This window comes from Streptomyces sp. NPDC046727 (genome assembly GCF_040645635.1).
GTDB lineage: Bacteria > Actinomycetota > Actinomycetes > Streptomycetales > Streptomycetaceae > Streptomyces.
This window is the reverse complement of sequence record NZ_JBEYYR010000045.1, coordinates 1-55,979: the sequence shown is the minus strand read 5'-3', so window position 1 is coordinate 55,979 and position 55,979 is coordinate 1. Positions and strand designations below refer to the sequence as shown.

At 70.9% G+C, this 55,979-nt stretch carries 53 protein-coding genes and 1 pseudogene (1 of these 54 running past the window's edge); 30 read left to right on the top strand and 24 right to left on the bottom strand.

From position 1 onward, the window contains the following. Together ABZ937_RS37090 and ABZ937_RS37085 are read right to left on the bottom strand one after the other, a co-directional pair. On the bottom strand, positions 1-582 hold the start of the coding sequence (locus ABZ937_RS37090; RefSeq protein ID WP_361698739.1) for a hypothetical protein. 711 nt of this gene lie to the left of the window's left edge; 582 of the gene's 1,293 nt are visible here — the first part of the coding sequence; the start codon lies at positions 580-582; the stop codon falls past the left edge of the window. Between the two features lie 45 nt (positions 583-627). Then, the gene (locus ABZ937_RS37085) at positions 628-2,835 is read right to left on the bottom strand and encodes a transglycosylase domain-containing protein (RefSeq protein ID WP_361698792.1); all 2,208 of its coding nucleotides are present in this window, start codon (positions 2,833-2,835) and stop codon (positions 628-630) included. Positions 2,836-3,045: 210 nt separating this feature from the next. On the opposite strand from ABZ937_RS37085, the gene ABZ937_RS37080 reads away from it, so the two are divergent. Further along, positions 3,046-3,264 carry a zinc ribbon domain-containing protein gene (locus ABZ937_RS37080; protein WP_361698737.1) on the top strand — a complete coding sequence of 73 codons (219 nt, stop codon included), beginning with the start codon at positions 3,046-3,048 and terminating at the stop codon, positions 3,262-3,264. 44 nt (positions 3,265-3,308) lie between these two features. On the opposite strand, the gene ABZ937_RS37075 is transcribed toward ABZ937_RS37080, so the two are convergent. From ABZ937_RS37075 to ABZ937_RS37065, 3 genes are read right to left on the bottom strand one after another with little or no spacing between them, the layout of a single operon-like run. Then, a complete protein-coding gene (locus ABZ937_RS37075; protein ID WP_361698735.1) occupies positions 3,309-4,121 on the bottom strand; it encodes an HAD family hydrolase in 813 nt (270 codons plus the stop codon). Beyond that, entirely contained in the window at positions 4,121-6,568 is a 2,448-nt protein-coding gene (locus ABZ937_RS37070; protein ID WP_361698733.1) for a phosphoribosyltransferase, read from the bottom strand. The genes ABZ937_RS37075 and ABZ937_RS37070 overlap by 1 nt, the downstream gene beginning before the upstream one ends. A gap of 27 nt (positions 6,569-6,595) precedes the next feature. Further along, a complete protein-coding gene (locus ABZ937_RS37065; RefSeq protein WP_361698731.1) occupies positions 6,596-7,762 on the bottom strand; it encodes an HpcH/HpaI aldolase/citrate lyase family protein in 1,167 nt (388 codons plus the stop codon). A gap of 176 nt (positions 7,763-7,938) precedes the next feature. Here ABZ937_RS37065 and ABZ937_RS37060 point away from each other — a divergent pair, with 176 nt between their 5' ends. Next, positions 7,939-8,652, top strand: coding sequence for a TerD family protein (locus tag ABZ937_RS37060; protein ID WP_361698729.1), 714 nt, complete (start codon positions 7,939-7,941; stop codon positions 8,650-8,652). Positions 8,653-8,666: 14 nt separating this feature from the next. Here the strand turns inward: ABZ937_RS37060 and ABZ937_RS37055 are convergent, their stop codons facing one another. The 6 genes from ABZ937_RS37055 to ABZ937_RS37030 all read right to left on the bottom strand — a co-directional run bounded on the left by ABZ937_RS37055 (position 8,667) and on the right by ABZ937_RS37030 (position 13,067). Continuing rightward, entirely contained in the window at positions 8,667-9,404 is a 738-nt protein-coding gene (locus tag ABZ937_RS37055) for a Tellurium resistance (protein ID WP_361698727.1), read from the bottom strand. A gap of 88 nt (positions 9,405-9,492) precedes the next feature. Further along, entirely contained in the window at positions 9,493-10,632 is a 1,140-nt protein-coding gene (locus ABZ937_RS37050; RefSeq protein ID WP_361698725.1) for a DUF475 domain-containing protein, read from the bottom strand. A gap of 49 nt (positions 10,633-10,681) precedes the next feature. Continuing rightward, complete coding sequence (locus ABZ937_RS37045; RefSeq protein WP_030649440.1) at positions 10,682-11,260, bottom strand: TerD family protein; 579 nt, start codon at positions 11,258-11,260, stop codon at positions 10,682-10,684. Between the two features lie 96 nt (positions 11,261-11,356). After that, positions 11,357-11,932, bottom strand: coding sequence for a TerD family protein (locus ABZ937_RS37040; RefSeq protein ID WP_361698723.1), 576 nt, complete (start codon positions 11,930-11,932; stop codon positions 11,357-11,359). A gap of 139 nt (positions 11,933-12,071) precedes the next feature. After that, a complete protein-coding gene (locus tag ABZ937_RS37035; protein ID WP_361698721.1) occupies positions 12,072-12,530 on the bottom strand; it encodes a peroxiredoxin in 459 nt (152 codons plus the stop codon). A gap of 111 nt (positions 12,531-12,641) precedes the next feature. Next, entirely contained in the window at positions 12,642-13,067 is a 426-nt protein-coding gene (locus tag ABZ937_RS37030; protein WP_361698719.1) for a DUF3052 domain-containing protein, read from the bottom strand. Between the two features lie 385 nt (positions 13,068-13,452). On the opposite strand from ABZ937_RS37030, the gene aceE reads away from it, so the two are divergent. After that, the gene (gene aceE, locus ABZ937_RS37025) at positions 13,453-16,200 is read left to right on the top strand and encodes a pyruvate dehydrogenase (acetyl-transferring), homodimeric type (protein WP_361698717.1); all 2,748 of its coding nucleotides are present in this window, start codon (positions 13,453-13,455) and stop codon (positions 16,198-16,200) included. Positions 16,201-16,358: 158 nt separating this feature from the next. Further along, positions 16,359-17,102: a potassium channel family protein gene (locus ABZ937_RS37020; RefSeq protein WP_361698715.1), complete on the top strand. Its 744-nt coding sequence runs from the start codon at positions 16,359-16,361 to the stop codon at positions 17,100-17,102. A 283-nt stretch (positions 17,103-17,385) separates the two neighbouring features. Here the strand turns inward: ABZ937_RS37020 and ABZ937_RS37015 are convergent, their stop codons facing one another. Continuing rightward, complete coding sequence (locus ABZ937_RS37015) at positions 17,386-19,002, bottom strand: MFS transporter (RefSeq protein ID WP_361698713.1); 1,617 nt, start codon at positions 19,000-19,002, stop codon at positions 17,386-17,388. A 113-nt stretch (positions 19,003-19,115) separates the two neighbouring features. On the opposite strand from ABZ937_RS37015, the gene ABZ937_RS37010 reads away from it, so the two are divergent. From ABZ937_RS37010 to ABZ937_RS37000, 3 genes are all read left to right on the top strand, one after another. After that, complete coding sequence (locus tag ABZ937_RS37010; RefSeq protein WP_361698711.1) at positions 19,116-19,742, top strand: TetR family transcriptional regulator; 627 nt, start codon at positions 19,116-19,118, stop codon at positions 19,740-19,742. Between the two features lie 78 nt (positions 19,743-19,820). Then, positions 19,821-21,038, top strand: coding sequence for an alpha/beta hydrolase (locus tag ABZ937_RS37005; protein ID WP_361698709.1), 1,218 nt, complete (start codon positions 19,821-19,823; stop codon positions 21,036-21,038). A gap of 66 nt (positions 21,039-21,104) precedes the next feature. Further along, the gene (locus tag ABZ937_RS37000; RefSeq protein WP_361698707.1) at positions 21,105-21,953 is read left to right on the top strand and encodes a DUF4429 domain-containing protein; all 849 of its coding nucleotides are present in this window, start codon (positions 21,105-21,107) and stop codon (positions 21,951-21,953) included. A 77-nt stretch (positions 21,954-22,030) separates the two neighbouring features. Here the strand turns inward: ABZ937_RS37000 and ABZ937_RS36995 are convergent, their stop codons facing one another. Next, positions 22,031-23,047, bottom strand: coding sequence for an aldo/keto reductase (locus ABZ937_RS36995; RefSeq protein WP_361698705.1), 1,017 nt, complete (start codon positions 23,045-23,047; stop codon positions 22,031-22,033). Then, entirely contained in the window at positions 23,044-23,508 is a 465-nt protein-coding gene (locus ABZ937_RS36990; protein WP_361698703.1) for a MerR family transcriptional regulator, read from the bottom strand. The genes ABZ937_RS36995 and ABZ937_RS36990 overlap by 4 nt, the downstream gene beginning before the upstream one ends. A gap of 97 nt (positions 23,509-23,605) precedes the next feature. On the opposite strand from ABZ937_RS36990, the gene ABZ937_RS36985 reads away from it, so the two are divergent. Continuing rightward, positions 23,606-24,082: a GNAT family N-acetyltransferase gene (locus ABZ937_RS36985; protein WP_361698701.1), complete on the top strand. Its 477-nt coding sequence runs from the start codon at positions 23,606-23,608 to the stop codon at positions 24,080-24,082. A gap of 19 nt (positions 24,083-24,101) precedes the next feature. Then, entirely contained in the window at positions 24,102-24,923 is an 822-nt protein-coding gene (locus ABZ937_RS36980) for a serine hydrolase domain-containing protein (RefSeq protein ID WP_361698699.1), read from the top strand. Between the two features lie 108 nt (positions 24,924-25,031). Here the strand turns inward: ABZ937_RS36980 and ABZ937_RS36975 are convergent, their stop codons facing one another. Beyond that, on the bottom strand, positions 25,032-25,685 hold the full coding sequence (locus ABZ937_RS36975) for a pirin family protein (protein ID WP_361698790.1): 654 nt from the start codon (positions 25,683-25,685) through the stop codon (positions 25,032-25,034). An 85-nt stretch (positions 25,686-25,770) separates the two neighbouring features. Here ABZ937_RS36975 and ABZ937_RS36970 point away from each other — a divergent pair, with 85 nt between their 5' ends. The 5 genes from ABZ937_RS36970 to fabF all read left to right on the top strand — a co-directional run bounded on the left by ABZ937_RS36970 (position 25,771) and on the right by fabF (position 30,761). After that, positions 25,771-26,979 (top strand): helix-turn-helix domain-containing protein, encoded by a 1,209-nt coding sequence (locus ABZ937_RS36970; protein ID WP_361698697.1) that lies wholly within the window; start codon positions 25,771-25,773, stop codon positions 26,977-26,979. 89 nt (positions 26,980-27,068) lie between these two features. Beyond that, the gene (locus ABZ937_RS36965; protein WP_361698695.1) at positions 27,069-28,016 is read left to right on the top strand and encodes an ACP S-malonyltransferase; all 948 of its coding nucleotides are present in this window, start codon (positions 27,069-27,071) and stop codon (positions 28,014-28,016) included. 17 nt (positions 28,017-28,033) lie between these two features. Continuing rightward, positions 28,034-29,065, top strand: coding sequence for a ketoacyl-ACP synthase III (locus tag ABZ937_RS36960; protein ID WP_361698693.1), 1,032 nt, complete (start codon positions 28,034-28,036; stop codon positions 29,063-29,065). Between the two features lie 80 nt (positions 29,066-29,145). Continuing rightward, entirely contained in the window at positions 29,146-29,394 is a 249-nt protein-coding gene (locus ABZ937_RS36955; RefSeq protein WP_361698691.1) for an acyl carrier protein, read from the top strand. 104 nt (positions 29,395-29,498) lie between these two features. Continuing rightward, positions 29,499-30,761 (top strand): beta-ketoacyl-ACP synthase II, encoded by a 1,263-nt coding sequence (gene fabF / locus ABZ937_RS36950; protein ID WP_361698689.1) that lies wholly within the window; start codon positions 29,499-29,501, stop codon positions 30,759-30,761. A 67-nt stretch (positions 30,762-30,828) separates the two neighbouring features. Here fabF and ABZ937_RS36945 read toward each other — a convergent pair whose 3' ends face one another. Beyond that, the gene (locus tag ABZ937_RS36945) at positions 30,829-31,323 is read right to left on the bottom strand and encodes a DUF3145 domain-containing protein (RefSeq protein WP_030341287.1); all 495 of its coding nucleotides are present in this window, start codon (positions 31,321-31,323) and stop codon (positions 30,829-30,831) included. Positions 31,324-31,578: 255 nt separating this feature from the next. Between ABZ937_RS36945 and ABZ937_RS36940 the strand changes: the two genes are divergently transcribed. Together ABZ937_RS36940 and ABZ937_RS36935 are read left to right on the top strand one after the other, a co-directional pair. After that, positions 31,579-32,463 (top strand): SGNH/GDSL hydrolase family protein, encoded by an 885-nt coding sequence (locus tag ABZ937_RS36940; protein WP_361698687.1) that lies wholly within the window; start codon positions 31,579-31,581, stop codon positions 32,461-32,463. A 15-nt stretch (positions 32,464-32,478) separates the two neighbouring features. Next, positions 32,479-33,450, top strand: a complete 972-nt coding sequence (locus ABZ937_RS36935; RefSeq protein WP_361698685.1) for an aldose epimerase family protein — start codon at positions 32,479-32,481, stop codon at positions 33,448-33,450. 82 nt (positions 33,451-33,532) lie between these two features. Here ABZ937_RS36935 and ABZ937_RS36930 read toward each other — a convergent pair whose 3' ends face one another. Beyond that, positions 33,533-35,971 carry a glycoside hydrolase family 3 C-terminal domain-containing protein gene (locus ABZ937_RS36930; protein WP_361698683.1) on the bottom strand — a complete coding sequence of 813 codons (2,439 nt, stop codon included), beginning with the start codon at positions 35,969-35,971 and terminating at the stop codon, positions 33,533-33,535. 103 nt (positions 35,972-36,074) lie between these two features. On the opposite strand from ABZ937_RS36930, the gene ABZ937_RS36925 reads away from it, so the two are divergent. Continuing rightward, positions 36,075-36,656 (top strand): TetR family transcriptional regulator, encoded by a 582-nt coding sequence (locus ABZ937_RS36925; protein WP_361698681.1) that lies wholly within the window; start codon positions 36,075-36,077, stop codon positions 36,654-36,656. A gap of 3 nt (positions 36,657-36,659) precedes the next feature. On the opposite strand, the gene ABZ937_RS36920 is transcribed toward ABZ937_RS36925, so the two are convergent. Continuing rightward, positions 36,660-37,049: a RidA family protein gene (locus ABZ937_RS36920; RefSeq protein WP_361698679.1), complete on the bottom strand. Its 390-nt coding sequence runs from the start codon at positions 37,047-37,049 to the stop codon at positions 36,660-36,662. Between the two features lie 9 nt (positions 37,050-37,058). Next, positions 37,059-37,883, bottom strand: coding sequence for an NAD(P)-dependent oxidoreductase (locus ABZ937_RS36915; RefSeq protein WP_361698677.1), 825 nt, complete (start codon positions 37,881-37,883; stop codon positions 37,059-37,061). 58 nt (positions 37,884-37,941) lie between these two features. On the opposite strand from ABZ937_RS36915, the gene ABZ937_RS36910 reads away from it, so the two are divergent. After that, positions 37,942-38,877: a LysR family transcriptional regulator gene (locus ABZ937_RS36910; protein ID WP_361698675.1), complete on the top strand. Its 936-nt coding sequence runs from the start codon at positions 37,942-37,944 to the stop codon at positions 38,875-38,877. A 74-nt stretch (positions 38,878-38,951) separates the two neighbouring features. Further along, a complete protein-coding gene (locus ABZ937_RS36905) occupies positions 38,952-40,199 on the top strand; it encodes a pyroglutamyl peptidase (RefSeq protein WP_361698673.1) in 1,248 nt (415 codons plus the stop codon). Here ABZ937_RS36905 and ABZ937_RS36900 read toward each other — a convergent pair. From ABZ937_RS36900 to ABZ937_RS36890, 3 genes are read right to left on the bottom strand one after another with little or no spacing between them, the layout of a single operon-like run. Next, positions 40,171-40,785 carry a LysE family transporter gene (locus tag ABZ937_RS36900; protein WP_361698671.1) on the bottom strand — a complete coding sequence of 205 codons (615 nt, stop codon included), beginning with the start codon at positions 40,783-40,785 and terminating at the stop codon, positions 40,171-40,173. The genes ABZ937_RS36905 and ABZ937_RS36900 overlap by 29 nt on opposite strands. Then, entirely contained in the window at positions 40,782-41,570 is a 789-nt protein-coding gene (locus ABZ937_RS36895) for an EI24 domain-containing protein (protein ID WP_361698669.1), read from the bottom strand. Before ABZ937_RS36895 ends, ABZ937_RS36900 begins: the two co-directional genes overlap by 4 nt. A 22-nt stretch (positions 41,571-41,592) precedes the next feature. Further along, the gene (locus ABZ937_RS36890) at positions 41,593-42,027 is read right to left on the bottom strand and encodes a MarR family transcriptional regulator (protein WP_361698667.1); all 435 of its coding nucleotides are present in this window, start codon (positions 42,025-42,027) and stop codon (positions 41,593-41,595) included. Between the two features lie 88 nt (positions 42,028-42,115). Between ABZ937_RS36890 and ABZ937_RS36885 the strand changes: the two genes are divergently transcribed. Both ABZ937_RS36885 and ABZ937_RS36880 read left to right on the top strand, forming a co-directional pair. Next, positions 42,116-43,114, top strand: coding sequence for an NADP-dependent oxidoreductase (locus ABZ937_RS36885; protein ID WP_361698665.1), 999 nt, complete (start codon positions 42,116-42,118; stop codon positions 43,112-43,114). 97 nt (positions 43,115-43,211) lie between these two features. Further along, positions 43,212-43,631: an organic hydroperoxide resistance protein gene (locus tag ABZ937_RS36880; protein ID WP_361698663.1), complete on the top strand. Its 420-nt coding sequence runs from the start codon at positions 43,212-43,214 to the stop codon at positions 43,629-43,631. 60 nt (positions 43,632-43,691) lie between these two features. Here the strand turns inward: ABZ937_RS36880 and ABZ937_RS36875 are convergent, their stop codons facing one another. Together ABZ937_RS36875 and ABZ937_RS36870 are read right to left on the bottom strand one after the other, a co-directional pair. Then, the gene (locus tag ABZ937_RS36875; protein WP_361698661.1) at positions 43,692-44,852 is read right to left on the bottom strand and encodes a serine hydrolase domain-containing protein; all 1,161 of its coding nucleotides are present in this window, start codon (positions 44,850-44,852) and stop codon (positions 43,692-43,694) included. Positions 44,853-45,007: 155 nt separating this feature from the next. Then, the gene (locus ABZ937_RS36870) at positions 45,008-45,925 is read right to left on the bottom strand and encodes a hypothetical protein (protein WP_361698659.1); all 918 of its coding nucleotides are present in this window, start codon (positions 45,923-45,925) and stop codon (positions 45,008-45,010) included. A 200-nt stretch (positions 45,926-46,125) separates the two neighbouring features. Between ABZ937_RS36870 and ABZ937_RS36865 the strand changes: the two genes are divergently transcribed. From ABZ937_RS36865 to ABZ937_RS36825, 9 genes and pseudogenes are all read left to right on the top strand, one after another. Further along, a complete protein-coding gene (locus ABZ937_RS36865; RefSeq protein ID WP_361698657.1) occupies positions 46,126-47,283 on the top strand; it encodes a mandelate racemase/muconate lactonizing enzyme family protein in 1,158 nt (385 codons plus the stop codon). Beyond that, positions 47,280-48,284 carry an alcohol dehydrogenase catalytic domain-containing protein gene (locus ABZ937_RS36860; protein ID WP_361698655.1) on the top strand — a complete coding sequence of 335 codons (1,005 nt, stop codon included), beginning with the start codon at positions 47,280-47,282 and terminating at the stop codon, positions 48,282-48,284. Before ABZ937_RS36865 ends, ABZ937_RS36860 begins: the two co-directional genes overlap by 4 nt. Positions 48,285-48,406: 122 nt before the next feature. Then, positions 48,407-49,408, top strand: coding sequence for a hypothetical protein (locus tag ABZ937_RS36855; protein ID WP_361698653.1), 1,002 nt, complete (start codon positions 48,407-48,409; stop codon positions 49,406-49,408). A 5-nt stretch (positions 49,409-49,413) separates the two neighbouring features. Further along, on the top strand, positions 49,414-50,523 hold the full coding sequence (gene chvE, locus ABZ937_RS36850; protein ID WP_361698651.1) for a multiple monosaccharide ABC transporter substrate-binding protein: 1,110 nt from the start codon (positions 49,414-49,416) through the stop codon (positions 50,521-50,523). A 34-nt stretch (positions 50,524-50,557) separates the two neighbouring features. Continuing rightward, on the top strand, positions 50,558-52,120 hold the full coding sequence (gene mmsA / locus ABZ937_RS36845) for a multiple monosaccharide ABC transporter ATP-binding protein (protein ID WP_361698649.1): 1,563 nt from the start codon (positions 50,558-50,560) through the stop codon (positions 52,118-52,120). After that, positions 52,117-53,361 carry a multiple monosaccharide ABC transporter permease gene (mmsB, locus tag ABZ937_RS36840; RefSeq protein WP_361698647.1) on the top strand — a complete coding sequence of 415 codons (1,245 nt, stop codon included), beginning with the start codon at positions 52,117-52,119 and terminating at the stop codon, positions 53,359-53,361. Before mmsA ends, mmsB begins: the two co-directional genes overlap by 4 nt. A 25-nt stretch (positions 53,362-53,386) precedes the next feature. Next, the gene (locus ABZ937_RS36835; protein WP_361698645.1) at positions 53,387-54,535 is read left to right on the top strand and encodes an aldose epimerase family protein; all 1,149 of its coding nucleotides are present in this window, start codon (positions 53,387-53,389) and stop codon (positions 54,533-54,535) included. 119 nt (positions 54,536-54,654) lie between these two features. Continuing rightward, positions 54,655-55,872 (top strand): annotated as a pseudogene (locus tag ABZ937_RS36830) (histidinol-phosphate transaminase); the annotation flags it as partial. 34 nt (positions 55,873-55,906) lie between these two features. Continuing rightward, the coding region (locus ABZ937_RS36825; protein WP_361698788.1) for a beta-ketoacyl synthase N-terminal-like domain-containing protein at positions 55,907-55,979 on the top strand (73 nt) is incomplete at its 3' end.

Here is a 55,979-nt window from a genome sequence, read left to right as displayed (position 1 = left end):
GTTGCCGTCCTGGTACGCCTTGCCCAGCTGGTCCAGCGTGGTGCGGATGTGGTCGTCGGTGGCGTAGTCGATCGCGGCGTCGCCCGGGGAGTGCATGGGGCCGTGGTACTGGGCCTTCTTGCTCTTGGGCAGCAGGTAGATGCCGGTGAGGAAGAAGGTCATGTGGGCGTTGTACTCCTCGGCCAGCTCCCGGTAGTGCGAGAACAGGTGGTCGCTGCCCTCCAGCGCGCCGTCCCAGGAGAAGACCACGAACTGGGGCGGCTTCTCACCGGGCTTGAGCGGCACCGGCTTCAACTGCCCCTTCTGCGGGCCGGTGTAGGAGGTGGAGCCGTCGCCGAGGATCTTGGTCTTGCCGTCCCACTCCGGGCTCGGAGTGGCCTTCGGCGCGCCCGCCCTGGGTCTCTTGCCGGTCGCGGCGGCCGGCGTGGTGCTGTCCGTGCGGGACAGCACCAGGTAGCCGGCCACCAGCGAGGCCACGACGAGGAAGGCGGCCAGCGTCAGGACCTGTGGCCGGGTGGCACGGGGCGCACTGCGGCGGCGAGGGGCTCGACGGCGGCCTGGCGACGACATCTTGCGGGGCATGCGCGGCTCATTCTGCGGAAGGGGAGGGTGGACGGGTTTCGGGGGTCAGCCGATACCCGTCGCGGCCGACCAGAGGGCATACGGGACGCTGTTGGCGGACGTACCGGCCAGGCCCTTGAGCGGCAGGGGCTCCAGGGACTTGGTCAGGTCGATCCGGTAGACGACGATCGCGGTGGACACGGAGTCGGCCGTGCCGACGTACCAGGCGGCGGTGTCCTTGTCGGTGGTGCCGGCCTTCCCGGACACCCCGGACCGCGCGGCCGCCGCCTCGGGGTGGGCGGTGCGGAAGGAGTCGGTGAGCGCCTCGGTGACCTCGTCGGCCACCTGGGCACCGACCGCGCGCTTGGGGTGCGGGGTGGCCAGGGGGACCGGGGAGCCGTTGCGGGTGATCCGGCGCACCGAGTACGGCTCGGTGTGCTTGCCCTCGGCGGCGAAGGTCGCGTAGCCGCTGGCCATCCGGATCGCGCTGGGCGTGGAGCTGCCCAGGGACAGGGCCGGCACCTGCGGGCCCATGCTGGAGGACAGCAGTCCGGACGCCTCGGCGGTCTGCCGCACCGTGTCCAGGCCGGCGTCCATGCCGAGCTGCATGAACGGGGTGCTCACCGACTTCGCGAGTGCCTCGCGCAGGGTGATCTGCCCGTACGACTTCCCGCCCTCGTTGTGCGCGAGGACCTTCTTGCCGCTGCGGTCCCAGTACGGGCCCTCGGGCGTGGTGACGGGCACGCCGTCGTCGCCGTCGTAGACGCTGTCCGGGGTGACGGCCGTGGCGGGTCCCCCACGCGTTTTGTGCACACCGTGCTCGAGTCCGGCGGCGTAGACGAACGGCGTGAAGGCGGTGCCGGCCGGGACCGTGGTCGCGTTCGACTCGTTGAAGCCCTGCTTGCGGTGGTCCGGGCCGCCGTAGACGGCGAGGATCTGCCCGTCGGCGGTCACCGAGGCGGCGCCGTAGTGCCCGTCCTTCGCCGTCGCCGGATCGTCCTGCTTGGCCTCCTTGCGGGCCTTGGTGACGGCGTCGGTCAGCGCCTTCTCCCGCTTGCGGTCGAAGGTCGTGTAGATCTGGTAGCCGCCCAGGTCGAACTGCTTGTCGGTCAGGTGCCCGGCCTTCTTGGCGTACTGCGAGGCCAGCTCCACCAGGTAGTCGCTCTGCGCACCGGTGTTGTACAGCGGATTGCTCTTCAGCGGCTCGGGGAAGGTCTTGTACGTGGCGCGCTCCCGCGGGGACAGCTTGCCGATCGTGACCATGCGGTCCAGGATCCAGGACCAGCGCTCGACGGCCCGCGTGTGGTTGGCCTTGCTGAGCGTGGGGTCGTACAGGCCGGCGCCCTTGAGCAGCCCGGCGAGCATGGCCGCCTCGGAGGCGTTGAGCTTGCCGACGTCCTTGCCGTAGTAGGCCTGGGCCGCGCGCTGGATGCCGTAGCTGCCCCGGCCGAACCAGCTGGTGTTGAGATACCCCTCCAGGATCTCGTCCTTGCTCATCTTGTTGTCGAGCTTGAGCGAGATCATCGCCTCGGTGAATTTGCGGCTGATCGTCTGGTTCTGGGACAGATAAACGTTCTTGACGTACTGCTGGGTAATGGTGGATCCACCCTCGGTGTCCCCTTGGCCCAGTGTGCGGAACACGGCCCGGGTGATGCCCTTGGCGGATATGCCCGGGTCCGAGTAGAAACTCTCGTTCTCCGCCGCGAGCACCGCCCAGCGGACGTCCTGGGGGATGTCCTTCAGGGGCATCGCCTGCCGCTGCACCCACCCGGTGCGGGCCATCGGCGTGCCGTCGGACCAGAAGAAGACGTTGTCCTGCTGTGTCGCGTACGAGTTCAGGTTGCTCGGTATGTCCGTCATCGCGTAGGCGGTGACGAGGAACGCGGTGAGCAGACCGAACGACGTCAGGACGGCGCCGATCCACTGGCGCCAGGAGGGTATCCAGCGGCGCCAGCCGGTGCGGCCGGGGCGCGGGTACACCGGCTTCAGGCGGCGCGCGTAGGGGGCTGCGCGGCGCCAGTACGGGGCCAGCGGGCCGAACACCCGGCCGGCCACGGCCGCGACCGTAGCCGCGGCCCCGGTCCCGGCAGCGGCGCGCTCACGCCCGGCGGAGCGCGCGCCGCGCCGCCGCTCGGCCCTGCCGCCGCCCCGAGCGGGTGGCTCCGGCGGCGGTGGGACGCGCAGCTGCATGGTCTCGTCCGCCCTGAGGGCGTCCACTCTCAGATGCAGGGTCTCGTCGGCGTTCAACGGCTTCTCGCCACGGCCACCCCCCATGGGGCCGCCCTCCCCCTGCGACGCATCGGTCACGCCTGCGTCTCCCTCCGCACTAGGTCTTGCTCGCGCGGGTGAGCTGAGCATCCTCGCAACGGCGTTCACAAATTATCAGTAACATTTTCGAATGCCCGGCACATATGCCGGATAGAAAGCAACACTCAGGAAACATTGAGACGCCCCCGGTGGGGCCTTGACGGCTAACCTGGGCGCATGCCTCGTTACGAGTACCGCTGCCGGACCTGCGGCGACACGTTCGAACTGAACCGCCCGATGGCTCAGTCCGCCGACCCCGCGAGCTGCCCTGCGGGGCATGGCGACACGGTGAAGCTGCTGTCGACAGTTGCCGTTGGCGGCGTGTCGCGCGTCGCGCCCGCGCCCGCGCCGGGGGCCGGTGGGGGCGGGTGCTGTGGTGGCGGGTGCTGCGGGTAGTCGCCCACGCGGCGGAGCCGCATATCGAACACAGCCCCGCGCCCCTAGGTCGGCTGTCGTACCGTTCTCAGGAACTCCCGTAGGATCCGCTCCCCCGCCAGCACCCCCCGTTCCGGCAGGGCGGTGATCTCCGGGGCGGTCCAGTCCGTGTCGGCCAGTTCGCCGTGGGCCGGGCGCCAGCCCCTGTCGGCGGCCAGCAGCAGGTCGGCGTCGAGCAGGGAGTCCCCCGCGGCCAGCGTCAGCTCCGCGCCGGTACGGCGGGCGACCTCGCGGACGGCCGCGCTCTTGGTGAGCGGCTTGGGGACGGCGTAGATCTTGCGGCCCTGCAGGGACACCGTCCAGCCCCGGTTCTCCGCCCACACCGCCAGCTCCTTCACCCAGTCGTCGGGCAGCAGCTCGCGCTCCACCACGAGGTAGGCGAACAGGTCCTCGGCGACCCGGTGCTTGCGCACCCACACCGGGTCGGCGGAGCGCAGCAGGTGCTCGCGGATCTCCGCCAGCGGCGCGCACTCCTCGGCGAGCCGCGCCTGCACGCTCGCGTGCCAGTCGGCGTCGGTGACCCCGTCGACCAGCAGATGGCCGCCGTTGGCGCAGATCGCGTACTTCGGCGGCGGCCCGGGCAGGTTGATGCGCTGGTACTGCTTGCGCGTCCGGGTCGTCGTCGGCACGAAGACGGCCGTGTCGCCGAGGTCGGTCAGCAGCTGGGCCGCGGTCTCCGTCAGGTAGGAGAGCGGCTTGGCCTCGTGCACCTCCACGCACAGCAGCCGGGGCGCCCGCACGTCCGGCATGGTCAGCGCCAGGGCCGCCGAGGAGTAGATCAGCGTACGGTCGAGGTCGCTCGCCACCAGCACCGGCATCAGAGGGTCACCGCCTTGCCGTCGGCGCCGGTGGCGCCCCGCGTGTACTTGGGATGGATCAGGCCGACGCAGGTGTACGGCAGCTCGCCGACCTCCTCCACCGGCACCCCGCGCTGCTCGGCGAGCAGCCGTACATGGTCCAGGTCGGCGCCGGCCCCCGCCCGCGCCAGGATCTTCCACGGCACCCGGCGCAGCAGCACCCGGGTGGTCTCGCCGACGCCGGGCTTGACGAGGTTCACGTCGTGGATGCCGTACTCCTCGCTGATCCGCTCGACCGCCCGCCAGCCCGCCCAGGTCGGGGTGCGCTCGGCGGCCAGCAGCTCCTTGACCGCGCCGTCGACGGCGTCGGCGACCTCGGGGAAGCGGGCGGAGACGGCGTCGAGGAAGGCCACGGAGAGATCGGCGCCGGCGAGTTCGCGGTAGAACTTGGCGCCGTGGAAGTCGTGCGGGCCGACCAGGTCCGCGCGCAGGACCGTGCGCGACACCAGGCCGGAGACGGTCGAGTTGAGGCAGGCCGAGGGGATGAGGAAGTCCTCGCGGGTGCCGTAGGTGCGCACGCAGGAGCCGGGGTCGGCGAGGACGGCGATCTCCGGGTCGAAGCCGGTGACACCCTCCGCCTTCTCGAACTCCTCGACGGCCTGGGCGAGTTCGCGGGTGATGGCGCCCTTGCCGGTCCAGCCGTCGACGAAGACGACGTCCCGGGGGTCGTGACGGTCGGCGAGCCAGCGCAGCGCGTTGGCGTCGATGCCCCGGCCGCGCACGATCGACACGGCGTAGTGCGGGAGGTCCAGTCCGTGCCGGTACTGGGCCCAGCGGCGCATGAGGATGCCGACCGGGGTGCCCGCGCGGGCGAGGGAGACCAGCACCGGGCGGGGCGACCGCTCGGTGATGACAGTCTCGGTCACGACACCGACGGCCTGGGCGATCCGGGCGGCCGAGGCGTCGAGGGCCGCGTGGAACAGCTCCTGGTACTGCTCGCTGGGCTGGTACTCCACCGGCAGCGACTCGGCGTAGTGCGCGCCGCCGCTCTGGACGGCCTCCTCCCGCTCCTCGGTCGGCGCCTCCAGGGCGACGGCGGAGAGGTCCTGGAGCAGCCAGCCGACCTCCTCCGGCGCGTACGAGGAGAATGCGGGGCCGCGGAGGGGCTCGGGCAGCATGGCCGGCCTTTCGGGAGCGTGCGGGACGTACGACGGTACGACCGCGAGCAGGACGTGCGGGGTGTGCTCGGCGAGGCGGGCCAGCAGCCCGTCGGGCGCGTGCAGGGCGGGGGTGTCGGCGACGGAGTCGACCACGGCGACGACGGCGTCGAAGCCGGCACCGGCGACGTTGTAGGCGTACCGCTCGCCCGGCCCGTCGGCCGGGTCGTCGTGCGCGGGGAAGACCAGGCGGGTGCGGATCGCGTAACCCGGGTCGTCCACCGCGAGCACGGGCGACCGGGTGGTGGTGGAGAACCGCACCTCGGCGTCCGTGACCCGCTCCAGCTCATGGGCGAGCCGCAGCGGGGCGTACATCAGCTCTTCGAAGCCGAGGACGAGGACACGCCGGGCGCCGGCGGGCAGGGCGTCGCGCAGGCGGCCGGCCATGGCGGGCAGGGCGGCTTCCAGCCGGGCGCGGTGGGCGGGGGTGAAGCCGTGGCGGCCACCGTCGGGAAGGTCGGGGGGCCAGTGCAGGTCGACCTTGTGCGGCTGCGCCGCGTGGGCGTGGGCGACCCCGCTCGGTCCGCACCCGGCGGCCTCGTACCGCGCCACCAGCTCCTGCCCCTTCTCCAGCACCCCCTCCGGCAGCCGTACGGTCCCGGACGCGGCGGCGACGAGGTCCACCCGCGCCCCGATCTCCGCCGCGAACCGCTCCAGCCGGCCGGAGTCCTCGGCCGACCGCATGTCGACCAGCGCCACCACCACATACCGCTCCCGCGGATACCGCGCATGCAGATCGCGGATGGTGTTGAGCACGGTGTTGCCGGTGGAGAACTCGTCGTCCACCAGCACCAGCGGCCCGTCCCCGGCCAGCAGACCGGGGTCCTCGGGAAGCAGCGAGTGCGACGTGGCGTGGGAGTGCGACTCCTCGAAGCCGCCCGCCAGGGCGACCCCGGGAACCGCACGGCGCGTGGAGTGCAGATACGGCGCCGTACCGAGCCCGTCGGCGACAGCGTGTCCCAGCCCGGTCGCGGTCTCCGCGTAGCCGAGGACTACGGCAGCGCCCCCCTGTGCTCCGAGCAGCGCGGCGACCTCGCGGCCCAGGCGGAGCCCGTGGCCGTACACCACGGCCGGCGACTGGGGTACGTGCTTGCCGAGGACGTTCGAGACCAGCAGGTGGGCCCGCTTGGGGTTGCGCCGCAGCGCGAGCCCGAGCAGGGCCGGCAGCCCGTCGTCGCCCACGAGTCCGACCCCGAGTCGCTCGGCGACCCAGCTGCCGGACCAGACTCCGTCGTTCACTGCGTTGTTCATGCGTTCCTTGGAGAGGGGGCGAAAGGTTCAGCCAGGTATGCCGGCGGCGAGCAGTTCCACGAAGCCGACGTCCTCATGGGCGACGCCGAACGCCTCGGCGCGGAGCAGGGTCCGCTCGGCCCAGGCGCGGTGCGGCTTCACCTCGTTCATCTTGTTCGTGTAGGCCGACCGCAGTACACCCCCGCCGCCGCGTTCCGGCCGCAGTATGTCCTGGGCGTCGCTGAACTCCTCGTGGCTGACCACGGAGAGTGCGTGCACCGGGAGCACATGGGAGGGGTGGATGCAGGTCTTGCCGAGCAGACCGTTGGCTTGGTCCAGGGAGATCTCCCGGAGCAGTCCGTCCATGGCGTGTTCGATGAGCTTCTCGCGCAGCTCGACGGCCTGGACCTGGAGGAACGGGCTCTGCCGGAGCTGCGGCTTGAACATGCGTTCGGAAACGCGGAAGTACTCCCAGACCGGGCCGGTGACGGTGAAGCCGGTGCCGTCGGCGCGGCCGAGCATGTTCACGACGTCGGCGATCACGGAGGCGACGATCTGGACGTCGTACGCCGTCATGTCGGGGGCGCGGCGCAGGCCGTAGGAGGAGCAGAAGTCGGTCACGCCGAGGCGGAGGGCCAGGACCCGGTCGCGGTACTTGCCGACCGCGCGGGCGATGCCCTCCAGGGTGTCCACCCGCGACTCGCGGTAGAGCAGCTCGGGGGACTCCAGGACGGGCATGGCGAAGAGCCGCCGGCCGCCGGCGTTCTCGGCCGCGGTCAGGGCCTCCAGGAAGGGGATGCCGCGTTCCTCGGTGAACTTGGGCAGCACGAACCCGGACAGCAGGCGCACGGCCGGGCCGAGGCGGCCGACCAGGTCCGGGATCTGCTCGGGGGCGCGCACCCGGATGAACAGCAGGGGCGGCTCGGCCCCGGGCCGGGCGGCGAGGTCGGTCAGCTGCCGGACGAGGTTCTCCTCGCCCGCGACGACGTCCGCGTCGTCGATCGAGTCCTCCAGGCACAGCACCATCGAGACCACGCCGTTGCCGGCCTGTTTGACGATGTCGTCGGCGAGCCGCGGACGGGTGGCCGGGCTGTACAGCGTGGCGCCCAGGGCCGCGGAGAGCAGCCGGGCCGGCGAGTCGGCGGTGAACGCGGCCGGCTCCCGATGGAAGAGGCGCTGCCGCACCTCCGGGGCAATGTGCCCGAAATGACGCATAGGACTCCCTCAGGGTGCGTGCCATGCCTGTGGGTTCGGTAAAGGGTGGCCGGTAATAGTACGTAGGGATCCATGTCGGGGGTTCCCGGCGGGCATGAATTTCCGGTAACTCGCCCATGTCGGCGGCGCGGCACCCCGCATTGTCGTGACCAGGACCGAGCAGGCAGGATGACCGCATGACGCACGCGATGCTGAAGGGGTCGAACGTCCCGCTGGAGGCCACCACGGTGCGCGCCGTGCTGCGCTGGACGCCCGGGCCGGAGGTTCCGGACGTGGACGTGTCGGCGCTGTTGCTGGGTCCCGACGGCCGTGTGCGCTCCGACGAGGACTTCGTCTTCTACAACCAGCCCCGGCACCCCTCCGGGAAGGTGTGGCGGCTCGGCAAGAAGCGGCTCGCGGACGGACTGACGGACACGATCCAGACGGACCTCTCCGGTGTGGAGCCCGCCGTCGGCCGGATCCTGCTGGTGGCCTCCGCGGACGGGGTGGCCTTCGACCAGGTGCCGGCGCTGTGCATCCTGCTGTTCGACGCGGCGGTCGCCGACGGGGAGCCGCTGGCCCGGTTCGAGATCAAGCCGGAGACCGGTGCGGAGACGGCGCTGATCTGCGGTGAGCTGTACCGGCGCGGGGAGGGCTGGAAGTTCCGGGCGCTGGGCGAGGGCTACTCGAACGGGCTGAAGGGGCTCGCCACGGACTTCGGCATCTCGGTGGACGAGTCGGAGGCGGCGGCCGAGCCGACGTCGTCCCAGCCGCTGCCTCCGGAGCAGCCGACGTCCGCGGTGCCTCAGCAGCAGCCCGCGTACGGCTATCCGCAGCCGGTGCCGCCGGCTGTGGCGGGGGACGGTTACTTCCGGCTGCCGCCGCAGGGGCCGCAGTTCATCGGGCGGTAGTCCGCCCAAGGGGGCTACCTGTCCGCCTTCGTCTTGAAACCCCTGCCCCACTGCAGGCCCCAGCCGTACAGGCGGTCCAGTTCGCCCTGGAAGCCGTAGACGAACTTCACCTCGCGGCGGACCGTCAGTTCGCCCTTGACGTTCTCGATCATGACGACGGCGCAGGAGCGGGCCTGGGGATGGCGTTCGTCCAGGCCTATCTCGATGCGGGGGCCGTTGCTGGGGTAGAGGGTGACGACGGCGTGCGTACGGTCGAAGGCGGGGGTCTGGTCGTAGATGTAGACGAAGACCAGCAGCCGCTTGAGGGCGTCCCGGTGGTCGAGATTGACGTACATCGTCTCGCCGGACGCGGAGCCGAACCGGTCGTCGCCGCTGAGTTTGATGTACGGCGGTGCGTTGGTGTCACCGAGGTAGCCGCCCAGCGGCTGTACGACCCCCTTGGTGCCGTCCGTCAGCTCGTACAGGCAGCCGAGGTCGAGGTCGACGTTGACCATGCTCTGGCCGTGGCCGAGGACCTCGGGTGGTTTCAGTGCCTTGAAGGGGTGCCGGAACAGGCTGGTGCGCTGGGTTCCGTCGAAGTCGGAGGTCCGCATCCGCCAGGAGAGATTGATGCGCAGGTGGCCGGTGGCCGCTTCCTGCTTGGTGAGGGACACCGTCTGGTGCCGCCTGGTCAGTTCGATGGCGTTGGTCGACGCGTTGCCCGAGTCGAAGTCGGCGGCGCGCCCGCCCAGCAGTCCGTCGAAGAAACCCATTCCCGCCCCCAGGTACCCGTTGTGACACCGAAGGGGCGGCCGACCGCGTCGGCCGCCCCGCTCAGAGCGTTCCTCCCCGGCCGGGGTGTCACACCCCGGAGGAGACCTCGGCCTTCTCGCCGGTGCCCTCGCCCTCCGCGGCCAGCGCGCGGTTGCGGCGGACGGAGGAGAAGAAGGACCAGGCGATCAGGACGACACCGACCAGACCGGTGATGACCTCGTTGATCTCGTACTGGATGGTGATCATGAGGATCACGGCGAGGGCGCCGATGGCGTAGTGGGCGCCGTGCTCCAGGTAGACGTACTCGTCGAGGGTGCCCTGGCGGACCAGGTAGACCGTGAGCGACCGGACGTACATCGCGCCGATGCCGAGGCCGAGGGCCATCAGGACGATGTCGTTGGTGATGGCGAAGGCGCCGATCACACCGTCGAAGGAGAAGGACGCGTCCAGGACCTCCAGGTAGAGGAACATGAAGAACGCGGCCTGGCCGGCCAGGACGATCGCGGGCTTCTGCCTGCCGGTGCGGGCGGCCTCTTCCTCCTCCTCGTGCTCGCGCTCCTCCTCTTCCTCCAGCTTGTCCTCGAAGTAGCCGGAGAGGCCGCCGACGACCATGTAGGTGATCAGGCCGGCGATGCCGGCGATCAGGACCGTCTGGGCCTTGTCCGCATGGGCGCCGCCGTGCTGGTGGGCGTGGGTGGCGAAGGTGAAGGACGTGATCAGCAGGGCGATCAGGGCGATGCAGACCGACAGCATGTCGACCTTGCCGAGCTTGGCCAGGGGCCGCTCGATCCAGCGCAGCCACTGGATGTCCCGGTCCTCGAAGATGAAGTCGAGGAAGATCATCAGCAGGAACATGCCACCGAAGGCGGCGATCGCCGGGTGGGCGTCGGTGACCAGCTCCTGGTAGCGGTCCTTGTTGTTGAGCGCGAGGTCGACAGCCTCGATCGGGCCCAGCTTGGCGCTGATCGCGACGATGACGACGGGGAAGACCAGCCGCATGCCGAAGACGGCGATGAGGACGCCGACGGTGAGGAAGATCTTCTGCCAGAAGGCGTTCATCTTCTTCAGGATTCCGGCGTTGACCACCGCGTTGTCGAAGGACAGCGAGATCTCGAGGACGGCCAGGATCGCCACGAGTCCGAAGGCGGTCCACCCCCCGTAGAACGCCGCCGCGACCAGACCGAGCGCGGTGACCGCGAACGACCAGCCGAAGGTTTTGAGAAGCACTGGCTACCCCATCATCTGTGTACGGGTCTCCCCCGCGCCGTACGCGGCTTTACGAAACATTGACTCCGAAGTCTAGAGCGATGCCCCGGAGCCCCGACGCGTACCCCTGACCCACTGCACGGAACTTCCACTCGCCCTGATAGCGGTACAGCTCGCCGAAGATCATCGCGGTCTCGGTGGAGGCGTCCTCGCTGAGGTCGTACCGGGCCAGTTCCTGGCCGTCGGCCTGGTTCACGACGCGGATGAAGGCGTTGGAGACCTGGCCGAAGGTCTGGCCGCGCTCGTCCGCCATGTGGATCGAGACGGGGAAGATGATCTTCTCGCACTGCGGGGGGACCTTGGCGAGGTCCACCAGGATCGACTCGTCGTCGCCCTCGCCCTCACCGGTGAGGTTGTCGCCGGTGTGCTCCACGGAGCCGTCGGGGCTCGTCAGCTGGTTGTAGAACACGAACCACTCGTCGCCCAGCACCCGGTTCCCGGCGCCGCACAGCAGCGCGCTGGCGTCCAGGTCGAAGGGGGCGCCGGTGGTGGAGCGCGCGTCCCAGCCGAGCCCGATCATGACGTTGGTGAGGTTCGGTGCGGCCTTGGAGAGGGAGACGTTGCCTCCCTTGGCGAGCGTGACGCCCATGATGCTGGTCCTCCCCTGGTGGTGCTTCCCTGGTTGTCCTGCGCGTCCGGCGCCGCCCGTAAACGGTGCGGCGCCGGACTCAAGGGCTGTTCCGTGTCAGACGTTGACGCCGAAGTCCTGCGCGATGCCGCGCAGGCCCGAGGCGTAGCCCTGGCCGATGGCGCGGAACTTCCACTCCGCGCCGTGCCGGTACAGCTCGCCGAAGACCATGGCCGTCTCGGTGGAGGCGTCCTCGCTCAGGTCGTAGCGAGCGATCTCCTGCCCGCCGGCCTGGTTCACGACGCGGATGAAGGCGTTGCGGACCTGGCCGAAGGACTGCTGGCGGTTCTCGGCGTCGTAGATCGACACCGGGAACACGATCTTGTCGACGTCGGCCGGGACACCGGCCAGGTCGACCTTGATCTGCTCGTCGTCGCCCTCGCCCTCACCGGTGAGGTTGTCACCGGTGTGCTCCACGGAGCCGTCGGGGCTCTTCAGGTTGTTGAAGAAGACGAAGTGCTGGTCGCTGATGACCTTGCCGGCGTTGTTCAGCAGCAGCGCGCTGGCGTCGAGGTCGAAGTCCGTGCCGGTCGTGGTGCGCACGTCCCACCCCAGGCCGACGATGACGGCGGTCAGGCCCGGGGCCTCCTTCGTCAGCGATACGTTGCCGCCCTTGCTGAGGCTGACTCCCACGGGTCCTCCATGTGGTGTTCAGGGGCGGGGAGCCCCGTCGTGCTTCGGATATGGGATCAACGTGCCGATCCTAGTGACGGGTTCCCGCCCCCCGCAGACCCTGGAGCCGAAGAATCACAGGTGTCGGCCCGCGGCCGGCTCACAGGGTGTCGAGCGCCTTCACGTACTCGCCGAGGTCACGGGCGTCCGGCAGGCCGTTGACCACGGTCCACCGCACGACGCCCTCCTTGTCGATGATGAAGGTGCCGCGGACGGCGCAGCCCTTGTCCTCGTCGAAGACGCCGTAGGCGCGCGACACGTTGCCGTGCGGCCAGAAGTCGCTGAGCAGCGGGTACTCCAGGCTCTCCTGCTCGGCGAAGACGCGCAGGGTGTGGATGGAGTCGTTGGAGACGGCGAGCAGCTGGGTGTCGCGGTCCGAGAACTTCGGCAGGTTGTCGCGCAGCTCGCACAGCTCGCCGGTGCAGACACCGGTGAAGGCGAAGGGGTAGAAGAGCAGGACCACGTTCTTCTCGCCGTGGAAGTCCGAGAGCTTCACGCTCCGGCCGTGGTTGTCCTTCAGCTCGAAGTCGGGCGCTTTGTCGCCGACCTGGATCGCCATCGTCGTGCATCCCTTCGGTGGGCTGTTCGGAGGAGAACAGCCTACGGCCGCGGGGGCGGCGGTCACCCGGAGGGGCCCGCCGCCCCCGCGTCGCTCACCTGCGGGAGGCGGTCACCGCTTCGAGGCCTTCGGCGTCAGCAGCCTGCTGCCGTTCCAGTCCTTGCCGACGCTGACGCTCTTGGTCTGCGACAGGCCGGCCGTCTGTGCGGCGTCGCTGATGTCACTGGGCTCGATGTACCCGTCCCGGCCGGTCTTCGGCGTCAGGAGGAGGATCTGGCCGTTCTCTTCGAGGAGGCTGAGGGCGTCGACCAGCGCATCCGTCAGGTCACCGTCCTCGTCACGGAACCACAGCAACACGACGTCGGCCACGTCGTCGTAGTCCTCGTCCACCAGCTCGTTGCCGATGGTTCCCTCGATGGACTCGCGGAGTTCCTGGTCCACGTCGTCGTCGTAGCCGAGCTCCTGGACCACCTGGTCGGGCTGGAACCCCAGCCTGACGGCCAGGCTCGTCTCCGCGTGGTCCGCGGTCGCGCTCACGGTCTGCCTCCTGATCATGATCTTCGGGAACAACTTCGGCCACGCGCGTGCGCGTGGCGCTTGGGCGTAGTCCACACGTGCGGGACCGATCGCGCAAGTACCCGGCCGTCGGGACCGCCGAAACGGTGACGATCCCGGCCGTGTCGCCGCAACTCCTGGCACCGTATCCCGATTCCCGGTGACCCACACCACACCGATGTGCCCGATTTGCGCGATTCGGAATCATCCGGGCTTACGCAGCTCGAACAACTTTGCCAAGCGCGTCACACCCCGGGCGTATCGTTGCGTTTTGACCGGTGGAGATGACGTACGCCGTCCCGAGGTACACGATGGGGAACGGTGTAGGCAGGTGCAGAAACTGGCCCTCTGACAGGTAAGGAACAGCGTGCCTTCCGGATCCGATCGCAACCCGATCATCATTGGCGGCCTTCCGAGTCAGGTTCCTGACTTCGATCCCGAAGAGACCCAGGAGTGGCTCGACTCCCTCGACGCCGCCGTCGACGAGCGCGGCCGGGAGCGGGCCCGCTATCTCATGCTGCGCCTGATCGAGCGGGCCCGCGAGAGGCGCGTGGCCGTGCCCGAGATGCGCAGCACGGACTACGTCAACACGATCCCCACCCGGGCCGAGCCGTTCTTCCCCGGCAACGAGGAGATCGAGCGCAGGATCCTCAACGCGACCCGCTGGAACGCGGCCGTGATGGTCTCCCGTGCCCAGCGCCCGGGCATCGGCGTCGGCGGCCACATCGCCACCTTCGCCTCCTCCGCCTCGCTGTACGACGTGGGCTTCAACCACTTCTTCCGCGGCAAGGACGAGGGCGACGGCGGCGACCAGGTCTTCTTCCAGGGCCACGCCTCCCCGGGCATCTACGCGCGCGCGTACATGCTGGACCGCCTCACCGAGGAGCAGCTGGACGGCTTCCGCCAGGAGAAGTCGAAGCACCCGAACGGCCTGTCCAGCTACCCGCACCCGCGCTCGATGCCGGACTTCTGGGAGTTCCCGACGGTCTCCATGGGCCTCGGCCCGCTCGGCGCGATCTACCAGGCGCGGATGAACCGCTACATGCAGGCGCGCGGCATCGCCGACACCTCGAAGTCGCACGTGTGGGCGTTCCTCGGCGACGGCGAGATGGACGAGGTGGAGTCGCTCGGCCAGCTGACCATCGCCGCGCGCGAGGGCCTGGACAACCTGACCTTCGTGGTCAACTGCAACCTGCAGCGGCTGGACGGCCCGGTGCGCGGCAACGGCAAGATCATCCAGGAGCTGGAGTCGGTCTTCCGGGGCGCCGGCTGGAACGTGATCAAGCTGATCTGGGACCGCACCTGGGACCCGCTGCTCGCGCAGGACCGGGACGGCATCCTCGTCAACAAGATGAACACGACCCCGGACGGGCAGTTCCAGACGTACGCCACCGAGTCCGGCGCCTACATCCGGCAGCACTTCTTCGGCGACGACCACCGGCTGCGCGCGATGGTCGAGAACATGACCGACGACCAGATCCTGCACCTGGGCCGCGGCGGTCACGACCACCGCAAGATCTACGCGGCGTTCAAGGCGGCGGTCGAGCACAAGGGCCAGCCGACCGTGATCCTGGCCAAGACGATCAAGGGCTGGACGCTGGGCCCCAACTTCGAGGGCCGCAACGCCACGCACCAGATGAAGAAGCTGACGGTCGACGACCTCAAGCGCTTCCGGGACCGTCTGCACCTGCCGATCTCCGACAAGGAGCTGGAGTCCGGCGCGCCGCCGTACTACCACCCGGGCCGGGACTCGGAGGAGATCCAGTACATGCACGACCGCCGCAAGGGGCTCGGCGGTTACGTCCCGACCCGCGTCGTCCGCTCCGAACCGCTCGCCCTGCCGGACGACAAGGCGTACGCGACCGTGAAGAAGGGCACGGGCCAGCAGTCCATCGCGACGACCATGGCCTTTGTGCGCCTCCTCAAGGACCTCATGCGGGACAAGGAGATCGGCAAGCGGTTCGTACTGATCGCGCCGGACGAGTACCGCACGTTCGGCATGGACTCCTTCTTCCCGAGTGCGAAGATCTACAACCCGCTCGGCCAGCAGTACGAGGCGGTGGACCGCGATCTGCTGCTCGCGTACAAGGAGTCGCCCACGGGCCAGATGCTGCACGACGGCATCTCGGAGGCGGGCTGCACGGCGTCGCTGATCGCGGCGGGTTCCGCGTACGCCACCCACGGCGAACCGCTCATCCCGGTCTACGTCTTCTACTCGATGTTCGGTTTCCAGCGCACGGGTGACCAGTTCTGGCAGATGGCCGACCAGCTGGCCCGCGGATTCGTGCTGGGCGCGACCGCCGGCCGTACGACCCTGACCGGTGAGGGTCTCCAGCACGCCGACGGCCACTCGCAGCTGCTGGCGTCCACCAACCCGGCGTGCGTGGCGTACGACCCGGCGTACGGCTACGAGATCGCGCACATCGTGCAGGACGGCCTGCGCCGGATGTACGGCGGTGACGCCGAGCACCCGCACGGCGAGGACGTCTTCTACTACCTCACCGTCTACAACGAGCCCGTCCAGCACCCGGCCGAGCCGGCGGACGTGGACGTCGAGGGCATCGTCAGGGGCGTCCACAGGATCGGCAAGGGCACGAGCGGCTCGATCCCGGCGCAGATCATGGCGTCGGGCGTGGCGGTCCCGTGGGCGCTGGAGGCGCAGAAGATCCTCGCCGAGGAGTGGAACGTCAAGGCGGACGTGTGGTCCGCGACCTCCTGGAACGAGCTGCGCCGCGAGGCCGTGGCGTGCGAGGAGCACAACCTGCTGCACCCGGAGGAGGAGCAGCGGGTGCCGTACGTGACGCGGAAGCTCAGCGGCGCGGAGGGTCCGTTCGTGGCCGTGTCCGACTGGATGCGATCGGTTCCGGACCAGATCGCGCGCTGGGTGCCGGGCACGTACCAGTCGCTCGGCGCCGACGGCTTCGGCTTCGCCGACACCCGGGGTGCCGCGCGCCGCTTCTTCCACATCGACGCCCAGTCGATCGTGGTCGCGGTGCTGACCGAGCTGGCGCGCGAGGGCAAGGTCGACCGGTCCGCGCTGAAGCAGGCCATCGACCGGTACCGGCTGCTGGACGTCTCGGCGGCGGAGCCGGGGGCGGCGGGCGGCGACGCGTAGCCGCTGCGCCGGGCTTCGGCCGACCGACCGAGAAAGGTCGTGAGGATCTGCGGGCCCGGTGGGGGCTGGTCGCGCCCACGCGGCGGAGCCGCATGTCGACGCAGCCCCGCGCCCCTTCGGGGGCGCGGGGCCGTTACTGTTTCTTTACGATGCAGGGCATGAAGGAACTCTCGGCGCAGACGCGGTGGGAGCGGCACACCCAGCGGCCGCTGTTGGCTCTCGCGGTGGCCTTCGCGGTCGCCTACGCGGTGCCGATCGTGGACGATTCCGCCGGCCACTCCCTGACGGCCGCGTGCACGGCGGTGGAGTGGCTGGTGTGGGGGGCGTTCGCCGTCGACTACCTGGTCCGGCTGACCCTCGCCCCGCAGCGCAAGGAGTTCGTACGGCGGCACTGGCTGGACCTGTGCGCGGTGGTGCTGCCGATCCTGCAGCCGCTCCGGCTGCTGCGGCTGGTGTCGACGCTGTTGCTGGTGGGCCGGCGGGCCCGGATGGCCCCGCAGATCCGGCTGACCACGTATGTCGTCGGGGCCGTGGTCGGTCTGCTGATGTTCGGCTCGCTGGCGGTGCTGTCGGTGGAGCGGGAGTCGCCGCACGGGAACATCCGGACGCTGGGTGACGCCGTGTGGTGGTCGTTCACGACGATGACGACCGTGGGGTACGGGGATCACGCGCCGACGACCGGGCTCGGGCGGATGATCGCGGTCGGGCTGATGCTGTCGGGGATCGCGTTGCTCGGTGTCGTCACGGCGAACATCGCCGCGTGGTTCATCTCGCGGTTCGAGAAGGACGACGTGGAGGAACGGCGACAGACGGAGGCGATCGCTTCTCTGACGGAGGAGGTCCGCCTGCTGCGGGCGGAGGTGGAGCGGTTGGCCACGGAACGGGACAAACAGCGGAGCTGACCCCGAAGGGGCGCGGGGCTGCGTCGATATGCGGCTCCGCCGCGTGGGCGCGACCAGCCCCCACGTACCCGCAGCCGAAGAGCGGCCGAAGCGCCGCAGGCGAACGCGCCGCAGGCCGGCGCGCGCTGCCCCCTCCGCAGCGCGCGCCGCGGCCCGGCGGTCCCCCCATGCCCTGCGGAGGACTTGACCCACTGTGACCTGCGGCGCGTGCCGGGGGCGAGGAATCTTTAGCGGAGTCACCCTGATAGGCGAACTCCGCCGGAAGAAGGCATGAATCGCGGGGTCAGACGTGACCCACGCCCGCGCCCGCCTCCGCGTTCGCGCCCCGCTTGGTGAGCAGCGCGACGAGCACGGCGACCAGGGCCACGCCGGCCGCGACCAGGGAGGCGAGGCCCATGCCGGAGAGGAACGTGTCGTGGGCGACGGTGGTGATCTTCGCGACGATCGGCTCCGGCATGCCCTTGGCCACCGGCGCCTGGCCGACCTGCACCGCCTCGGACGCCTGGTCCAGCTGCTCGGGGGTCAGCTTCGGCAGCCCCGCGTCCGCCCAGTTGCCCGGGAGTTCGCTGTCGACCCTGGACGCCATCACGGCACCCAGCACCGCCGTACCGAGGCTGCTGCCGATCTGCATGGCCGCCTGCTGGAGGCCGCCCGCCACACCGGACAGCTCCAGGGGGGCGTTGCCGACGATGACCTCCGTGGCGCCGACCATGACCGGCGCGAGGCCGAGGCCGAGCAGGGCGAACCAGACGGACATCACACCGCTGCCGGTGTCGGCCTCCAGCGTGGACATGCCGTAGAGCGCGACCGCGGTCACGGCCATGCCGAAGGCGAGCGGGATGCGCGGGCCGAGCTTGGTGATGGCGGTGCCGGCGAGCGGCGAGCCGACGATCATCATGCCGGTGAGCGGCAGCAGGTGCGCGCCGGCCTTGACGGGGCTCATCCCGTGGACGTTCTGCAGGTAGAACGTGACGAAGAACAGGCCGCCCATGAAGGAGATGGCCATCAGGACCATCAGGACGACACCCGCCGACAGGGCGACCGAGCGGAACAGGCCCAGCGGGATCAGCGGTTCGGCGACCCTCGTCTCCCAGAAGGAGAAGACGGCGAAGAGCACGACGGACCCGGCGATGAACAGCCATGTCTTGGTGTCGCCCCAGCCCCAGGTCGGGGCCTTGATGAGCGCCCAGACCAGGCAGAACATCGCGCCGGACAGCAGGACGATGCCGGGGATGTCGAAGGAGCGCGGGGCGTTCTCGGCCCGGTGGTCGAGCAGGATCAGCGTGCCGAGGAGCAGCGCGATGACACCGACCGGCACGTTGATGAAGAACACCGACTGCCAGTTGACGTGCTCGACGAGGACGCCGCCGAGGATCGGGCCGCCCGCCGTGGACGCGCCGATCACCATGCCCCACACGCCGATGGCCATGTTGAGCTTCTCGGCCGGGAAGGTGGCCCGCAGGACGCCGAGCGCGGCCGGCATCAGCAGCGCGCCGAAGAGGCCCTGGAAGACACGGAAGGTGACGACCGCGGAGATGCTGCCGGACAGACCGATGGCACCGGAGGCCGCGGCGAAGCCGGTCACGCCGATGAGGAAGGTCTGCCGGTGGCCGAAGCGGTCACCGAGCTTGCCCGCGGTGATCAGGGTGACCGCGAGAGCGAGGAAGTAGGCGTTGGAGACCCACTGCACGTCGGCGAAGGACGCGTGCAGATCGTCGCGGATCGCCGGGTTGGCGATGGCCACGATGGTGCCGTCCAGGGCCACCATCATGACCCCTACGGCGACGGTGATGAGGGTGAGCCACGGATGGCCGCGCAGGCCCCCGGCCGGCTGCGGCCCGGACGGGGCTGCCGGTGCTTCGTCCCCCGGCCCCGTCGCATCGATGGTCTGACTAGTCATACTCTCAGGCTAGTGACAGCCACTGACAGTTGACAAACCTATTCACAAGTCGGTTACTGACAGGACATCGGGGACCCAGGCCGGCCTGGCCCGGCGTTCACAGGAGAGGGGCCATGGAGACGCTGCGTGACCGCAAGAAGCGGCGCACACGGGAGGCGCTGCTGCGGGCCGCTTTCGAGCTGTTCACCACCAAGGGCTACGAGCAGACGACCATCGACGAGATCGCCGAGGCCGTCGACGTCTCGCAGCGCACCTTCTTCCGCTACTTCGCGGGCAAGGAGGACGCGGCCTTCGCGGTGCAGGCGATGACCGAGACGGCCTTCGTCGCGGCCGTGCGCGCGCGTCCCCCGCACGAGGCGCCCATGCAGGCCCTGCGGCAGGCGTTCCTGGAGGGCTGGGACGCGATCCGCGAGACCGTCGAGTCGATCGTCCCGGTCGAGCTGTACCTGCGCATGTACCGGACGATCGACTCCACACCCGCGCTGCTCGCCGCCCATCTGCGCCGGTCGGCGACGACGGAGGAGACCATCGCGCGCGTGCTGGCCGAGCGGGAGGGCGTGGACGTGGACACCGATCCGCGGCCCCGGCTGGCGGTGGCCGTCTTCGGTGGGGTGATAAGGGTCACCGAACGGCAGTGGTGCACGAGCGAGGACTTCAGCCTGGAGTCGATCCGCGCGCTCACCGCGACATACCTCGATCAGGTGGGTTCGGCGCTCACGGGAAACTGGCGCACCACCTGAGGGGTTGAGATCAACGAAACGTGATCCCTGTCACTCGGTTACCCCGAGACCCGCTCGTTCTCCTAGTGTGTCCTCCCAGTGACTTCCTTCGATACCTCCCCGCAATTCAACGTCTGGCGCGCACTGCTTGCGCTGGCCGTGGTGTTCGTGATGCTGGCGACCACCGGCTGGACCGCCCTGCGCAGCCACCGGGGCTCGACAGCACTGCAGGCCTCGCTCACCAAGTGGGAGCACGGCCGACTCCACGGCCACCACCTGCCGGACCCCGAGGCCGCCCCCGCTCGCCTCAGCCGCTTCTTCGCCTCGATCAGCGCGCACGACCAGGGCCGCCTCGCCCACCGCTACCCGCTCGCGGTCGGCAACATGAACGGCGCCCCCGCCGCCCTGCGCTACAAGGCCAACCGCATCGCGCTGGAGCAGGCCCGCAAGGTCGAGAAGAAGCGGATGCACGACAGCCGGCTCAGCACGGCGGGCCAGCAGGACGCGGGCCGCCGGATGCACCGCTACGAGGCTCTGCTGAGCCCCGGCCGGCAGATCCTGGCCTTCGACCCCGAGGGCTCGGGCCGGATCGCCGAGGTGTTCGGCGACCTCACCTCGGCACAGCGGGTCTCGGTCGTCGTCCCCGGCGTCGACACCGACCTGCTCACCTTCCAGCGGACGTACCGCAAGTACAGCGCCCCGGTCGGCATGGCCAAGGCCCTGTACGCGGCCGAGCGCACGGCGAGCCCCTCGACCCGTACGGCCGTGATCGCCTGGGCCGACTACACCTCGCCCGACGGGCTCGGGGTGGACGCGGCCACCGGACTGCGCGCCCAGGAGGGGGCGATACGGCTGAACGCGCTGCTGCGCGCCCTGCCCGGCCGGATCCAGGTGTCGATGTTCTGTCACAGCTACGGCTCGGTGGTCTGCGGGGTCGCCGCGCGCGGCATGCCCCGCCGGGTCACCGACATAGCGGTGGCCGCGAGCCCCGGCATGCGCGTCACCAAGGCCTCCCACCTGGGCACGACGGCCCGGGTGTGGGCCATGCGGGACGCCAGCGACTGGGTGCAGGACGTCCCGTACCTGGAGCTGGGCGGCCTCGGTCACGGCGCCGACCCGGTGTCCTCGGAGTTCGGGGCGCGGGTGCTGTCGGCCCGGGACGCCCAGGGGCACAGCGGCTACTTCCTGCCCGGCACGGACAGTCTGCGCAACCTCGCCGACGTCGGCGTGGGCGCGTACGAGGCAGTGACGTGCCAGGCGGAGAACGATGCGTGCCGGTCCGGTCTGTCCGGCACGACGACAGCCGGACGCGCGTAGAAGCAGCAGGAAGTGCGGTCTGCGCGGGTGGCGACGGAGGAGCACGTGCCGCATACGATGAGCCGCATGGGTGACGTACTGGCGGGTTTTCATGCCGTCTGGGAGTTCGAGTCCGACTCCGTGCTCATCCGTTACGAACGGGGGATTCGAACACCGAAGCTGTTCCAGGCGCTCGGCGAACGGCGGATTCCGCTGTCCGCGGTCGAGGGGGTGACCCTCTCCCCTGGCAAGCGCGGCACGGTCGTCCTGCGCCTCACGCCACGCCCCGGCGCCGATCCGCTGATGGAGGCGGCCGACGGCCAGCTGAAGGAGGGCTCCGACCCGTACCGGCTGGTGCTGCCGGCCGAGCGGGAGACGCTCGCCGAGTACTACGCCGACGAGCTGAAGGGGCTGCTGACCGAGTCCGGCCCCGCCGAACGGCACCTGGTGGCGGCACCCGAGGCGCCGCTGCACTTCAAGGCGTACGACGGGAAGGCGTCCTTCGACGGGACGTCCGTGCAGTTCCGCTGGTCCTGGACGGGGGCGTCCTCGGCGAAGTGGAAGGCCGGCGACCAGAGCTTTCCGGTGACCGGGCTGAGCGGGGTGGAGTGGCGCTCGCCGGAGGTCTTCGAGGGGCATCTGCGCCTGTTGCCGCGTGACCCGGGCTCCGGGCGGTCGACCCAGCCGGACCAGGATCCGGCGTCGGTGGTGTTCGGCCTGGGCTACGGGCCGGTGCACGAGTCGCTGCCGTTCGCCGCGGCCGTGCTGGCGGCGGTGCGCTCGCGGGGGCCGGTCCCCGTGGCACCGGCCCCGTCACGGCGTGACCCCGCCGACATCGCCGAGCGGATCCGGCATCTCGGGGAGCTGCACCAGGCCGGGCTCGTCACCGACGAGGAGTTCTCCTCCAAGAAGGCCGAGTTGCTGGCCGAGCTGTAGCGGCCGGCCGCGCCGCCGCGCGAGGCGAGGGCGCGGGCCCGCACGGCCGCCCGCGCCCCTGCGGACCGGACCGGCTGCTACTCCCGGCCCGCGGAAGCGAAGCTCATGTCCGGGTAGCGGGTGCCCGCCACCTTGGCCGCGATCGGCTCCAGCAGGGCCAGTTCCGCCTCGGTCAGCGTGATCCGCGTCGCCGCCACGTTCTCCTCCACCCGGCCCGGCTTGCGGGTGCCCGGGATCGGGACCACCCTCAGGCCGTCGGCCGTCGCCCGCTGCTGCACCCAGGCCAGGGCGATCTGGCCGAGGGTGGCCCCGTGGGCCTCGGCGATCGTGCGGAGGGGCTCCAGGAGGGCCGCGTTGGCGGTCGCGTTGGCGCCGGTGAAGCGGGGGTGCTGGCGGCGGAAGTCGTCGGCCGTGAGGTCCTGCTCGGCGTGGGTGAAGGAGCCGGTGAGGAAGCCGCGGCCGAGCGGCGAGTACGGCACCAGGGCGACGCCCAGGTCACGCACGGCCGGTACGACCCGCGCCTCGATGTCCCGGCTGAACAGGGACCACTCCGACTGCACGGCGGCGATCGGGTGCACCGCGTGCGCGGCGCGCAGCTCGTCGGCGGTGACCTCGCTCAGCCCGAGGTGCTTGACCTTGCCCTCGCGGACCAGCTCCGCCATCGTGCCGACGGTCTCCTCGATGGGGACGCGCACATCGCGGCGGTGCATGTAGTAGACGTCGATCACGTCGACGTCGAGCCGCTTCAGGCTGGCCTCGACGGCCTCGCGGATGTACGGCGCGTCGTTGCGGATGACCCGCTTGGTCGGGTCGCCCGCCGGGATCGACAGCGCGAACTTGGTGGCGATGACCACCTCGTCCCGGTGCGCCTTGAAGAACGGGGACAGGAACCGTTCGTTCTCCCCCGCGCCGTAGGCGTCCGCCGTGTCGTACAGCGTCACGCCCAGCTCCAGCGCCCGCTCCAGCGCGGCACGCGCCTCGCCGGCGTCCGTGGGGCCGTAGGCGAAGCTCATGCCCATGCAGCCGAGGCCCTGCACGCCGACCTCCGGTCCGTCCGTGCCGAGCCGTACCGTCGCCAACCTGGAGTCGGTCATCGGGTGGTTCCCTCCGTCGCGTAGAAGCTGATCTTGCGGTCGAGTACGGCGAGCGTGTCCCGCAACTCGGCGATCCGGGCCAGGACGTCCCCGCGGGTCGACTCCAGCAGGGCGCGCCGCTCCCCGTACGTGTTCTCGCCCTCCCTGACCAGTTCCGCGTACCGGACCATGTCCGCCACCGGCATGCCGGTCAGCCGGAGCTTGGTCACGAAGTCCAGCCAGTCCAGGTCGCGGTTGCTGTAGCGGCGCTGGCCGGTGTGCGAGCGGTCGACGTGCGGCATCAGGCCGATCCGCTCGTACCAGCGCAGGGTGTGCGCGGTCAGGCCGGTGAACGCGACGACCTCGCTGATCGTGTAGCGGTCCTGGCCGTCGGGGCGGGGGTGGCGCCGGGGTGGGGCGGAGCAGATGTCGGCGGGGGTGGCGTGGTCGATGGCCGCTGGCGTGGTCTGCATCACCGTCATGGCACCCACGCTATGACCTTGGAGTGCACTCCAAGCAAGCGGGGCCGGTAAGAAATCCGCAGGACGGACACCGGGGCCGGTGAGTAGCGTGCGGCGCATGAGTCTCGCACGCCGGGCCCGGCCCGAGGACGCCGCTGAAGTGCTGCGACTGCGCCAGCTGATGATCGATTCCCTGTGGAGCGCGGGAGGCGCCGGACCGACCGACTGGCACGCCGAGTCGCTGCCGACGCTGACGGAGCGGCTCGCCGATGGGGACGGGGACTTCGCCGCGTTCGTCGTGGACCGGCCCGACCGGCCGGGGGCGCTGGCCGCGCTGGTGGCGGGGACGGTGGAGTACCGCATCGGCAAGGCCGGCAATCCGCGGGGCCGGGTCGGGCAGGTCTTCAGTGTCGCGACCGACCCGGACGCCCGGCGGCGGGGCTACGCGCGCGCGTGCATGGAGGAGCTGCTGGCCTGGTTCCGGGCGCGGGGCGCGGGGCATGTGCTGCTCAACGCCTCGCCGGAGGCCGAGCCGCTGTACTCCTCCCTCGGCTTCACGCGGGATCCCGACCCGTCGATGCGGCTGCTGCTGTGAGCCGCATAGGCTCGGACGCATGTCGTTGCAGAGCCTGGCGCTGATCGAGAACTGGCCCGTCCCCACCGCCGCGGCGGGTGTCGTACGAGCCGACGGGACCGTCCTCGGGACGCACGGTCCCGTCGGGCACCGCTTTCCGCTGGCCTCCGTCACCAAGCCGCTGGCGGCGTACGCGGCGCTGGTGGCGTACGAGGAGGGTGCGATCGAGCTGGACGAGCCGGCCGGTCCGCCCGGGGCGACGGTCCGTCATCTGCTGGCGCACACCGCCGGGCTGGCGTTCGACGAGCACCGGGTGACGGCCGCGCCCGGGGAGCGGCGGCTGTACTCCAACGCCGGGTTCGAGCAGCTCGGGGACCATGTCGAGAAGGCGACGGACATTCCGTTCGCGGAGTATCTGCGGCAGGCGGTGCTGGAGCCGCTGGGGATGACGTCGACGTCGCTGGAGGGCTCCCCGGCGAAGGACGGCGTGTCCACGGTGGCCGACCTGCTGCGGTTCGCGGCGGAGGTGCAGGCGCCGCGGCTGCTGGATCCGCGGACCGTCGCGGAGGCGATGACCGTGCAGTACCCGGGGACGAAGGGTGTCCTGCCGGGCTACGGCCACCAGAACCCGAACGACTGGGGGCTGGGCTTCGAGATCCGCGACTCCAAGTCGCCGCACTGGACGGGGTCTTCGTCCTCGCCGCGCACGTTCGGACACTTCGGGCAGTCCGGTACGTTTCTGTGGATCGACCCGGATGCGGGTGTGGCCGGGGTTGCGCTGACGGACCGGGCGTTCGGGCCCTGGGCGATCGAGGCGTGGCCGGTGTTCACGGACGCGGTGCTCGGCGAGCTGCGAGGCTGAGCCCGGCTGCGGCTGGGCGGGGGTGGGTTTCGACGGGACTGCAGCTCCCCAGGGGCGCGGGGAACTGCGCGATCAGCCCCCACCGGGCCGCAGCCGGACGACAACCCCCTACGCCCCCATCTCCCACAGCAGCAGCTCGGTCGCCGTCAGACCCACCGCCTCCAAGCCCGCCGCACCGGCGATCCGTGCCGAGTCGCCCGCGTCCAGCCGCTCCTCCCCCAGCCGGACGGCGCCCCGTACCACGTGGACGTACACGGACGCTCCGGCCGGCACCGCCGTCCGCTCCTGGGCCGCCAGTCGCCGTATGTGCAGCACGGCGCCCGCCCCCGGCACCGCGTACGGCGTGGAGTCGGCGATGCCCGGGACGATCCCGTACGACGGCTCCCCGCCGGGGACCTGTGGTGCCAGCCACATCTGGATGAAGGTGAGCGGCGACGACCCGTCGTTGCGCTCGACGTGCCGGACGCCCGCCGCCGCGCTGAGGTGCTGGACGTCGCCGGGGCGGACCTTCGTCTCGTGGCCGGTGGAGTCGCGGTGGGTCAGCTCGCCCTCGACGACCCAGGTGACGATCTCGGTGTGGCTGTGCGGGTGCTCGTCGAAGCCGGCGCCGGGAGCGAGCCGCTCCTCGTTGCAGGCGATGATCGCGCCGAAGCGGAGGTTGCCGGGGTCGTAGTGGGGGCCGAAGGAAAAGGCGTGCCACGACTCGATCCCGGCCTCCGGCTCACCCCCTGGATAGCGCTCGTCGGCGCGCCGTACGTCCATCACGGGCACCACGGTAGACCCCGCTCCGGGGGCTGAGCCCGACCCGGCGGCACGCACCGGAGTCCGGATAAGGCAGTCTTGTCCCGTGCCCGAACCCGAATCCCACAACGGTGATCCCACAGCCCACAGCGTCCCCCACCCGCATGCCGCGACCCTGAAGCGGCTGGAGAAGTCCTCCGGGAGTCTCGCCGCGCAGGCCATCGCGCGCATGGACGAGTCCCTGACGTGGTACCGGGCCATGCCCCCGGAGAACCGTTCCTGGATCGGCCTCGTCGCCCAGGCCGGCATCGCGGCCTTCACCGAGTGGTTCCGGCACCCGGACGCCCCCCAGGCGATCTCGACCGATGTCTTCGGGACGGCGCCGCGCGAGCTGACCCGGGCCATCACCCTGCGGCAGACCGTGGAGATGGTGCGCACCACCATCGAGGTCATGGAGTCCGCCATCGACGAGGTGGCCGCCCCCGGTGACGAGAGCGTGCTGCGCGAGGCGCTCCTCGTGTACGCCCGGGAGATCGCCTTCGCCACCGCGCAGGTGTACGCCCAGGCCGCCGAGGCACGGGGTGCCTGGGACGCGCGGCTGGAGTCGCTGGTCGTGAACGCCGTGCTCAGCGGGGAGGCGGACGAGGGTGCCGTGAGCCGGGCCGCGGCTCTCGGGTGGAACTCGCCCGAGCATGTGTGCGTGGTGCTCGGGACCGCGCCCGACGGCGACAGCGAGCTGACTGTCGAGGCCATCCGGCGGGCCGCGCGGCACGCCAAGCTGCAGGTGCTCACCGGGGTGCTCGGGGACCGGCTGGTCGTCATCGCCGGCGGCAGTTCCAATCCGCTCGCCGTGGCCAGGTCGCTGATCGGGCCGTACGCCGCCGGGCCGGTCGTCGCCGGGCCCGTCGTCCCCGATCTGCTGGCCGCCACCCGGTCCGCGCAGGCCGCCGCCGCGGGGCTGAAGGCGTGTTCCGCCTGGCAGGACGCGCCGCGGCCGGTACTGGCGGACGATCTGCTGCCGGAGCGGGCCATGGCCGGTGATCCGAGCGCCCGCGAGCAGCTGGTGGAGGAGATCTACAGACCGCTGGAGGAGGCCGGCTCCGCGCTCCTGGAAACCCTGAGTGTCTACCTGGAGCAGGCGAGCAGCCTGGAAGGCGCGGCGAGGATGCTCTTCGTTCACCCGAACACCGTGCGCTACCGGCTCCGACGTGTGACAGACGTCACCGGTTGGTCGCCTTCGGATGTACGATCCGCGTTCACACTACGGATCGCGCTCATCCTGGGGCGCCTGGCCGACGCCGATACCCCCGCATAGGGTTTTGTCGGAGGCCCACAAAAGCCCCTCGTGTTCTTCGTCCCTGTCCCCACGGGCGGCTCCGGCCGTCCCCAAGAGAGAGTGTGAGAGTGCTCGTACTCGTCGCTCCCGGCCAGGGCGCCCAGACGCCCGGCTTCCTGACTCCCTGGCTCGAACTGCCCGGTGCCGCGGACCGCGTCGCCGCGTGGTCGGACGCCATCGGACTGGACCTGGTGCACTACGGCACCCAGGCCGACGCCGACGCCATCCGTGACACCGCGGTGGCGCAGCCGCTGCTGGTCGCCGCCGGCATCCTGTCCGCGGCGGCACTCGGTGACATCTCCGAGGTCGCCCCGGGCGCGGTCGCGGGTCACAGCGTCGGTGAGATCACCGCCGCCGCCTTCGCGGGCGTCCTGGACGACACGGCCGCCCTGGGCCTCGTCCGCAAGCGGGGACTCGCGATGGCCGACGCCGCCGCGGTCACCGAGACCGGCATGGCGGCGCTGCTCGGCGGCGCCCCCGAGGTGACCCTGCCGCATCTGGAGAAGCTGGGCCTGACCCCGGCGAACATCAACGGCGCGGGCCAGATCGTCGCCGCCGGCACGCTGGAGCAGCTGGCCGCGCTGGCCGAGGACAAGCCGGAGGGCGTCCGCAAGGTCGTCCCGCTGAAGGTCGCGGGTGCCTTCCACACCCGTCACATGGCTCCCGCGGTGGAGATCCTGGCCGAGGCCGCGGCGGCGCTGTCGCCGGCCGACCCCAAGGTGACGTACGTCTCCAACAAGGACGGCCGGGCCGTCGCGTCCGGCGCCGAGGTGCTGGAGCGGCTGGTCGGGCAGGTCGCCAACCCGGTCCGCTGGGACCTGTGCATGGAGACGTTCCAGGAGCTGGGCGTCACCGCGATCGTCGAGGTGTGTCCGGGCGGCACCCTGACCGGCCTGGCCAAGCGGGCCCTGCCCGGTGTCAAGACACTCGCTCTGAAGACCCCCGACGACCTCGACGCCGCCCGCGAGCTGATCGCAGAGGTGTCCGCGCCTGCCGCTGACGCGGCGGGCGCCTGACAAGGAGCCACGAGAGCATGTCGAAGATCAAGCCCAGCAAGGGCTCCCCGTATGCGCGCATCCTCGGCGTCGGCGGTTACCGGCCGGTCCGGGTCGTGCCCAACGAGGTGATCCTCGAGAAGATCGACTCCTCCGACGAGTGGATCCGCTCGCGCTCCGGCATCGAGACCCGGCACTGGGCGGGTCCCGAGGAGACCGTGGCCGCGATGGCGATCGAGGCGTCCGGCAAGGCCATCGCAGACGCCGGTATCGCCGCCGAGCAGATCGGCGCGGTGGTCGTCTCGACCGTCTCGCACTTCAGCCAGACCCCGGCCGTCGCCACCGAGATCGCCGACAGGCTCGGCACGAACAAGGCCGCCGCCTTCGACATCTCGGCCGGCTGCGCGGGCTTCGGCTACGGCCTGACGCTCGCCAAGGGCATGGTGGTGGAAGGTTCCGCCGAGTACGTGCTCGTGATCGGTGTGGAGCGGCTGAGCGACCTGACCGACCTGGAGGACCGGGCGACCGCGTTCCTGTTCGGTGACGGCGCCGGCGCGGTCGTGGTCGGCCCCTCGAAGGAGCCGGCGATCGGCCCGACCGTGTGGGGCTCCGAGGGCGACAAGGCCGAGACGATCAAGCAGACCGTCCCGTGGGACCGTTTCCGGCTCGGTGACCTCTCCGAGCTGCCGCTCGACAGCGACGGCAACATCAAGTTCCCTGCGATCACGCAGGAGGGCCAGGCGGTGTTCCGCTGGGCCGTGTTCGAGATGGCGAAGGTCGCCCAGCAGGCGCTGGACGCGGCCGGGATCACCCCGGACGACCTGGACGTCTTCATCCCGCACCAGGCCAATGTGCGGATCATCGACTCAATGGTGAAGACGTTGAAGCTGCCGGAGCATGTCACGGTCGCCCGTGACATCCGCACCACCGGCAACACCTCGGCCGCCTCGATCCCGCTCGCGATGGAGCGGCTCCTGGCGACCGGGGAGGCGAAGAGCGGCGACACCGCGCTCGTCATCGGATTCGGGGCGGGTCTCGTCTACGCCGCCACGGTCGTTACCCTCCCCTAGGCACTCCGTGCCGGATCATGCGAACCGGTACGGGATCTTCTGCCACAAACCGTCTGGATTATCGAAGAAGGAGCGCCGACATGGCCGCCACTCAGGAAGAGATCGTCGCCGGTCTCGCGGAGATCGTGAACGAGATCGCCGGCATCCCGGTCGAGGACGTCCAGCTGGACAAGTCCTTCACCGACGACCTGGACGTCGACTCGCTGTCCATGGTCGAGGTCGTCGTCGCCGCCGAAGAGCGCTTCGACGTGAAGATCCCGGACGACGACGTCAAGAACCTCAAGACCGTCGGCGACGCGACGAACTACATCCTCAAGCACCAGAGCTGACTCACCCCGTAGCTCAGGCTGCTAGGCCCCGCCACCCGGCGGTGGCGCCGTAATCCCCGCAGACGCGGGGGAGTCCTCCCGTATCCGTTGGAGAAAGAATTCCCGTGAGCCCGACCAATCGCACCGTGGTCGTCACCGGTATCGGCGCAACCACACCGCTGGGTGGCGACGCAGCCTCGACCTGGGAGGCCCTCGTCACCGGCACGTCCGGTGTCAGCCTCCTGAAGCAGGAGTGGGCGGCAGACATGCCGGTCAGGATCGCCGCGCAGATCGCCGTCGAGCCTGGCGAGATCATTCCCCGCCCGCAGGCCCGCAAGCTGGACCGGTCGGCGCAGTTCGCGCTGATCGCCGCTCAGGAGGCCTGGAAGGACGCCGGTTTCACCGCCAAGGCCGGCGAGGACGCGTCCGTGAACCCCGACCGTCTGGGTGCGGTCATCGCCTCCGGCATCGGCGGCGTGACGACGCTCCTGGACCAGTACGACGTACTCAGGGAGAAGGGCGTACGCCGGGTCTCCCCGCACACCGTGCCGATGCTGATGCCCAACTCGCCGGCGGCCAACGTCGGTATCGAGCTGGGTGCCCGCGCCGGTGTGCACACCCCGGTCTCGGCCTGCGCCTCGGGCGCGGAGGCCATCGGGTACGCGATCGAGATGATCCGCACCGGGCGTGCGGACGTGGTCGTGGCCGGTGGTACCGAGGCCGCCATCCACCCGCTGCCGATCGCCGCGTTCGGCAACATGATGGCGATGTCCAAGAACAACGACGACCCGCAGGGCGCCTCGCGGCCCTACGACGCGGGCCGGGACGGCTTCGTGCTCGGCGAGGGCGCCGGTGTGATCGTCCTGGAGTCCGAGGAGCACGCGAAGGCCCGCGGCGCCCGGATCTACGTGGAGGCGGTCGGGCAGGGCATCTCCGCCGACGCCCACCACATCACGCAGCCCGAGCCGTCCGGCAACGGCATCGCGCACGCGCTGCAGAACCTGATGGACCACACGGACCTGAAGCCGGCCGAGATCGTGCACGTGAACGCGCACGCCACCTCGACGCCGCAGGGTGACGTGGCCGAGATCAAGGCGCTGCGGAAGGTGTTCGGCGACGACGTCGACCACATGGCGATCTCCGCGACCAAGTCGATGACCGGTCACCTGCTGGGTGGCGCCGGTGGTATCGAGACGGTCGCGTCGATCCTGGCGCTCGTGAACCGTACGGCTCCGCCGACGATCAACATCGAGAAGCTCGACCCCGAGGTCAACGCGGACGTGGTGACCGGCGAGGCCCGTCAGCTGCCCGAGGGGCGTATCGCCGCGCTGAACGACTCGTTCGGCTTCGGCGGGCACAACGTGGTCCTGGCGTTCAGGACCGTCTGAGTTCCGTGACGTGCGACGGCCCGGTCTCCTGTGGTGGAGGCCGGGCCGTTCGCCGTATCGGGGCGCTTCACACCACCTGGTGCAGCCAGCGCACCGGGGCGCCCTCTCCGGCGTAGCGGAACGGCTCCAGTTCGTCGTCCCACGGCTTGCCCAGGAGCTTGGCGATCTCCGCCTCCAGGTCGGTCTCGCCGCGCTGAGACCGCGTCAGCGCCGCGCGGAGGCGGTCCTCGGGGATCAGGATGTCGCCGTGGATGCCGGTGACGGCGTGGAAGATGCCGAGGTCGGGGGTGCAGCTGTAGCGCTCGCCCTCGGCGGTCGGGCAGGGCTCGGCGGTGACTTCGAAGCGCAGCAGGTGCCAGCCGCGCAGCGCGGAGGCGAGCTTGGAGGCGGTGCCGGCCTCGCCCTGCCAGGAGAACTCCGAACGCCAGGTGCCGGGGGCCGCGGGCTGCCGGATCCAGTCGAGGTTTACGCGCGTGCCGAGCACCCCGGCGACGGCCCACTCGACGTGCGGGCACAGCGCGCGCGGCGCGGAGTGCACGTACAGAACTCCACGTGTCGTCACCGGAACCTCCGGGCAGAGCGGGACATCTTGCGGACTGGCTGGGCGGCTGTGGCGCGACGGCCGCGTTGATGGCGAGGCTACCTTGCGGCGGCGCAAGGAGTGTGACGTACCGTCGGTCCCGGGGCCAGGAAACCGTCGCCATTCACCCGGGGGGACGCTTGTACGGGGGTCCGCCGTTCCCGGGCGCCCGGCCGGGAACCCTCGCACGTTGTTATGGGAGGGAGTACCGACCGTCGAGCGAGGGGAACTGCAGGGATGCGGAAGCGAAGCCACCGTGTGCGGGCCGCCCTCGCCGTCGTGGCGGCCGTGCTGCTGGGGGTCGCCGGATGCAGTGTCGGGGACGGGAGTTCGCCGGCGCCGGACGGCACCAGGGCGCACGCGGCCCGGCCTCCGATGTGGGACCGCAGCCCGGACTCGATCGCGGCGGTGGGTGACTCCATCACGCGCGGCTTCGACGCGTGCACGGTGCTGTCGGACTGCCCCGAGGTGTCGTGGGCGACGGGCAGCGACGCCCGGGTGGACAGCCTGGCGGTGCGGCTGCTGGGGGCGAGGGGCGCGGCGGAGCGCAGCTGGAACTACGCGGTGACGGGTGCCCGTATGGCCGATCTGCCGGAGCAGATCGAGCAGGCGGCGGCGCGCGGCCCGGAGTTGGTGACGGTGATGGCGGGGGCGAACGACGCCTGCCGGTCCTCGGCGTCGGCGATGACCTCGGTGCCGGACTTCCGCGCGGCCTTCGAGGAGGCGATGGGCACGCTGCGCTCGGCGCTGCCGAAGACGCAGGTGTACGTGGCGAGCGTGCCGAATCTGAAGCGGCTGTGGTCCCAGGGCCGGACGAACCTGCTGGGCAAGCAGGTGTGGAAGCTGGGCATCTGCCCGTCGATGCTGGGTGACGCGGACGATCTGACCAGCGCGGCGACGCTGCGCCGGGACACCGTGCAGCAGCGGGTGGTGGCGTACAACAAGGTGCTGAAGGACGTGTGTGCCAAGGACCGCCGCTGCCGCTTCGACGACGGCGCGGTGTTCGACTACCGGTTCGGCACGGATCAGCTCAGCCAGTGGGACTGGTTCCACCCGAGCAGGGACGGTCAGGCGCGGCTGGCGGACATCGCGTACCGGAGGATCACGGCGCGGAATCCGTGACCTAGGGTTTCCCACATGAACGAACTTTTCGGCACACTTTCCGACGGCACTCCGGTGCATCGCTGGACGCTGGAGCGCGGCGGGGTGCGGGTGCGGGTGCTGTCGTACGGCGGGATCGTGCAGTCGGCCGAGGTCCCGGACGGGGCCGGGCGGGCGGCGGAGGTGGTGCTGGGGTTCCCGGATCTCGACGGCTATCTGGCGCACCCGGAGCCGTATCTTGGTGCCGTGATCGGCCGGTACGCGAACCGGATCGCGGGCGGCCGGTTCCCGCTGGACGGCCGGACGTACGCGCTCGCGCGGAACAACGGCCCCCACTCGCTGCACGGCGGCGAGCGCGGTTTCGACCGGCGGGTGTGGGACGTGACGCCGGTGGAGCACGGGGTGTGCCTCAGCCGGGTGAGCCCGGACGGCGAGGAGGGCTTTCCGGGGCGGCTGGCGGTGACGGTGACGTACACGCTGGCGGCGTCGGGCGCGCTGCGGATCGCCTACGAGGCGGTCACCGACGCGCCGACGGTCGTGAACCTGACCAGTCACACGTACTGGAACCTGAGCGGTTCCGGCGACGCGGGCGGCCATGAGCTGCGGCTGGCCGCGTCCCGGTACACACCGGTGGACGCGGATCTGATCCCGACGGGCGCGCTGGAGGACGTGTCGGGCTCGCGCTTCGACTTCCGGGCGCCCCGGAAGACCGGCTCCGGCTACGACCACAACTTCGTGCTGGACAAGGGCGTGACCCGGGCGGCGGAGGAGGTGGCCGAGCTGTACGACCCCGCCTCCGGGCGGACCCTGACGGTGGCCACGACGGAGCCGGGCCTGCAGCTGTACACCGCCGGCCATCTGAGCGGTCCGCTCGCCCCCGGCGGCGGGATCGCCCTGGAGACCCAGCACTTCCCGGACTCCCCCAACCGGCCGGAGTTCCCGAGCACGGTGCTGCGGCCGGGGCAGGTGTTCCGCTCGGAGACGGTGTACGGCTTCTCGGTCCGCTGAACCGAGCCCCGGTCCAGGGGTCAGGTCCCGGACCGGGGCTGCTTGTGAGGACTTTGTCCCCGGTGTGTGGGGACTGTCCTGGTCAGACGTTAATCGGCGCGGTCAGCCTGTGGTCGGCGATCGAGCGGGCGGCGGTGATCTCGTACGAACCCTTCACAAACGCCCACGATTTCGCCGTGTCGTCCCAGACCTCGAAGGTGCGGCGGGGCAGTTCGACGGTGACCTCGACGCTCTCGCCGGGTCCGGCCTCGGCAGCCGCGAACCCGGCCAGCCTGCGTGCCGGGCGCTCGGCGTCGGGCTCGGCCGGGGAGACGTAGACCTGGACGACCTCGCGGCCGGGGCGCTCGCCGGTGTTGCGCAGGCGGATGCGGGCGGTGGTGCCGTCGACGTCGAGGGACTCGTAGGCCCAGTCGGTGTAGCCGAGGCCGTGGCCGAAGGGGTACGACGGGGTGCGGCCGGCCCGCTCCCAGGCGCGGTAGCCGATGAACAGGTCCTCGCGGTAGGTCAGCTCGCCGTCGACGGGGACGACCTGGGTGACCGGGGCGTCGGCGAGGGAGCCCCACGTGGTGGGGAGCCGCCCGCCGGGCTCGTGGACGCCGGTGAGCACGTCGGCGAGGGCGGCGCCGCCCTCCTGGCCGGGGAACCAGGTCAGCAGCACGGCGGCGACCTCGTCGCGCCAGGGCAGTTCGACCGGGGAGCCGGAGTTGACGACCACGACGGTGTGCGGGTTGGCGGCGGCGACCGCGCGGACCAGGTCGTCCTGGCGGCCGGGGAGCCGGAGGTCCGTACGGTCGAAGCCCTCCGACTCCACGCGGTCGGTGGTGGCGACCATGACGACGGCCGTGTCGGCGCCGCGGGCGGCCTCGACGGCCTCGGCGATCAGCTCGTCGGGGTCGCGCTGCGGGGCGGCGTGGGCGAGGGCGAACGCGACGACCTTCATGGGGATGCCGTCGGGGAGCTGGACGACGTACGTGAGGGAGATGTCGACGGTCTGGCCCGCGGTCAGTTCGGCCTGGGCACGGGGCACGGGGGCGCCGAAGAACGCCTCGAAGGGGTCGTCCTTGCCGGGGCGCTGGACGTCGTCGTAGTACGTCGTGCCGTCGACGGTGAGCGTGAAGGCGCCCATGCCCTTGATGCCGAAGGTGTGCGGGCCGGACTCGCGCGGGGTGAAGGTGCCGGTCAGTTCGACGGTGTGGAGGGTGTCGTGGGTGACGCCTTCGGGGAGGTCGGAGCCCATCCACTGGATCTGGCCGTTCGGTGCGGAGCGGGTGCCGATGACGGTGCCGTCGGCGTCGCGGCAGACGGCGCGCAGGGTGAAGCCCTGGCCCGCGACGGCGAGTTCGGTGGCCGGGTCGGCGCCGACGGCGTAGGTGAGGGTGCCCTCGGGGAGGGCCGCGGTGAGGCCGTCGAGCGGGGAGACGATCCGGGCCGGGAAGACGGTGGCCGAGCCGCCGCCGAGCACGCGGGCGTCGCGGGCGGCGGCGCCGATCAGGGCGACCGTGCCGGCCTTCAACGGGAGCGCGTTGTTCTCGTTGCGGACGAGGACGAAGGAGCGGCGGGCGATCTCCCGGGCCAGTTCGCTGCCGTCGACGGTCTCCGGCAGCTCGGTGACGACTGGCTCGGCGCCGTCCAGGATGCCGACGCGGGCCGCGAGGCGCAGCACCCGGCGTACGGCCGCGTCCACGGTGGCCTCGGCGACCCGGCCGTCCCGGACGGCCTGGGCGAGGGCCTCGCCGTAGACGGTCTCGGGGCCCGGCATGGCGACATCGAGGCCGCCCTCGATGGCGCCCACGGTGTCCCGGGCGGCCATCCAGTCGGAGACGTTGAAGCCGTCGAAGCCCCATTCGCCGCGCAGGACTTCGTTGACGAGGTGGTGGTGCTCGGTCATCGTCGTGCCGTTGACCGTGTTGTAGGCGGTCATGATGCCCCAGGGGTGGGCGTTTACGACGATGGCCTCGAAGGGCGCCAGGTACAGCTCGCGCAGGGCGCGTTCGGAGACCAGGTTGTTCACCGTGAAGCGGTCGGTCTCGGCGTCGTTGGCGACGAAGTGCTTGACGGTGGTGCCGACGCCGCCGGACTGGACGCCGGACACGTATCCGGTGCCGATGGCGCCGGTCAGGCACGGGTCCTCGCTGTAGCACTCGAAGTGGCGTCCGCCGAGCGGGGAGCGGTGGAGGTTGACCGTGGGGGCGAGCAGGACGTGGACGCCCTTGCGGCGGGCCTCCTGGGCGAGCAGCACTCCGGCGCGGCGGGCGAGTTCCGGGTCCCAGGTGGCGGCGAGCGCGGTCGGTGAGGGCAGGGCGACGGAGGGGTCGTCGGCGGTCCAGCGCACACCGCGGACACCGATCGGGCCGTCGGACATGACCAGGGAGCCGAGGCCGATGTCGGGCATCTCGGGCAGGGTCCACATGTCCTGTCCGGCCAGCAGCCGGGTCTTGGCGTCGAGGCCGAGCGTGCCGAGGGCGGCCTCCACGACCGCCTCGCGGGCCTTCTCGGCCGGGGTGGGCTGGGATCCCGCCATCGCGGTTCCTCCTCGTCGAGTCCGTGCAGGTTCCTCCATCGTGCACACGCTACCTGTAGAGCGGTAGGTTTCGTTATGCTGACGTTATATTTCGGGTGGGGGGATGTCGTACGGTGAGGTCATGAACGCGAGGGTCAGGAGCGAGGAGCGGCGCTCGGAGATCGTGGGGGCCGCGCTGGAGGTGATCGCCGAGCGCGGTTACCGGGGGGCGAGCCTGGCCGCGGTCGCCGAGCGCGTCGGTCTCACCCAGCAGGGTCTGCTGCACTACTTCCCCACCAAGGACGCCCTGTTGGTGGCCGTGCTCCAGGAGCGGGACCGGTGGGACGCGATGCCGGACACACAGTGGCGGGTGGATCTGCTGGCCTCGCTGGTCGAGTACAACGCGATGCGTCCCGCGATCATCCAGACCTTCTCGGCGCTGCTCGGCGAGAGCGTGACCGAGGGCCACCCGGCGCGGGCCTACTTCACCGAGCGGTACGCCCGCGTCCGGGAGTCCATGGCGGCGGTCCTGCGCGCGGAGTACGGCGACCGCCTGCCGGGCGGCCTCACCCCGGAGCGCACCGCCCCGCTGCTCATCGCCATGATGGACGGGTTGCAGTACCAGTGGCTGCTGGACCCGGAGTCGGTGGACATGCCGGGGGCGTTCCGGGACTTCCTGCGGCTGCTGGGGGAGCCGGTGGACTGAGGGTCACCTCCCGGCGGGCACCGCCGCCACGACCTCGACCTCCACCTGGGCCTCCGGACGGAACAGGCGCGGGACCTCGAAGGTCATGCTGGTGGGCGGGGTGCCGGTGAGGTACTGACGGCGTACGGCGCCGTATGCGTCGAGCTGGGTGATGTCGGTGAGATACGTGCGGATGTTGACGACGTCCGCGAAGGTCGCGCCGTGCGCCTTGAGCAGGGCGTCGATGGTCTCGAAGACGCCTCGGGTCTGCTCGGCGAGGGTGGCGCCCTCGGCGATCTGCCCGGAGAGGAACAGCAGGGCGCTGCCGTCGGCGTGTCGGACGCGGGCGACCTGGGAGTAGTAGGGGCTCAGCGGCTGCGGCGCGCCGGCGGGGTTGTCCAGGATGATCTGCACGGGACTCCTTCAGAGGGTACGGATGATGTGGCCGGCGGCCTGCGAGACGTCCGCGTCGGCCAGGGCGGGGGCGGCCGTGACGGCCTCCTGGAAGTGGGCCAGCACCGCTTCCAGCACCGGCAGCCGGGCCGCCTTCGTGGCCAGCGCCACGTCCTTGGCGGCCAGCGCGGTGCCGAAGTGGACGTCGTCGGCGAAGGCGCGGGCGACGGCGCCGCCGAGCGGACCGGCGGCGAGGGCGGCACGCGCGGCCGCCTCGTCCAGGCCCAGCGCGCCGGCGAGCCGCAGTGCCTCGGCGGCGACACCGACCCCGCCGAGCACGGCCGTGTTGGCCACCAGTTTGAGCGCGGCCCCGGATCCGGTCGGGCCGCTGCGCGTGACCGCGCCCAGGTGGCGCAGGACATGGGCGACGCCGGAGACGTCACCGCCCGCGAGGATGCCCAGCGTCCCCTCGGCCGCCCGGTCGGTGCTCCCCATGACCGGGGCGTCGACCAGGGTCACCCCGTCGCCGAGCCGGGCGGCGAGCCGGTGCACGGCGTCCGGCCCGACGGTCGACATCTCGACCCACCGCGTGCCCGGCCGCAGGGCCGGGACGACCTCGGCCGCGACCGCGTCGAGGGCGTCCGGGCCGCTGAGCATCGTGATCAGCAGATCGGCGTCCCGTACGGCCTCGGCGGCGGTCGCCGCGGACACGGCGCCCTCGGCCACGAGCGGTCCGGCCTTGGCGGCGGTGCGGTTCCAGACGGTCAACGGGTGGCCGACGGCGAGCAGTCGGCGGGCCATGAGCGCGCCCATGTGACCCAGGCCCAGAAAGGCGATCTTCTCGGGATGTGGCATGCCCTCGACGCTAGGACCGCCCGAGAGATGCGACAAGCGAGTGTCTAGCATGGCATTCATGCGTAACTCGCATGACCTGGTGCCGGATCTGTCCACCGTCTGGCTGCGGGCCTTCCTGGAGGTCGCCCGCACCGGCTCGTTCACGGGGGCCGCGCGCGCCCTGGGCTGGACGCAGTCGGCGGTCTCCCGGCAGGTCGCCTCGCTGGAGTCGGCGCTGGGCGGCGGGCCGCTGTTCGACCGGCTGCCGCGCGGGGTGCGGCCGACGGAGGCCGGGCGGGCCCTGGTGCCGTACGCGGAGGCGGTCGCGGAGGCGCTGCACGGCGCGGCGAGCGGGCTGGCCGCGCTGCGCGAAGCGGCGGGCGGGCGGCTGCGGTTCGGCGCGTTCGCCACGGCCGACGCGGCGCTGGTGCCGCGCGCCCTGGCCGCCTTCCGGGCCCTCCACCCGGACGTGCGGGTGGAGCGCGAGGAGGGTCTGACGCCCGTGCTGCTCGACCGGCTCGCCGACGGGCGGCTGGACCTGGCGATCGTCTCCACCACCGGCCGCGCCCCGCTGGCCGCGTACGAGCTGCACCCTCTGCTGGACGAGCCCCTGTACGTCGCCGTCCCCGCCGGGCATCCGCTGGCCGGTGCGGACGGGGTGCGCCTCGGCCGGCTGGCCGACGCCGACTGGATCTCCGGCAGCGCCCGGCCCGAGGGCACCCTGCTGGAGGCGGCCCTGCGGGCGGGGTTCCGGCCGCGCGTGGCTCATGTCGTCGCCGAGTGGACGGCCAAGCAGGGGTACGTGGCCGCCGGGCTCGGGGTGGCCCTGGTGCCCGGCCTCGCCGCGGGGTCGGTACGTCCGGATGTCGTCCTGCTGCCGGTGCGGGACGAGGAGGCGCCGGCGCGGACGGTGTACGCGGCGACCGTGCGGGGGCGGACGCCGGCGCCGGCGGTGCGGGCGTTCCTCGGGACGCTGCGCGCGGAGGCCGGGGAGATCGCACGCACCATGGCGTAGGCCGCGTCCGTCGCGCGATACTGCCGCCGTCCATCGCACCACGCGCCCCACAGCGACGGAAGGACCCAACTGCCTTGACCCGTATACGCCTCGGCGTCCTCGGTCTGGCCCTGTCGGCCGCCCTGTCCGCCCCCGCCACCGCGGCCTGCGCCACTCCGGCGGCGGCCCCCTCCCCCACCGTCGAGGAGCAGCGGCTCGACCAGGCGGTGCCACAGGAGATTCTCCGGCGCTCCGGGTTCGACGACGTGGCGCCCCGGTTCGGCCGGGAGCTGGAGCGGGCGGACTCCTACGCGCAGGCCCGCCGCGTCGTCGTACGGGAGGGGTCCGCGCTGTGGCGGCGGGCCGTGGCGCGGGCGCAGGGGCGGGGGCCGGACGGGGGTGACCTCAGCCGCGACGACGACCGGCCGTTGTACTGGGCGCGGTTGGGTCTCAGCCGGGACGTGCGCACCTGGGAGCCGGAGTTCGGGCTCACCGACCGGCAAAGAGCCGCGCTGCTCGACCAGTTGGAGCGGACCTCGCGCGGGCAGACCGACATCCGCTACCCGGGGAAGGGCCCGGCGCGGCGGGTGCTGCTCACCGGGTTCGACCCCTTCACGCTCGACCGGGACATCCGCATCTCCAACCCGTCGGGAGCGAGCGCGCTCGCCCTCGACGGCACGGTCGTGGAGACGGCCGCGGGTCCGGCGCGCATCGAGACCGCCGTGTTCCCGGTGCGCTGGCAGGACTTCGCCGAGGGCACGGTGGAGCGGACGCTGCGGCCGTATCTGCCGGAGGTCGACCTGTTCACGACCGTGAGCCAGGGCCGCGTCGGCCGGTTCGACATCGAGCGCACCAACGGCGCCTGGCGCGGCGGCTTCCCGGACAACGACGACGTCTCGCGGACGGAGACCGTCCCGGTCACCGATCCGGCGACGCAGCCCCAGTGGACGAGCACGACCCTGCCGTACGCCGCCGTCGTGGGCGCGGACACGGGACGGTTCCCGGTGTACGACCACACGGAGGTGACCGAGATCCCGGCGGGAGGGACCGGTCCCGTCGTACGGCCGGACGGGCCGACCCCCGGCTCCACCGCCCGCGCCGGAGGCGGCGGCGACTACCTCTCCAACGAGATCGCCTACCGGGCCACCCTGCTGCGGGACCGGCTCGGGCTGCACGACCGGCTGCCCGGCGGGCATGTGCACACACCGGTGCTGCGGTTCGGGGCCGGGAACACCACGGAGGTGACCGACCCCGAGTTCGTCCGCAACCGGCTGGACATCGTCGCGCAGGTACGGGCGATCGTCGCCGTGGCCGTCAGTGCGACGGAGCGAAGGCCAGGCTGATGCCGAGACCGGCCAGGACGGACCCGATGACCTTGTTGAGGACCTTCTGGACGCGCAGCATCAGCGTGCGCATCCGCTCCTGCGAGAAGAAGAGGGCGACCACACCGAACCACACCAGGTGGGCCAGCGACATGAACAGCCCGTAGCCCACCTGCTGGTAGACCGGCGTGCCGGGGCTGACGACCTGGGCGAAGGTGGAGACGACGAACAGGGTCGTCTTGGGGTTGAGCACGTTGGTGAGGAAACCGGTGCGCAGCGCGGCGAGCGGCGTCAGCTCGGCCTTGTGCTCCAGGTCCACCTTCACCTCGCCGCGGGTCCGGAAGGTGCGTACGCCGATGTAGACGAGGTAGGCGGCGCCGATCAGCTTGATGACCGTGAACAGGAAGGTGGAGGAGGCGATCAGCAGACCCACGCCGAGCATGGTGTAGGTGACGTGGACCAGTACGCCGGCGGCGACGCCGGTGGCGGCGAGCAGGCCGGTGCGGCGGCCGTAGAGGTAGCTGTTGCGGACGATCATGGCGAAGTCGGCGCCGGGCGCTATGACCGCCAGGACGGTGATGACGGTTACGGCGAGCATCTCGGTCACGGTGCGGCGTTCTCCTCTGCGTCCTCGGGCTGGTGGGTGCTCTCCTCGCCCAGCAGGTCACGGGCGAGGAGCGTGGCGCCCGCGACCGCGCCCGGCATCAGGAACACCGCGACGAACGGAATCAGGAAGGCCAGGCCCAGGGGTGTGCCGAAGCCCCAGACCAGGGTCTTGCGGGAGCGGAGCAGGGTGAGCCGGGAGCGCAGTTCGACGCCCCGGCGCTGCAGGGCCACGGCGGCGAGTTCCTCGGTGAGGAAGAAGCCGGTGACGAAGAAGCCGATCACGGGCACGACGGTCTGCCCGACGCCCGGCAGGAAGCCGAGGGCGAAGAGCAGCACGCCCCACAGCGCGGCCCGGACCAGGACGCGCAGGCTGTCCCGGGCCGAGATCCACAGTTCGCGCCAGAGCGGGAGGTCCGACCGGGGCGCGGTGCCGTCGGGCGAGACGTCGGCGTCGACCTTCTCCGAGAGGCTCTCGTAGAAGGGCTGGCCGACCAGCAGGGTGACGGCGGTGAACGTCAGCACGGCCAGCAGCAGGCCGAGGGCGAAGAGGACGGCCGTCAGGAAGCCGCGGAACAGGCCCTGCCAGGGGCTCGACCAGTCGTCCGCGAAGGGGGTCGCCCAGGTGACGGCGTCCTCGCCCCACAGCGCGAGCGCGACCAGCGCGGCGGCGTACAGCACCAGCGTGATCAGCCCGGGCAGCAGCCCGAAGCCGTACCGCCGTCCGTGCCGGGCCACCCATCGCTGGCCCTTCAGTAGATAACCGAACCCCACCCCAAGATCGCGCATGGCGGGGACTCTACCGGGACGGTCAGGCGTCGAGCATCCGGCGGAGCAGGTCCCGCAGGGTGCCGCGCTCCTCCTCGGTGAGGCCGGCGAGCGGCTCGCGGGCGAAGCGGAGGCCCTCGCGCAGGTTCCGGGCCACGCGGAGGCCCTCCTCGGTGGCGGCGGCCACCTTCACCCGGCGGTCGGCGGGGTCGGGGCGGCGCTCGACCAGTCCGCGGGCCTCCAGGCGGTCCACGATGCCGGTCACGTTGGACGGCTCGCACTTCAGCTTCTGCGCCAGTTTCCGCATCGGCAGCGGATCGAGCGAGAGCAGGCTGAGCAGCTTGGCCTGGGCGCCGGTGAGCGTGTGCCCGGCCGCGGCCTCCTCGTAGTCCGTGTGGTAGCGGGCCACCACCTCCGCGATGAGTTCGACGACCTCGACGGTCAGTTCGTCCGGACGGGTCTTCTGCGGTGTGGCCATGCCCTCAGGATACCCGTTACTTGACATCATGAAATATTCAGATGCACTGTTGTTTCAGCTACTGAAGTAAATCGGAAAGGCGCCTGTCATGATCAACCGCGAGTGGCACCTGCTCAGCCGTCCCGTCGGCTGGCCGAAGCCCGAGGACTTCGCCCTGGTCGAGACCGAGGTCCCGGCCCCCGGCGACGGTCAGGTGCTCGTGAGGAACAAGTACCTCTCGGTCGACCCGTACATGCGCGGCAGGATGTCGGCCGCGAAGTCGTACGTCGCCCCCTTCGAGCTGGGCAAGGTCATGCAGGGCGGCGCGGTCGGCGAGGTGATCGAGTCCAATGCCGAGGGCATCGCGGCCGGCGACCACGTCCTGCACTTCTTCGGCTGGCGCGAGCACGCCGTGGTGGACGCGAAGCACGCCGTGAAGGTCGACCCGGCGGCAGCGCCCCTGTCGACGTACCTCGGCGTCCTCGGCATGACCGGCCTGACCGCCTACGCCGGCCTGCTGCGCACCGCCTCCTTCAAGGAGGGCGACGTGGTGTTCGTGTCGGGCGCGGCCGGCGCCGTCGGCAGCCAGGTCGGGCAGATCGCCAAGCTCAAGGGCGCCTCCCGGGTCATCGGCTCGGCCGGGTCCGACGAGAAGGTCAAGCTGCTGGTGGAGGAGTACGGCTTCGACGCCGCGTTCAACTACAAGAACGGCCCGGTCGCCGAGCAGCTGCGCGAGGCCGCGCCCGACGGCATCGACGTCTACTTCGACAACGTCGGCGGGGACCACCTGGAGGCGGCCATCGGTTCGCTCAACGAGGGCGGCCGGATCGCGGTCTGCGGCATGATCTCGGTCTACAACAACACCGAGCCCGCCCCCGGCCCGAAGAACCTCGCCCGGCTGATCCAGACCCGCGGCCGGATCGAGGGCTTCCTGGTCGGCGACCACTACGACCTGCAGCCGCAGTTCGTCCAGGAGGTCGGCCCGTGGGTCGCCTCGGGCGCGCTGAAGTACCGGGAGACCGTGATCGAGGGCATCGAGAACACCCTGGAGGCGTTCCTCGGGGTCCTGCGCGGCGACAACATCGGCAAGATGGTCGTCAAGCTCTGACCCTCTGGCTTGACTTTCCGGCATGCGGTAGCTTCTTTCCGAAATCCGTCGTCGATCGTGGGCGCGAGTCGCGGCGGACCGAGGAGGAAGAAACCGCATGCCCATCACGCAGTCCGAGGTCCTGTACACCGCCGTCGCCACGGCCGAGAACGGCCGCGACGGTCGTGTCGCCACCGACGACGGCAAGCTCGACGTCGTCGTGAACCCGCCCAAGGAGATGGGCGGCAGCGGCGCCGGCACCAACCCGGAGCAGCTGTTCGCCGCGGGGTACAGCGCCTGCTTCCAGGGGGCGCTCGGTGTCGTCGCACGGCAGGAGGGCGCCGACATCACCGGCTCGACGGTCACGGCCAAGGTCGGCATCGGCAAGAACGACGACGGCTTCGGGATCATCGTGGAGATCTCGGCGAGCATCCCGAACGTCGACGCGGCGACCGCGCAGCGTCTGGTCGAGCAGGCGCACCAGGTGTGCCCCTACTCGAAGGCAACGCGCGGCAACATCACCGTGACGTTGGTCTGACCTTCGTCGTTGCGTACATCGGCAGCCGCATCCTTGGACGTGGGATGCGGCTGCTGCGGCTCACGGCGTTGTCAGCGCCGCTCGCTGCACTGTTGCCGCCAGCCGGTTGTTCTCCGGTGCCGCCCCTCCCGGGAACGCGAAGCGGCGCCTCGTGTAGCCGTAGGCGATGCCGCCGCGGGGGTCCGCGAAGGACTGGACGCCGTTCGCGCCGCTGTGGCCGACCGTGCCGGCGCCCAGGAAGGGGTGCCAGACGTCCGCGGTCGCCTGGAAGCCGAGTCCGAAGGCCTTGTGGGCCCGGGCCACCAGGTCGTAGCCCACGGAGTGGATCTGGCCGAACTCCGCCAGGGTGTCCTCCTTCAGCAGCGGGGCCCTGCCCTCCACCTCGCCGATCATCGCCGCGTACATGCCCGCGAGGCCGCGCGCCGAGCCGATGCCGCCGACCGAGGCGGGGCCCTTGGCGCGGATCAGCCGCTCGTTCGGCAGGCTCTCCAGGTCGGTGGGCTCCGCGCCGTGCCGGTTGAAGGCGATCGACGCGAGGGTGTGCGGGCCGTCCTGCCGGGCGTCGAGCTGCGCCTGCTGCGCGGGGGTCGGCCGCATCGGCTGGACCGTGCGGAAGCGGGGCTCGTGCGCGGCCGGCAGGCCCAGGTGGAGGTCGAGGCCGTGCGGGGCACGGACCCGCTCCTCGTAGACCTCCTGGAGCGTACGGCCCGTCGCCCGGCGGACCACCTCGCCGGCCAGCGCGCCGATCACCAGCGCGTGGGAGCCGAAGGCCGTGCCCGGCCGCCAGAACGGCCGCTGGTCGGCGAGGCGTTCCGCGATCATCCGGTCGTCGGCCAGCTCCGCGAGGCTGAACCCGGTGTCGGCGCCGATCAGCCCGGCCCGGTGCGCGAGCAGGTCCCGCAGGGTCAGCGCGCCCTTGCCCTCGGCGGCGAACTCCGGCCAGTAGTAGGTGACTCTGCGGTCCAGCTCCAGCGTGCCGTCCTGCATGAGCAGGGCCGCGACCAGATGGGCCGCGCCCTTCGTGGCCGAGTGCACGCCGTACAGCGAGTCACCCGTCACGCCCTCGCCCGCCCACAGGTCCACGACCCGGCGTCCGTGGACGTACACACACAACTGGCCCTCGTAGTCGTCCGGTTCCCCGGCGACGAAGGCGGCGAATTCCTCGCGCACCGCTTCGAAGCCCTCGGCGACCGTGCCCTGGACGGTGGTCTCCTGCGTCATCCGCTCTCCTCGAACTGAGCCGCTGTTCGCTGCTCCCCCTGGCGCAACGCCCGTTCCGGCTTCGGACGTTCACGAGACCGGTACGGCGCGACCTGCCCGTTCGACTCAACCGCGGCGCGGGCCGGTGGGTGTCACGGATGGCGGCGCACCCGGACTCAGGTGCACCACCACAGGAAGCGGTTGCAGGTCTTGGTGGGCGACGGCTCGGGGGTGGGCGCGGCGGTCGTCGGGGCCGCGGTCGGGGTGGCGGACCGGGTGGGGGCCGGGGCCGCGGGGGGCGCCCCGGTCGTGACGGAACCCGTCGGGGCCGGCTCCTGGGCCTTGGCGGTGTCGTCGGCGGAGGGGGAAGCGGACTCCTTGTCCTTCGGGGACTTCGAGGCGGACGCGGAGGCCGAGGCGTCCGCGGAGGCGGAGGCGCCCGCGCTCTCGGGGACGCCGGAGGCGGCGCCTATGGGGTCGGCGCTGTGGCCCGGCGCGGTGGAGGCGGCACCGCCGTCCGCCGTGGTGTCCGCGCCCGGGGCCGGGGTGTCGCCGGCGAAGGGCGAGAAGGGGGCGTCCGTGCCGAGTTCGGCGAGGCTGAGCCCGCCGGCCGCGAGGACGAAGCCGGCCGCGACGAGCACGGTACGGCGCCGGCGGCGCCGGTGCACGGCGGCCTTGCGGTCCCGTCGGCTGCCCTCGGCCCGGGCGGCGGCCCGGCCACCGGCGCGGCGGCCGCCGGGTACGGCGGACTCGGCGGGCTCGTCGTCGTCCTCGCCGTCCTCCTCCGCCCGGCCCGGCTCGTCCAGCTCGTCCGGCTCGACCGGTGCGTCCTGGCCGTCGTACGACCCGTCCTGCGCGTCCGGCAGTCCCTGACCGGCGTACGCCCCGTCCGGCACGCCCTGAGTGCCGTACGACCCGTCGTACGGCCCGTCGTACGCGTCCCCGTACGCATGCCCGTGGGCATGGCCTCCGTGCCCGGATATGTGCGCGGCCGGGACCGCCGTGGCGACGGCGAGTCGGTCGGCGGGCGTTCCGCACCCCGGGCAGGCCAGGGCGCCGTTGAGGTGCCGTTGGCACGGGAGGCAGTAGTCCATGACGCGGGAAGACTAGAGTCCGATCGGGTCCGGTTCCAGGCGCCCCTGTGAAGGTTTCGTGCGAGGTCGAAAGAGTTCTCGAAAGCCTTGCCGAAACCGTTACCTGTTCGACCCATTGACACCCCCGTCGCCGCATCCTTACTGTCACGCCAGCATTTCGAACGTGTGACGAAATCTCGAACACCTGAGGGGCAACTGCCGTGCGCATCACCGGAATCAGCACGCACGTGGTCGGCACGCCATGGCGCAACCTGACCTACGTCCAGGTGCACACCGACGAGGGCATCACGGGAGTCGGCGAGACCCGGATGCTCGGTCACACCGACGCGCTGATCGGCTATCTGCGGGAGGCCGAGGCCAATCACATTCTCGGTTCGGACCCGTTCGCTGTCGAGGATCTCGTCCGCCGGATGAAGTACGGCGACTACGGCCGCGCGGGCGAGATCGTCATGTCCGGCATCGCGGTCGTCGAGATGGCCTGCTGGGACATCAAGGGCAAGGCGCTCGGCGTGCCGGTGTGGCAGCTGCTGGGCGGGAAGGTGACCGACCGGGTCAAGGCGTACGCCAACGGGTGGTACACGACCGAGCGAACGCCCGAGGCGTACCACAAGGCCGCCCAGGGGGTGATGGAGCGCGGGTACCGGGCGCTGAAGATCGACCCGTTCGGCACCGGGCACTTCGAGCTGGACCACAAGGAGACCCTGTACGCCGTCTCGCTCATCGAGGCCGTGCGGGACGCCATCGGCCCGGAGGCCGAGCTGATGCTGGAGATGCACGGCCGCTTCTCCCCCGCCACCGCCGTCCGGCTGGCCAAGGAGCTGGCGCCCTTCAAGCCGGCCTGGCTGGAGGAGCCGGTGCCGCCGGAGAACCTGAAGGCGCTGGAGAAGGTCGCGGCCAAGGTGGACATCCCGGTCGCCACCGGTGAGCGCATCCACGACCGGATCGAGTTCCGCGAGCTGTTCGAGAGCCAGGCCGTGGACATCATCCAGCCCGACGTCGGCCACATCGGCGGCATCTGGGAGACCCGGAAGCTGGCCGCCACCGCCGAGACGCACTACATGCTCGTCGCCCCGCACAACGTCGGCGGGCCCGTCCTCACCGCCGCCTCCCTCCAGGTCGGCTTCACCTCCCCGAACTTCAAGATCCTGGAGCACTTCAACGACTTCGCGGACGCGGAGATCAAGAAGGTGGTCAAGGGGGCGCCGCAGGTCGTGGACGGGTACTTCGAGCTGTCCGACGCGCCCGGTCTCGGCGTCGAGCTGGACGTGGACGCGGCGGCCGAGTTCCCGCAGCAGCAGGCCCGGTTCGACCTGTGGGCCGAGGGCTGGGAGCAGCGCAGGCCGAAGGGGAGCAAGTGAGTTCCCAGGTTCTGATCGAGGCGCCGGGCGCCCACCGGGTCGAGGCGCACACGCCCCGGGATCCCGGTCCGGGCGAGGCGCTGGTGGCCGTGCACGCGGTCGGCATCTGCGGCAGCGACCGCGAGGTGTACCAGGGCAACCGGCCGGAAGGGTATGTGCGGTATCCGCTCACACCCGGCCATGAGTGGTCGGGGACCGTGCGCGCGGTGGGTGCGGGGGTGCCGGAGAGCCTGGTCGGCCGCAAGGTCGTCGGCGAGGGCTTCCGCAACTGCCAGGTCTGCGACCGCTGTCACGCGGGCGAGACCACGCTGTGCACGGCCGGGTACGAGGAGACCGGGTTCACCCGGCCGGGCGCCATGGCGGCCACGCTCACCCTGCCCGCCCGGCTGCTGCACGTCCTGCCGGACGACGCCGACCTCACCGCCGCCGCGCTGCTGGAGCCGGCCGCGTGCATCGCGGCCGCCGCGCTGAAGGCGAACGCCCGGCCCGGCGAACGGGTCGCGGTGGTCGGCACGGGCACGCTGGGCATGTTCGCCGTGCAGTTCCTGAAGGCGATCTCACCGGTGGAGCTGCTCGTCGTGGGCACCCGGGGCGACCGGGAGGCGCTGTCCCGGCAGTTCGGGGCGACCGACTTCCGGCTGAGGGACCAGGAGCTGCCCGACGACGTCGACGTCGTCATCGAGACCGCCGGGTCCGCGTCCGCCGCGCGCACCGCCGCCTCCCTGCTCAGGCGCGGCGGACGCCTGGTCCTGACCGGCATCCCGGCGCCGGGCGCGGACGGGCTCGACCCGACCGACCTCGTCGTACGGCAGCTGGAGGTGCACACCGTCTTCGGGGCGCCGCCGGACGCCTGGGCGCACACCGTGCGGGTATTCGGCGCCGGACTGCTCGACCCGTTGCCGCTGGTCACGCACGAGTTGCCGCTGACCGAGTTCGCGCAGGCCATCGAGCTGGTGGGGGCCGGCGATCCGAAGGTGGGCAAGGTGCTGCTCCGCCCGTAGCCGTACGCCGGTCGGGGCGTGACCTGACGGCGCCCCGACCGGCGTACACCCACGCCTTTTCTCTACCCCGAGCCGCGAACCTTGTCCGAAATCTCGAACACTCAGGACCCTAAGGACAGCTTGTGACCGACGCTTCCGCCCCGGCAGCCCGCAGGCCCGGCGAGCAGCTGCTCGCCGCACTCGGCCTGGGCGCGCCCGCCCTCGACCCCGCCGACGCCTCCGTCCACAGCTTCCCGGGCGGCGGTCGCTGGCGCACCGAGATCCCCTCGTGCGAGGGTCCCGAAGCGCTGGCGGTCGTCCTCAAGGAGGCCTCGCGCCTCGATGTGCCCATCCACCGGATCAGCCAGGGCAGCGGCGTGTGGATGCTCACCGACGCCGAGATCACCGAGATGGTCGAGGCGACCGCCGAACGCGACATCGAGCTCTGCCTGTTCACCGGCCCGCGCGGCACCTGGGACATCGGCGGCTCCGTGCGGTCCGACTCGCGGGGGGCCGGACTGCGCGCCCGGGGCCACGACGCGGTCGCCGGCTGCGTCGAGGACGCCGTCCGGGCCACCGAGCTGGGCGTCAAGTGCCTGCTGGTCGCCGACGAGGGCGTGCTGTGGACCCTGCACCGGGCCCGTGAGACCGGGATCATCCCGGCCGACACCACGCTGAAGGTGTCGGCGCTCATCGGCCCGGTCAACCCGGCCTCGTACGCCGTCTACGAGCGGCTCGGCGCCGACTCCGTCAACGTGCCCAGCGATCTGACGCTGGACCACCTCACCGAGATCCGCCGGGTGTCCGGCGCCCCCATGGACATGTACATCGAGGCCCCCGACGACCTCGGCGGCTACGTCCGGATGTACGAGGTCGCCGAGCTGATCCGGCGCGGCGCACCGCTCTACCTGAAGTTCGGCCTGTCCAAGGCTCCCGGCATCTACCCGTGGGGCACCCACCTGCGGGACGTGACCCTGGACACCGCCCGGGAGCGGGTGCGGCGCGGCCGGCTCGCCCTGGACCTGCTCGCCCGGCACGGCGCGGACGGCGACATGGCGCCGCTCGGCTCCCGGCTGCCGGGGTCTTTGAACCGGTTCCCCGTAGCAGCATCCGCTCCTCTCAACGACGAGAACGACAAGGACTGATCCCCATGCGCAACCGCAGAGCCGCACTCGCCGCGATAGCCGGAGCCGCCTCGCTCGCCCTCACTCTGACCGCCTGCGGCCAGAGCGGCGAGGGCGGCAGCAAGGAGAAGAAGGGCGACGTCAAGGGCGCCACCATCGGCATCGCCATGCCGACCAAGTCCTCCGAGCGCTGGATCTCCGACGGCAAGAACGTCGTCAAGGACCTGGAGGCCAAGGGCTACAAGACCAAGCTGGTCTACGGCGAGGACAACCCGGAGACCCAGGTCTCGCAGATCGAGAACCTGATCACGCAGGGCGTGAAGGGCCTGATCGTCGCGGCGATCGACAACAAGTCGCTGAAGAACGTGCTGCAGGAGGCCGCGGACGCGCACATCCCGGTCATCTCCTACGACCGGCTGATCCTCGGCACGGAGAACGTCGACTACTACGCCTCGTTCGACAACGAGAAGGTCGGCAAGCTCCAGGGCCAGTACATCGTGGACAAGCTCGGCCTGAGCAAGGGCAAGAAGGGCCCGTTCAACATCGAGCTGTTCGCCGGCTCCAACGACGACAACAACACCAAGTACTTCTTCGGCGGCGCGATGAGCGTGCTCCAGCCGTACATCGACAAGAAGCAGCTGGTGGTCAAGTCCGGCCAGACCGCGCTGAACAAGGTCGTCACCCTGCGCTGGGACGGCACCACCGCGCAGAAGCGCATGGAGGACATCCTCACCTCGTCCTACCAGAGCGGCCGGGTCGACGCGGTCCTCTCCCCCTACGACGGCATCTCCATCGGCATCCTGTCCGCGCTGAAGTCGGACGGCTACGGCTCCGGCGACAAGCCGCTGCCGGTCATCACCGGCCAGGACGCCGAGCTGGCCTCCGTGAAGTCGATCATCGCCGGTCAGCAGACGCAGACCGTCTACAAGGACCTCCGCAAGCTCGCCGAGGTCGCCGCCACGATGATGGACGACTCCCTCAAGGGCAAGAAGCCGCAGGTCAACGACACCAAGTCGTATGACAACGGGACCAAGGTCGTGCCCGCGTACCTGCTCCAGCCGGTGAGCGTCGACAAGAGCAACTACAAGCAGGTGCTGGTCGACGGCGGCTACTACACCGAGGCCGACCTCAAGTAACCCGCCCCTTCCCTACGGATTGAAAGGCACGACCATGGCGGGACCCGTCCTGGAAATGCGCTCGATCGTCAAGACCTTTCCCGGTGTCAAAGCGCTGTCGGACGTCACCCTGACCGTCCGGCAGGGCGAGGTCCACGCCATCTGCGGGGAGAACGGCGCCGGCAAGTCCACCCTGATGAAGGTGCTCTCCGGCGTCCACCCGTACGGCAGCTACGAGGGGGACATCCTCTTCGCGGGGGAGACCTGCCAGTTCAAGGACATCCGGGCGAGCGAGCAGCACGGCATCGTCATCATCCACCAGGAACTGGCGCTGGTGCCGCACCTGTCCATCGCGGAGAACCTCTTCCTCGGCAACGAGCACGCCACGCGCGGGCTCATCAACTGGCGCGAGACCCTGCGCCACGCCACCCAGCTGCTGCGCCGGGTCGGACTGGACGAGCACCCGGAGACCCGGGTCGCCGACATCGGCGTGGGCAAGCAGCAGCTGGTGGAGATCGCCAAGGCGCTGTCCAAGGAGGTGAAGCTGCTCATCCTGGACGAGCCGACGGCGGCCCTGAACGACGAGGACAGCGGCAAACTCCTCGATCTGATCCTGGAGCTGAAGAACCAGGGCATCACCTCGATCATCATCTCCCACAAGCTCAACGAGATCCGCAAGGTCGCCGACTCGGTGACGATCATCCGGGACGGCCGGTCCATCGAGACCCTCGATGTGAAGGCACCGGAGACGACCGAGGAGCGGATCATCGCCGGCATGGTCGGCCGGGACCTCGACCACCGCTTCCCCGAGCGCACCCCGCACCGGCCCGAGGAGGGCGCGGCGCCGGCGCTGGAGATCCGCGGCTGGACCGTGTTCCACCCGATCGACCAGCAGCGCAAGGTCGTGGACGACGTGTCGATCGAGGTCCGCCGCGGGGAGATCGTCGGCATCGCGGGCCTGATGGGCGCGGGCCGCACCGAACTCGCGATGAGCGTGTTCGGGCGGACGTACGGCCGGTACGCGGGCGGCACGGTCCTCAAGGACGGCACGGAGATCCGTACGAAGACCGTCGCGGAGGCGGTCCGGCACGGCATCGCGTACGTCACCGAGGACCGCAAGCACTACGGCCTCAACCTCATCGACACGATCAACCGGAACATCTCGCTGACCGCGCTGAACAAGGTGGCCCGGCGGGGTGTGGTGGACGAGCACGAGGAGCGGCAGGTCTCCGAGGGCTTCCGGAAGTCCATGAACATCAAGGCGCCGACGGTCTTCGAGCCGGTGGGCAAGCTCTCGGGCGGCAACCAGCAGAAGGTCGTCCTCAGCAAGTGGATCTTCGCTGGTCCCGACGTGCTGATCCTGGACGAGCCGACCCGCGGTATCGACGTGGGCGCCAAGTACGAGATCTACACGGTCATCGACCGGCTCGCCGCCGAGGGGAAGGCGGTCGTCTTCATCTCCTCCGAGCTGCCCGAGCTGCTCGGCATGTGCGACCGCATCTACACGATGGCCGCCGGGCGGCTGACCGGTGAGGTGCCACGGGCCGAGGCCACGCAGGAAGTGCTGATGCGCCATATGACGAAAGACAAGGCGAAGGACGAAGAGGTAACGCGATGAGCACGGATGTGACCGCCAAGAGCCCGGCCCCCGCGCCGCCGGGCGGGAGCGGAGAGGCCGCGGGCCTTGGACTCCTCCAGCTGGTGCTGACCGGTCTGCGCCGCAACATGCGCCAGTACGGCATGCTGATCGCGCTCGGCCTGATCGTGGTCCTCTTCGCGATCTGGACGGACGGGGACCTGCTGCTGCCGCGCAACGTCTCCAACCTGGTGCTGCAGAACAGCTACATCCTGATCCTGGCCATCGGCATGATGCTGGTGATCATCGCCGGGCACATCGACCTGTCGGTCGGCTCGCTCACGGCGTTCGTCGGCGCCTTCGCGGCCGTCCTGACCGTGCAGCACGGGGTGGCCTGGCCGGTCGCGCTGGTGCTGTGCCTGCTGGTCGGTGCGGTGGCCGGCTCGGTCCAGGGCTATCTGATCGCCTATCTCGGCATACCCTCCTTCATCGTCACCCTCGCCGGGATGCTCCTCTTCCGCGGCCTGACCGAGATCCTCCTCAAGGGCCAGACCCTCGGCCCGTTCCCCGACGGGCTGCAGAAGCTCGGCAACGGCTTCCTGCCCGAGGTCGGCCCGAACACCAACTACCACAACCTCACCCTGCTGCTCGGGCTCGTCCTGATCGCGGCCGTGGTCTGGCAGGAGTTCCAGGACCGCCGCCGCCAGCAGGAGTTCTCGCTGGACGTCGTACCGGTCCGGCTGTTCCTGCTGAAGCTGACGGCCCTGGTCGCCGCGATCCTCGCCCTCACCCTGCTGCTCGCCAGCTACAAGGGCGCCCCGATCGTGCTGATCATCCTCGGCGTGCTGGTGGTCGGCTACGGCTACATCATGCGCAACGCGGTCTTCGGCCGGCACATCTACGCGATCGGCGGCAACCTGCCGGCGGCCAAGCTGTCCGGTGTGAAGGACAAGAAGGTCACCTTCTACGTCTTCCTGAACATGGGCGTGCTCGCGGCCCTGGCGGGCATGGTGGTCGCCGCCCGGCTGAACGCGGCCTCGCCGAAGGCGGGCGTCAACTTCGAACTGGAGGCCATCGCCTCCTCGTTCATCGGCGGCGCGTCCATGAGCGGCGGTGTCGGCACCGTCCTCGGCGCCATCATCGGCGGTCTCGTCCTCGGCGTGCTGAACAACGGCATGAACCTCCTCAGCGTGGGCACCGACTGGCAGCAGGTCATCAAGGGCCTGGCCCTGCTGGTGGCGGTCGGGTTCGACGTGTGGAACAAGCGCAAGTCCGGTTCGTAAGCGCCCAGACAAGGGAGCCGCACCCATGGAACTGAACAGACGCACGGTCATCGCAGGAGCAGCCGCGGCGGGCGTCGCCGCCACCGCCCTCGGCGGCACTGCCGAAGCCGCCCAGGGAAGGAAGCCGGTGAAGGAACTCTTCGGCACGCTCGCCGACGGCACCAAGGTGTACCGCTGGTCGCTGCAGAACGGCGGCACCCGGCTGAAGGTGCTCAGCTACGGCGGCATCGTCCAGACCCTGGAACTCCCCGACCGGCACGGCCGGTACGCCAACGTCGTGGCCGGCTTCGACAACATCGCCGACTACGAGGCGAAGAGCCCGTACTTCGGCGCCCTGATCGGCCGGTACGGCAACCGGATCGGCAAGGGCCGGTTCACGCTGGACGGCACGTCGTACCAGCTCTCCGTGAACGACGGCGACAACAGCCTGCACGGCGGCGCCAAGGGCTTCGACAAGCACGTCTGGGACGTCGAGCCGTTCACCAAGGGCTCCGACGTCGGACTGCACCTGTACTACACCAGCGTCGACGGCGAGATGGGCTACCCGGGCACGCTCCGGACGAAGGTGACGTACACCCTCACCCGGCACGGCGACTGGCGCATCGACTACGAGGCCACCACCGACAAGGCCACCGTCGTCAACCTCACCAGCCACGTCTACTGGAACCTGGCCGGCGAGGGCAGCGGCACGATCGAGGACCACGAGCTCACGATCGCCGCCGCCCGCTACACCCCCACCGACTCCGGCCTGATCCCCACCGGCGAGCTGGCCAAGGTCGCGGGCACCCCGTTCGACTTCCGGCACGCCAAGCCGATCGGCCGGGACATCCGGGCGGGCCACGAGCAGCAGGTGCAGGCCAAGGGGTACGACCACAACTGGGTCCTGGACAAGGGGATCACGGCCAGGCCCGAGCACATCGCGACCCTGCGCGACCCGCGCTCCGGCCGCACCCTGAAGATCGCCACCAACGAGCCGGGGCTGCAGTTCTACTCCGGCAACTTCCTCGACGGGACGCTCACCGGCACCGGTGGCCGCACCTACCGCCAGGGCGACGCCCTGTGCCTGGAGACGCAGCACTTCCCGGACTCGCCGAACCACGCGAACTTCCCGTCGACGGTGCTGCGGCCGGGGCGGACGTACCGGACGACGACGGTCCACACGTTCGGAAGGTGAGCGTCACTCAAGGAGTGAACTGACTCACGTACCCCGTGAGTTGAACGCCACCCCGCCCGCCTCCGTATCCAAGGGTGGCCCGTGCTCCCCCGCACGGGCCACCCCGAACGGAGGATCCCTTGGCCGGCAACGTCACCTCGTTGTTCCGCGGCACCGCCGCGCACAGCCCCTCCATGGCGGCGCTGACGCGGGAGGGCGGCGACGGAACCGGCCCGGTGGACTTCTGCATCCCCTGCAACCCGTACTTCCCGACGCCGGCCATGTTCGAGGAGATGGCGGCCCGGCTCAGGGACATCATCACGTACTACCCGAGCGGCGCCGACGCCATCACCGGTGAGCTGTGCGGCCTGCTCCAGCTGCCGCCGCAGTGCGTGGCCATGGGCAACGGCTCGACGGAGCTGATCACCTGGATCGACCACCTCCTGGTCCGCGAGTCCCTCGCCGTCCCCGTCCCCACCTTCGGCCGCTGGACCGACCAGCCGATGGAGACGGGCAAGCGGGTCGACATGTTCCCGCTCCAGGAGGCGAACGGCTTCGCCCTGGACCTCGCCCAGTACGCCGAGTTCATCCGCGCCCGGGGCACGCGGGTGGCCGTGATCTGCAACCCGAACAACCCGGACGGCGGCTATCTGCGCCGCCAGCAGGTCGTGCAGTTCATGGACGCCATGGCGGACCTGGACCTGGTGGTGGTCGACGAGTCCTTCCTGGAGTTCGCCGACGCGGAGGCCGAGCCGAGCGTCGTCCAGGAGGCCATGATCCGCCCCAATGTGATCGTCCTGCGCAGCCTGGGCAAGAACTTCGGCCTGCACGGCATCCGCTTCGGCTACCTGGTCGCCAACCCGGCGCTCGCCGGGAAGGTCCGCTCGATGCTGCCGAAGTGGAACCTCAACTCCTTCGCCGAGCACGTGGTGTTCATGCTGAAGGAGCACGGTCCCGAGTACGCGCAGAGCCTGATGCAGGTGCGCCGCGACCGCCTGGAGATGGCCAGCCACCTCTCCGCCCTGCCCGGCCTCACCGTCTACCCCTCCCAGGGCAACTTCCTCTTCGTGCGCCTTCCCGTCGGCGCCGAGGGCACGGTGGTCCGGGACCGGATGCTCACCGAGCACCGGATCCTGGTCCGCGAGTGCGGCAACAAGATCGGATCCTCCAGCCGCTTCCTGCGGCTCGTGGTGCGCCCCCAGGTCGACGTGCGTCGCCTGGTGTCCGGCCTGGAACAGGTGCTCTACGGGTCCAGGAGGGGAGCCGCCGTACCCGAGCTGGGCGCCGGGACCAGCTACAGCTCGGGTACGGCGGCGGTCGACCGGCTGGTCGGCGCGACCAACGGGGCCGGCATGCGGCTCACCGCGGCCGGCCCCGCCCCGGTCGTCGTCCCTGGTCGCCATCCATCTCGCCGCGCAGGCCCTGCGGGGCGGCGAGTGCTCCATGGCGCTGGCCGGCGGCGCGA

Bases quoted from the DNA above. Each gene is read 5' to 3' on its own strand.
- ABZ937_RS36940 (WP_361698687.1), top strand. From the start codon at position 31,579: ATGCGGAAGCGAAGCCACCGTGTGCGGGCCGCCCTCGCCGTCGTGGCG.
- ABZ937_RS37035 (WP_361698721.1), bottom strand. From the start codon at position 12,530: ATGGCGATCCAGGTCGGCGACAAAGCGCCCGACTTCGAGCTGAAGGAC.
- ABZ937_RS37020 (WP_361698715.1), top strand. From the start codon at position 16,359: ATGAAGGAACTCTCGGCGCAGACGCGGTGGGAGCGGCACACCCAGCGG.
- ABZ937_RS37060 (WP_361698729.1), top strand. From the start codon at position 7,939: ATGACGCACGCGATGCTGAAGGGGTCGAACGTCCCGCTGGAGGCCACC.
- ABZ937_RS37065 (WP_361698731.1), bottom strand. From the start codon at position 7,762: ATGCGTCATTTCGGGCACATTGCCCCGGAGGTGCGGCAGCGCCTCTTC.
- ABZ937_RS37010 (WP_361698711.1), top strand. From the start codon at position 19,116: ATGGAGACGCTGCGTGACCGCAAGAAGCGGCGCACACGGGAGGCGCTG.
- ABZ937_RS37085 (WP_361698792.1), bottom strand. From the start codon at position 2,835: ATGGGGGGTGGCCGTGGCGAGAAGCCGTTGAACGCCGACGAGACCCTG.
- ABZ937_RS36925 (WP_361698681.1), top strand. From the start codon at position 36,075: ATGTCGTACGGTGAGGTCATGAACGCGAGGGTCAGGAGCGAGGAGCGG.
- ABZ937_RS37080 (WP_361698737.1), top strand. From the start codon at position 3,046: ATGCCTCGTTACGAGTACCGCTGCCGGACCTGCGGCGACACGTTCGAA.
- ABZ937_RS37070 (WP_361698733.1), bottom strand. From the start codon at position 6,568: ATGAACAACGCAGTGAACGACGGAGTCTGGTCCGGCAGCTGGGTCGCC.
- ABZ937_RS36915 (WP_361698677.1), bottom strand. From the start codon at position 37,883: ATGCCACATCCCGAGAAGATCGCCTTTCTGGGCCTGGGTCACATGGGC.
- ABZ937_RS36930 (WP_361698683.1), bottom strand. From the start codon at position 35,971: ATGGCGGGATCCCAGCCCACCCCGGCCGAGAAGGCCCGCGAGGCGGTC.
- mmsB (WP_361698647.1), top strand. From the start codon at position 52,117: ATGAGCACGGATGTGACCGCCAAGAGCCCGGCCCCCGCGCCGCCGGGC.
- ABZ937_RS36960 (WP_361698693.1), top strand. From the start codon at position 28,034: ATGTCGAAGATCAAGCCCAGCAAGGGCTCCCCGTATGCGCGCATCCTC.
- ABZ937_RS36870 (WP_361698659.1), bottom strand. From the start codon at position 45,925: ATGGACTACTGCCTCCCGTGCCAACGGCACCTCAACGGCGCCCTGGCC.
- ABZ937_RS37000 (WP_361698707.1), top strand. From the start codon at position 21,105: ATGGGTGACGTACTGGCGGGTTTTCATGCCGTCTGGGAGTTCGAGTCC.
- ABZ937_RS36910 (WP_361698675.1), top strand. From the start codon at position 37,942: ATGCGTAACTCGCATGACCTGGTGCCGGATCTGTCCACCGTCTGGCTG.
- ABZ937_RS36975 (WP_361698790.1), bottom strand. From the start codon at position 25,685: ATGGACGTACGGCGCGCCGACGAGCGCTATCCAGGGGGTGAGCCGGAG.
- ABZ937_RS36955 (WP_361698691.1), top strand. From the start codon at position 29,146: ATGGCCGCCACTCAGGAAGAGATCGTCGCCGGTCTCGCGGAGATCGTG.
- ABZ937_RS37075 (WP_361698735.1), bottom strand. From the start codon at position 4,121: ATGCCGGTGCTGGTGGCGAGCGACCTCGACCGTACGCTGATCTACTCC.
- ABZ937_RS36935 (WP_361698685.1), top strand. From the start codon at position 32,479: ATGAACGAACTTTTCGGCACACTTTCCGACGGCACTCCGGTGCATCGC.
- ABZ937_RS36885 (WP_361698665.1), top strand. From the start codon at position 42,116: ATGATCAACCGCGAGTGGCACCTGCTCAGCCGTCCCGTCGGCTGGCCG.
- ABZ937_RS36990 (WP_361698703.1), bottom strand. From the start codon at position 23,508: ATGACGGTGATGCAGACCACGCCAGCGGCCATCGACCACGCCACCCCC.
- ABZ937_RS36980 (WP_361698699.1), top strand. From the start codon at position 24,102: ATGTCGTTGCAGAGCCTGGCGCTGATCGAGAACTGGCCCGTCCCCACC.
- ABZ937_RS36890 (WP_361698667.1), bottom strand. From the start codon at position 42,027: ATGGCCACACCGCAGAAGACCCGTCCGGACGAACTGACCGTCGAGGTC.
- ABZ937_RS37045 (WP_030649440.1), bottom strand. From the start codon at position 11,260: ATGGGCGTCACGCTCGCCAAGGGAGGCAACGTCTCCCTCTCCAAGGCC.
- ABZ937_RS36895 (WP_361698669.1), bottom strand. From the start codon at position 41,570: ATGCGCGATCTTGGGGTGGGGTTCGGTTATCTACTGAAGGGCCAGCGA.
- ABZ937_RS36995 (WP_361698705.1), bottom strand. From the start codon at position 23,047: ATGACCGACTCCAGGTTGGCGACGGTACGGCTCGGCACGGACGGACCG.
- chvE (WP_361698651.1), top strand. From the start codon at position 49,414: ATGCGCAACCGCAGAGCCGCACTCGCCGCGATAGCCGGAGCCGCCTCG.
- mmsA (WP_361698649.1), top strand. From the start codon at position 50,558: ATGGCGGGACCCGTCCTGGAAATGCGCTCGATCGTCAAGACCTTTCCC.
- ABZ937_RS36875 (WP_361698661.1), bottom strand. From the start codon at position 44,852: ATGACGCAGGAGACCACCGTCCAGGGCACGGTCGCCGAGGGCTTCGAA.
- ABZ937_RS36835 (WP_361698645.1), top strand. From the start codon at position 53,387: ATGGAACTGAACAGACGCACGGTCATCGCAGGAGCAGCCGCGGCGGGC.
- ABZ937_RS37015 (WP_361698713.1), bottom strand. From the start codon at position 19,002: ATGACTAGTCAGACCATCGATGCGACGGGGCCGGGGGACGAAGCACCG.
- ABZ937_RS36985 (WP_361698701.1), top strand. From the start codon at position 23,606: ATGAGTCTCGCACGCCGGGCCCGGCCCGAGGACGCCGCTGAAGTGCTG.
- ABZ937_RS37055 (WP_361698727.1), bottom strand. From the start codon at position 9,404: ATGGGTTTCTTCGACGGACTGCTGGGCGGGCGCGCCGCCGACTTCGAC.
- ABZ937_RS36880 (WP_361698663.1), top strand. From the start codon at position 43,212: ATGCCCATCACGCAGTCCGAGGTCCTGTACACCGCCGTCGCCACGGCC.